This is a genomic window from Cupriavidus sp. FW305-26 (genome assembly GCF_058787975.1).
The window spans coordinates 1-52,895 of the sequence record NZ_JBYTAH010000056.1; the positions used below are offsets into that span (position 1 = coordinate 1).

General features: G+C 67.6%; 47 protein-coding genes and 1 pseudogene. 31 read left to right on the top strand and 17 right to left on the bottom strand.

Going from position 1 to position 52,895, the window contains the following annotated elements:
* On the top strand, positions 1-1,183 hold a 1,183-nt coding region (locus AC3WQZ_RS25765), incomplete at its 5' end, for a hypothetical protein (RefSeq protein ID WP_492301485.1).
* Positions 1,184-1,421: 238 nt separating this feature from the next.
* Here the strand turns inward: AC3WQZ_RS25765 and AC3WQZ_RS25770 are convergent.
* From AC3WQZ_RS25770 to AC3WQZ_RS25785, 4 genes and pseudogenes are all read right to left on the bottom strand, one after another.
* A pseudogene (locus AC3WQZ_RS25770) lies at positions 1,422-1,517 on the bottom strand (IS5/IS1182 family transposase); the annotation flags it as partial.
* A 6-nt stretch (positions 1,518-1,523) separates the two neighbouring features.
* Positions 1,524-2,084 carry a cysteine peptidase family C39 domain-containing protein gene (locus AC3WQZ_RS25775; protein WP_010809748.1) on the bottom strand — a complete coding sequence of 187 codons (561 nt, stop codon included), beginning with the start codon at positions 2,082-2,084 and terminating at the stop codon, positions 1,524-1,526.
* 350 nt (positions 2,085-2,434) lie between these two features.
* Positions 2,435-3,343, bottom strand: a complete 909-nt coding sequence (locus AC3WQZ_RS25780) for a DMT family transporter (RefSeq protein ID WP_492301487.1) — start codon at positions 3,341-3,343, stop codon at positions 2,435-2,437.
* A gap of 183 nt (positions 3,344-3,526) precedes the next feature.
* Complete coding sequence (locus AC3WQZ_RS25785) at positions 3,527-4,846, bottom strand: MFS transporter (protein WP_011616960.1); 1,320 nt, start codon at positions 4,844-4,846, stop codon at positions 3,527-3,529.
* Positions 4,847-5,023: 177 nt separating this feature from the next.
* On the opposite strand from AC3WQZ_RS25785, the gene cyoA reads away from it, so the two are divergent.
* The 9 genes from cyoA (at position 5,024) to AC3WQZ_RS25830 (ending at position 15,098) form a co-directional block, all read left to right on the top strand.
* Positions 5,024-6,073, top strand: coding sequence for a ubiquinol oxidase subunit II (gene cyoA / locus AC3WQZ_RS25790; protein ID WP_011616961.1), 1,050 nt, complete (start codon positions 5,024-5,026; stop codon positions 6,071-6,073).
* Positions 6,074-6,154: 81 nt separating this feature from the next.
* Positions 6,155-8,158 (top strand): cytochrome o ubiquinol oxidase subunit I, encoded by a 2,004-nt coding sequence (gene cyoB / locus AC3WQZ_RS25795; RefSeq protein ID WP_011616962.1) that lies wholly within the window; start codon positions 6,155-6,157, stop codon positions 8,156-8,158.
* Complete coding sequence (gene cyoC, locus AC3WQZ_RS25800) at positions 8,151-8,807, top strand: cytochrome o ubiquinol oxidase subunit III (protein ID WP_010809753.1); 657 nt, start codon at positions 8,151-8,153, stop codon at positions 8,805-8,807. Before cyoB ends, cyoC begins: the two co-directional genes overlap by 8 nt.
* Positions 8,804-9,229, top strand: a complete 426-nt coding sequence (gene cyoD / locus AC3WQZ_RS25805; protein WP_010809754.1) for a cytochrome o ubiquinol oxidase subunit IV — start codon at positions 8,804-8,806, stop codon at positions 9,227-9,229. The genes cyoC and cyoD overlap by 4 nt, the downstream gene beginning before the upstream one ends.
* A 59-nt stretch (positions 9,230-9,288) precedes the next feature.
* Positions 9,289-10,275 carry a hypothetical protein gene (locus AC3WQZ_RS25810; RefSeq protein ID WP_492301488.1) on the top strand — a complete coding sequence of 329 codons (987 nt, stop codon included), beginning with the start codon at positions 9,289-9,291 and terminating at the stop codon, positions 10,273-10,275.
* A gap of 173 nt (positions 10,276-10,448) precedes the next feature.
* A complete protein-coding gene (locus tag AC3WQZ_RS25815; protein WP_010809756.1) occupies positions 10,449-11,441 on the top strand; it encodes a Bug family tripartite tricarboxylate transporter substrate binding protein in 993 nt (330 codons plus the stop codon).
* Positions 11,442-11,731: 290 nt separating this feature from the next.
* Positions 11,732-12,712, top strand: coding sequence for a quinone oxidoreductase family protein (locus AC3WQZ_RS25820; protein ID WP_492301489.1), 981 nt, complete (start codon positions 11,732-11,734; stop codon positions 12,710-12,712).
* Positions 12,713-12,781: 69 nt separating this feature from the next.
* Entirely contained in the window at positions 12,782-13,843 is a 1,062-nt protein-coding gene (locus AC3WQZ_RS25825; protein ID WP_010809758.1) for a beta-keto acid cleavage family enzyme, read from the top strand.
* Between the two features lie 259 nt (positions 13,844-14,102).
* A complete protein-coding gene (locus tag AC3WQZ_RS25830) occupies positions 14,103-15,098 on the top strand; it encodes a Bug family tripartite tricarboxylate transporter substrate binding protein (RefSeq protein ID WP_492301490.1) in 996 nt (331 codons plus the stop codon).
* Between the two features lie 78 nt (positions 15,099-15,176).
* Here AC3WQZ_RS25830 and AC3WQZ_RS25835 read toward each other — a convergent pair whose 3' ends face one another.
* Positions 15,177-16,088, bottom strand: coding sequence for a TauD/TfdA dioxygenase family protein (locus AC3WQZ_RS25835; RefSeq protein ID WP_492301491.1), 912 nt, complete (start codon positions 16,086-16,088; stop codon positions 15,177-15,179).
* A 128-nt stretch (positions 16,089-16,216) separates the two neighbouring features.
* Here AC3WQZ_RS25835 and AC3WQZ_RS25840 point away from each other — a divergent pair, with 128 nt between their 5' ends.
* Both AC3WQZ_RS25840 and AC3WQZ_RS25845 read left to right on the top strand, forming a co-directional pair.
* On the top strand, positions 16,217-17,242 hold the full coding sequence (locus tag AC3WQZ_RS25840) for an AraC family transcriptional regulator (RefSeq protein ID WP_439669912.1): 1,026 nt from the start codon (positions 16,217-16,219) through the stop codon (positions 17,240-17,242).
* 77 nt (positions 17,243-17,319) lie between these two features.
* Positions 17,320-18,195, top strand: coding sequence for a GntR family transcriptional regulator (locus AC3WQZ_RS25845; protein ID WP_231881498.1), 876 nt, complete (start codon positions 17,320-17,322; stop codon positions 18,193-18,195).
* Between the two features lie 37 nt (positions 18,196-18,232).
* Here AC3WQZ_RS25845 and AC3WQZ_RS25850 read toward each other — a convergent pair whose 3' ends face one another.
* The 3 genes from AC3WQZ_RS25850 to AC3WQZ_RS25860 all read right to left on the bottom strand — a co-directional run bounded on the left by AC3WQZ_RS25850 (position 18,233) and on the right by AC3WQZ_RS25860 (position 22,892).
* Positions 18,233-18,565, bottom strand: coding sequence for a hypothetical protein (locus AC3WQZ_RS25850; protein WP_011616968.1), 333 nt, complete (start codon positions 18,563-18,565; stop codon positions 18,233-18,235).
* A gap of 114 nt (positions 18,566-18,679) precedes the next feature.
* The gene (locus AC3WQZ_RS25855; protein ID WP_011616969.1) at positions 18,680-20,224 is read right to left on the bottom strand and encodes a methyl-accepting chemotaxis protein; all 1,545 of its coding nucleotides are present in this window, start codon (positions 20,222-20,224) and stop codon (positions 18,680-18,682) included.
* Positions 20,225-20,450: 226 nt separating this feature from the next.
* A complete protein-coding gene (locus tag AC3WQZ_RS25860; RefSeq protein WP_492297106.1) occupies positions 20,451-22,892 on the bottom strand; it encodes a TonB-dependent receptor in 2,442 nt (813 codons plus the stop codon).
* 376 nt (positions 22,893-23,268) lie between these two features.
* On the opposite strand from AC3WQZ_RS25860, the gene AC3WQZ_RS25865 reads away from it, so the two are divergent.
* From AC3WQZ_RS25865 to AC3WQZ_RS25905, 9 genes are all read left to right on the top strand, one after another.
* Positions 23,269-24,264, top strand: a complete 996-nt coding sequence (locus AC3WQZ_RS25865) for a tripartite tricarboxylate transporter substrate binding protein (protein WP_010809765.1) — start codon at positions 23,269-23,271, stop codon at positions 24,262-24,264.
* Complete coding sequence (locus AC3WQZ_RS25870; protein ID WP_439669915.1) at positions 24,264-25,040, top strand: ABC transporter ATP-binding protein; 777 nt, start codon at positions 24,264-24,266, stop codon at positions 25,038-25,040. Before AC3WQZ_RS25865 ends, AC3WQZ_RS25870 begins: the two co-directional genes overlap by 1 nt.
* Positions 25,037-26,065 carry a PQQ-dependent catabolism-associated beta-propeller protein gene (locus AC3WQZ_RS25875; RefSeq protein WP_010809767.1) on the top strand — a complete coding sequence of 343 codons (1,029 nt, stop codon included), beginning with the start codon at positions 25,037-25,039 and terminating at the stop codon, positions 26,063-26,065. The genes AC3WQZ_RS25870 and AC3WQZ_RS25875 overlap by 4 nt, the downstream gene beginning before the upstream one ends.
* Entirely contained in the window at positions 26,058-27,263 is a 1,206-nt protein-coding gene (locus tag AC3WQZ_RS25880) for a type 1 periplasmic-binding domain-containing protein (RefSeq protein WP_010809768.1), read from the top strand. Before AC3WQZ_RS25875 ends, AC3WQZ_RS25880 begins: the two co-directional genes overlap by 8 nt.
* 7 nt (positions 27,264-27,270) lie before the next feature.
* Positions 27,271-28,083 (top strand): ABC transporter permease, encoded by an 813-nt coding sequence (locus tag AC3WQZ_RS25885; RefSeq protein WP_010809769.1) that lies wholly within the window; start codon positions 27,271-27,273, stop codon positions 28,081-28,083.
* 17 nt (positions 28,084-28,100) lie between these two features.
* Positions 28,101-28,880, top strand: a complete 780-nt coding sequence (locus AC3WQZ_RS25890; protein ID WP_234788133.1) for a quinoprotein dehydrogenase-associated SoxYZ-like carrier — start codon at positions 28,101-28,103, stop codon at positions 28,878-28,880.
* Entirely contained in the window at positions 28,877-29,848 is a 972-nt protein-coding gene (locus tag AC3WQZ_RS25895; RefSeq protein ID WP_492301492.1) for a quinoprotein relay system zinc metallohydrolase 1, read from the top strand. The genes AC3WQZ_RS25890 and AC3WQZ_RS25895 overlap by 4 nt, the downstream gene beginning before the upstream one ends.
* A gap of 201 nt (positions 29,849-30,049) precedes the next feature.
* The gene (locus tag AC3WQZ_RS25900) at positions 30,050-31,792 is read left to right on the top strand and encodes a PQQ-dependent methanol/ethanol family dehydrogenase (protein WP_010809772.1); all 1,743 of its coding nucleotides are present in this window, start codon (positions 30,050-30,052) and stop codon (positions 31,790-31,792) included.
* 58 nt (positions 31,793-31,850) lie between these two features.
* Complete coding sequence (locus AC3WQZ_RS25905; RefSeq protein ID WP_010809773.1) at positions 31,851-32,174, top strand: c-type cytochrome; 324 nt, start codon at positions 31,851-31,853, stop codon at positions 32,172-32,174.
* 80 nt (positions 32,175-32,254) lie between these two features.
* Here AC3WQZ_RS25905 and pqqE read toward each other — a convergent pair whose 3' ends face one another.
* The 5 genes from pqqE to pqqA all read right to left on the bottom strand — a co-directional run bounded on the left by pqqE (position 32,255) and on the right by pqqA (position 35,478).
* Complete coding sequence (pqqE, locus tag AC3WQZ_RS25910; RefSeq protein ID WP_492301495.1) at positions 32,255-33,406, bottom strand: pyrroloquinoline quinone biosynthesis protein PqqE; 1,152 nt, start codon at positions 33,404-33,406, stop codon at positions 32,255-32,257.
* Positions 33,378-33,650, bottom strand: coding sequence for a pyrroloquinoline quinone biosynthesis peptide chaperone PqqD (gene pqqD / locus AC3WQZ_RS25915; protein WP_010809775.1), 273 nt, complete (start codon positions 33,648-33,650; stop codon positions 33,378-33,380). The genes pqqE and pqqD overlap by 29 nt, the downstream gene beginning before the upstream one ends.
* A complete protein-coding gene (gene pqqC, locus AC3WQZ_RS25920; protein ID WP_011616979.1) occupies positions 33,647-34,357 on the bottom strand; it encodes a pyrroloquinoline-quinone synthase PqqC in 711 nt (236 codons plus the stop codon). The genes pqqD and pqqC overlap by 4 nt, the downstream gene beginning before the upstream one ends.
* Positions 34,354-35,271: a pyrroloquinoline quinone biosynthesis protein PqqB gene (gene pqqB, locus AC3WQZ_RS25925; protein ID WP_011616980.1), complete on the bottom strand. Its 918-nt coding sequence runs from the start codon at positions 35,269-35,271 to the stop codon at positions 34,354-34,356. Before pqqB ends, pqqC begins: the two co-directional genes overlap by 4 nt.
* A 132-nt stretch (positions 35,272-35,403) precedes the next feature.
* A complete protein-coding gene (pqqA, locus tag AC3WQZ_RS25930; protein ID WP_010809778.1) occupies positions 35,404-35,478 on the bottom strand; it encodes a pyrroloquinoline quinone precursor peptide PqqA in 75 nt (24 codons plus the stop codon).
* Between the two features lie 92 nt (positions 35,479-35,570).
* Here pqqA and AC3WQZ_RS25935 point away from each other — a divergent pair, with 92 nt between their 5' ends.
* Both AC3WQZ_RS25935 and AC3WQZ_RS25940 read left to right on the top strand, forming a co-directional pair.
* Positions 35,571-36,524 carry an alpha/beta fold hydrolase gene (locus tag AC3WQZ_RS25935; protein ID WP_492301493.1) on the top strand — a complete coding sequence of 318 codons (954 nt, stop codon included), beginning with the start codon at positions 35,571-35,573 and terminating at the stop codon, positions 36,522-36,524.
* Complete coding sequence (locus tag AC3WQZ_RS25940; protein WP_492301494.1) at positions 36,524-37,486, top strand: MBL fold metallo-hydrolase; 963 nt, start codon at positions 36,524-36,526, stop codon at positions 37,484-37,486. Before AC3WQZ_RS25935 ends, AC3WQZ_RS25940 begins: the two co-directional genes overlap by 1 nt.
* 30 nt (positions 37,487-37,516) lie before the next feature.
* Here AC3WQZ_RS25940 and AC3WQZ_RS25945 read toward each other — a convergent pair whose 3' ends face one another.
* Positions 37,517-39,505, bottom strand: a complete 1,989-nt coding sequence (locus AC3WQZ_RS25945; RefSeq protein ID WP_011616983.1) for a sigma-54-dependent Fis family transcriptional regulator — start codon at positions 39,503-39,505, stop codon at positions 37,517-37,519.
* Between the two features lie 276 nt (positions 39,506-39,781).
* Between AC3WQZ_RS25945 and pedF the strand changes: the two genes are divergently transcribed.
* Entirely contained in the window at positions 39,782-40,261 is a 480-nt protein-coding gene (gene pedF / locus AC3WQZ_RS25950; RefSeq protein ID WP_010809782.1) for a cytochrome c-550 PedF, read from the top strand.
* 82 nt (positions 40,262-40,343) lie between these two features.
* Complete coding sequence (locus AC3WQZ_RS25955; RefSeq protein WP_454750570.1) at positions 40,344-41,252, top strand: substrate-binding periplasmic protein; 909 nt, start codon at positions 40,344-40,346, stop codon at positions 41,250-41,252.
* Between the two features lie 18 nt (positions 41,253-41,270).
* Here AC3WQZ_RS25955 and AC3WQZ_RS25960 read toward each other — a convergent pair whose 3' ends face one another.
* Both AC3WQZ_RS25960 and AC3WQZ_RS25965 read right to left on the bottom strand, forming a co-directional pair.
* On the bottom strand, positions 41,271-42,590 hold the full coding sequence (locus AC3WQZ_RS25960; protein ID WP_010809784.1) for a type II toxin-antitoxin system HipA family toxin: 1,320 nt from the start codon (positions 42,588-42,590) through the stop codon (positions 41,271-41,273).
* Entirely contained in the window at positions 42,590-42,850 is a 261-nt protein-coding gene (locus tag AC3WQZ_RS25965; RefSeq protein ID WP_010809785.1) for a helix-turn-helix domain-containing protein, read from the bottom strand. Before AC3WQZ_RS25965 ends, AC3WQZ_RS25960 begins: the two co-directional genes overlap by 1 nt.
* Positions 42,851-43,193: 343 nt before the next feature.
* Here AC3WQZ_RS25965 and imuA point away from each other — a divergent pair, with 343 nt between their 5' ends.
* The 5 genes from imuA to AC3WQZ_RS25990 all read left to right on the top strand — a co-directional run bounded on the left by imuA (position 43,194) and on the right by AC3WQZ_RS25990 (position 50,887).
* The gene (imuA, locus tag AC3WQZ_RS25970) at positions 43,194-44,072 is read left to right on the top strand and encodes a translesion DNA synthesis-associated protein ImuA (protein ID WP_011616987.1); all 879 of its coding nucleotides are present in this window, start codon (positions 43,194-43,196) and stop codon (positions 44,070-44,072) included.
* Entirely contained in the window at positions 44,005-45,576 is a 1,572-nt protein-coding gene (locus AC3WQZ_RS25975) for a Y-family DNA polymerase (RefSeq protein ID WP_041688058.1), read from the top strand. Before imuA ends, AC3WQZ_RS25975 begins: the two co-directional genes overlap by 68 nt.
* Positions 45,573-48,983, top strand: coding sequence for an error-prone DNA polymerase (locus tag AC3WQZ_RS25980; RefSeq protein WP_010812405.1), 3,411 nt, complete (start codon positions 45,573-45,575; stop codon positions 48,981-48,983). Before AC3WQZ_RS25975 ends, AC3WQZ_RS25980 begins: the two co-directional genes overlap by 4 nt.
* A gap of 285 nt (positions 48,984-49,268) precedes the next feature.
* Positions 49,269-50,222, top strand: coding sequence for a 5'/3'-nucleotidase SurE (locus AC3WQZ_RS25985; protein WP_011616989.1), 954 nt, complete (start codon positions 49,269-49,271; stop codon positions 50,220-50,222).
* Between the two features lie 11 nt (positions 50,223-50,233).
* Complete coding sequence (locus AC3WQZ_RS25990) at positions 50,234-50,887, top strand: hypothetical protein (protein ID WP_492292939.1); 654 nt, start codon at positions 50,234-50,236, stop codon at positions 50,885-50,887.
* A gap of 18 nt (positions 50,888-50,905) precedes the next feature.
* Here AC3WQZ_RS25990 and AC3WQZ_RS25995 read toward each other — a convergent pair whose 3' ends face one another.
* Positions 50,906-51,388 (bottom strand): hypothetical protein, encoded by a 483-nt coding sequence (locus tag AC3WQZ_RS25995; protein WP_492292996.1) that lies wholly within the window; start codon positions 51,386-51,388, stop codon positions 50,906-50,908.
* A 289-nt stretch (positions 51,389-51,677) separates the two neighbouring features.
* On the opposite strand from AC3WQZ_RS25995, the gene AC3WQZ_RS26000 reads away from it, so the two are divergent.
* A complete protein-coding gene (locus AC3WQZ_RS26000) occupies positions 51,678-52,637 on the top strand; it encodes a MurR/RpiR family transcriptional regulator (RefSeq protein ID WP_439672637.1) in 960 nt (319 codons plus the stop codon).
* Positions 52,638-52,895 lie beyond the last annotated feature (258 nt).

Here is a 52,895-nt window from a genome sequence, read left to right on the forward strand (position 1 = left end):
TTGCGGGGGAGGCGGGGGGGGCGAATCGACGCCTGCCAGCGCCGCCGCCACAGCCCCAGGCACGGGAACGTCAGCGCCAGCGTCACCCACGACGCCAACAACGCCCGCAACGCAGACCGCCGCCAGCAGCAGCGCCATGCTGTCGGGTACCACTGATCCCGGGCCCGAGATCGGCAAGGACGGGGACTTCTACCTGAATACCGTGACCTGGATGCTGTTCGGGCCCAAGGCAAACGGCACGTGGCCGGCAGGGGTTTCGGTGGCGGGTACCGGCAATACCGGAGCGGCCGGGAACACCATCCTGTCCGGCTCGGTCGATCCGACCGACAGCGTCGGCAACAATGGCGACTACTACATCAATACCTCCACCTCGACCCTGTTCGGGCCCAAGGCAAACGGCACGTGGCCGCCGGGCGTCCAGATGGGTGGCGGCACCGGGTCGGGCACCGGTGGCGGCGTCGTCCTGACGGGCGCGGGGGCACCAGCCAACAGCGTTGGCAACAATGGCGACTACTACCTCGACACCGACACCTGGACGCTGTACGGGCCCAAGGCCAATGACGTGTGGCCGGCAGGGGTCTCGCTGGTCACCCAGCCGGGCGGCAGCGGCGGCACCGGCGGCACCGGTGGCGGCACTGCAGGCAATGGCGGTCACATCCTGTACGGCAGCGGTGCGCCGACCGACGACATCGGCGTCGATGGCGACTTCTATTTCGACACCACGACCTCGACGCTGTACGGTCCCAAGGCGGGCGGCAAGTGGCCAACTTCGGGCGTGAGCATGGGGACAGGCACCGTCTACAACGGCAACTTCAACGTGCCAGCCACGCTCAGCCGCGGCAACTATGCCATGACCGGCGCCGGCGGGGCGGTTCCCTTGCCTTCGGACTTCGGCGTCGTGATCCCCTACGATTGCAGCCGTGTCACGCTCACTGCCACCACACTCGGCAAGGTGCAGGGAACGCTGGACATTTCGGTGCACACGGTGACAGGGGCCGGCGCTTCAGCGACCATCACGCCGGTCAGGGACCTGAGCTGCAAGATCAGCAATGGCCAGCAGAGCTGCAGCCAGGAGGTGCCGTCCGGAACCGTCAACCGCAACGACAAGCTGCAGGTACAGGTCGACACCAACCAGGCCACCGATTGGGGAGGCCTCACCGTCAAGCTTGCCTGCGTCATCTAAGCCGGTTGGACGGGGGCGCGCGTCTGTGCCGGGGAGGGCAGACCGGCGCCTGAGCGGAGGCAGGGCAAATTGCCCTGCCTCCTTTTCATTTCCCCAAGGCGCCTGGCATGGTGAACGACTGCGTGCAGCGCGTTCGGCTTGACCTATTGCATACCGGGACAGTGCGGAGCGCGGATGACCCCGGCCGGGTTGACCGAGGATGTCGGCCACCGCTACGAGATGCGGTTTCCGCTCAACGTGACCTGTCGGTGGGGACCTGGCAGAGCAGTTCGGGCAACACGTCGGCATCGCCGACGCCCTGATGCGTCATCGGAGCCGCGCCTGTCTGGCCGGACAATGACTAGCCACCAGCGCGGACCACATCCTCAGCCGGCAGCCTGCCCCGCAGGCATAGTGCCCTGAGCGTCGAGGCAAGCAGCCGCTCCCAACGGCGCCGCCATGATGGCCGCATCGCGTCGCCGGGCCACGGGCACGGCTGTGCCGGCTCCGTATCGGCTGACACGGCCGCTTGCAGCGTTGGCTGCGCGAAGACGGCGTGCCCGCTGTACTGGGTCAGCAGTTCCTCGCGGCTGACTTCCTGCACCCCACCGCCCCAGCCTGGCAGGGCGACGAGAAACCGTCCGTGCTCGCAGCGCTGCAGCAGTACGCACGGCCTGTTCTTGTCCAGCAACAGCATGGCCGGTATCGAGGTATCCGGGATATCGTCGAGGTCGTGCTCCGCCAGCCGGGTCGACAAGCCGGCGCGCGCCGCCGCAGTGCAGAGCAGCGGCAACGTCAGGGCCTGCCCGTCCAGCGGCAGCCCTTCCAGCAGGACCGCTGAAGGCACCGTCCGTTGCAGGGCCCGGTTCAGCAACAGCAGGCAGCCCAGCAACGGATCGTCCGCAGCCGTGAGCCGGCTCATTGCGGCAGGAGGCTCCCGGCGGCCAGCAATGAAATGCAGGTCGGAAGTGCCGGGATGCACCGTGGGCCTTATCCTGGGTTGCTGTGTGCGCCGCGATGGCGCTGATTCAGCTTCGATGTCTCTTGCTGGCGCCTCGCATCGTGCAAGGTCAGCCGACGCGTGTCGCCCGCGCGGATTCCGTTCACCCATGATTCCCCCCCGGTTTCAGTGGTGTGAGCTCTACTGCGAGGGTAGTGCACCAGGTTGCGCGAGCCCATCGTGCAAACAGGTTAGTGCAGCCGCAGCGAGACTGATTCAGGATTGAAACGCCCGGGGCATGCCTGTTCCCTGGTGTGGACCGGCCGGCCCCCTCAACGCCGCTGCGCCAGCCAGATTCCCGCCGCGATCGCGGCCAGCCCCACCGCGTGGTACCAGCGGGGCCAGTCGCCCAGCAGCAGCGTGGACAGCAGCGCCGCGAATACCGGCGTCAGGGTGATAAAGAACACCGGCAACTGAGCGCCCGCGCGGGCGATGGCGCGGTCCCAGGCAAAGTAGGCGAGCAGCGAGGGAATGGTTGCTACATAGAGCAGGATGGCCGCGACCTTGCCGCTCCATTGCAGCGGCTGGTCCAGCGTCATCAGCTCCCATGCCGTCACGGGAGCGCTTGCCAGTCCGCCGGTGACGATCTGCGCGAACAGCAGCACGGGCAGGGGCACGGCGGGCCGCTGTTTGCGCAGCAGCCAGGTATAGCCGCTCCAGGCGATGGTGGCGGCCAGCATGAACAGGTCGCCGGCAACCAGGTCCAGCTGGGCGAGCCGGCCCAGTTCGCCGCGTACCAGGACGAAGGTCACGCCGACCATGCACAGCAGTGCCCCGGTGACATGCCATGGCTTCACCCGTTCGCGAAAACAGATCGCGCCGATCACGATCAGAAACAGCGGCGTGGATGCGCCGATCAGCGTCACGTTGATCGGGGTCGAGGTGGTCAGCGCCAGGTACTGCAGGGCGTTATAGCTGGCGATCGAAAGCACGCCCAGGGCGGTGATCACGCCGGCGTGCCGGCGCAGTGCCGCGCGGTGCTCGATCACGCCGCGCCAGGCAAAGGGTGCCAGCAGCAGCCCTGCCAGCACCCAGCGCACAGAGTTCAAGGTGATGGGTGGCACGGTGCCGGCGGCCAGGCGGCCGACGATGGCATTGCCGGCCCAGCTCAGTGGCGGGAAGGTAAGCAGGAACAGCGTTGTCCAGTCGATGCGTCCAGTGGTGTTGCTGCTTGCGGGCATGGGGAGGGAAGTGCTTGCAAATAGCGCATTATCCGCCATATGCGGCGCCGGGGCGCCAGGCGCCAAGGGTCAGGCAGCCGGGCAGGGGCCAGCAAGCAAGGAAGCGCAAGAGGAAATCGGGCGGCGAATCAGCCCGCCCGTCGCAGGGGAATCGTCATGGCCTTGCGCAGGCCATGACCGCAGTCACATGTCAGGCGTCCCGAGCGCCCGGCTGATGCGCAAGGCGGCCAGCGTGCCGATCACGCCAGACAGCAGGTAGAGGCTGACCGCCGCGAGGCCGAACAGCGAAGACAGGCCCAGCGCCACCAGCGGCGCAAAGGCGGCGCCGAACAGCCAGCCGAAGTCCGTGGTCAGCGCGGCTCCGGTGTAGCGGAAGCGGCGTTCGAAGTTCGACGTCACCACGCCCGCAGCCTGTCCGTACGACAGGCCCAGCAAGCCGAAGCCGACCAGGATGAAGATGTCCTGGCCGGTCGCGCCGCCACCGAGCAGCCACGGCGTTGCCAGGCTGAAGATGCCGATCAGCACGGCCATTGCCGACAGCGTGGTGCGCCGGCCGACGCGGTCCGCGATCCAGCCGGAAAGCAGCGTGCCGATGAACGCGATGAAGCCGCCCACGATCTGCACGGCCAGCACGTCGGAGATGCTCTGCGAGCGGTGCAGGATCACCCAGGACAGCGGGAACACCGTGACAAGGTGGAACAGCGCATAGCTGGCCAGCGCAGCAAAGGCCCCCAGGAAGATGTTGAAGCCTTGCGCGTTCACCATCTGCAAGGTGCTGATCGGCTCCAGCTCGTCTTCTTCGAGCAGTTGCGTGTACTCATGGGTCACCACCAGGCGCAGCCGTGCAAACAGTGCCACGACGTTGATGGCGAAGGCCACGTAGAACGGATAGCGCCAGCCCCACTCGATGAATTCAGGCGGGGTCAGGCTGGCATGCAAGAACAGGTACAGCGAACTGGCGACGATAAACCCGGTGGGTGCGCCGAGCTGGCCCACCATCGCATACCAGCCGCGCTTGTCCTCCGGCGTGTTGAGCGCCAGCAGCGACGGCAGCCCGTCCCACGACCCGCCGAACGCAATGCCCTGAAGGAAGCGGAACAGCGCCAGCAGGTAGATCGACGCGGCCCCGATCGAGGCGTACGACGGCAGGAACGCAATCCCCACCGTGGCCGTGCCGAGCAGGAACAGCGACGCCGTCAGCTTGATGCCGCGGCCCCAGCGCCGCTGGATGCGCATGAACAGCGCGGTGCCGAACGGGCGTCCGATAAACGCAAACGAGAAGATCGTGAAACTGAAGAGCAACCCCGCCAGCTCGCTCGCAAACGGGAAGTAGACCGCCGGGAAGACAAGCACGGAGGCGATGCCGTACACGAAGAAGTCAAAGTACTCCGAGGCCCGTCCGATCACCACCCCGGTGGCGATCTCGGCGGGTGCCACCTGGTGGTGGCCGGGCGCCGGAGGTGCAGTCGGCGATGCGCGATGCTGGTGGGTGAGGCTGGCCATCGTCAAGTCTCCTTCTGGCAGGAGTGCGTCGATACTGCACATGGAGCCGACCCCATTCCGATGAAATTGGCTCTTAAGTCTCGCACTGACAAGAATAGCGCCTAAACTGCCATAGAAAAACGAAAGGTGAGTTCGCCGGCAGTTTGCCGATATTCCTCAGACGCCACTTCCGAGACTATGGGCCGCTTCGACTCTGTAGTGCCGCCAAGACGTGTGCAGGGAAGACTACTGCTGCGATGTGCCGCCGCAGTCATGCTGGCGTGCCTGGCCGGTTGTAACGCGGTGCTGCTTGCGCCATCCGGCGACATGGCCCTGCGCCAGCGCGACCTGATCATCATTGCCACCTGCCTGATGTTGCTGATCATCGTTCCGGTGATCATCCTCACGCTGCTGTTTGCGTGGCGCTATCGGGAAAGTGCGACCGATGCGCCCTACAACCCCGACTGGGACCATTCCACTGTGCTCGAGCTGGCGATCTGGGCCGCGCCGCTGCTGATCATCATCGCGCTGGGCGCCGTGACCTGGGTCAGCACCCACCAGCTCGATCCGTACCGGCCGCTGACGCGGATCGACGCAGGCCGGCCGGTCCCGGCAGACGTGAAGCCGCTGACGGTGGAGGTGGTGGCGATGGACTGGAAGTGGCTGTTCCTGTATCCCGAGCAGGGCATCGCCACCGTCAACGAGCTGGCGGCGCCGGTCGACCGGCCCATCGCTTTCCGCATCACCGCCACCTCGGTGATGAACGCATTCTTCGTCCCGTCGCTGGCGGGCATGGTCTACGCCATGCCCGGCATGGAAACCAAGCTGCATGCCGTGATCAACAAGTCCGGCGTGTATGAAGGCTTCTCGGCCAACTACAGCGGCGCGGGCTTCTCCCACATGCGCTTCAAGTTCCATGGGCTGTCCAACCAGGACTTCGAGAGCTGGATCCAGCAGGTCAAGTCGTCGGGCCAGGGCCTGTCCACGGATACGTACCTCAAGCTCGCGCAGCCCAGCGAGCGCGACGCGGTGCAACGCTATGCCAGCGTGGCGCCAGGCCTCTACGACCTGATCCTGAACCGTTGCGTGGGCGGCGGGCGGTGCATGGCAGACACCATGGCGCTTGACCGCAGCCGCGGCAAATTCGACCCGTTCGCCGGCATCTGCACGGCGCGCAACACCGCGGCCACAGCGCCCGTGTTCGCGTCGGAGTCCGCGCGCAATGACGGCCGGGTGCTGCTGCAGTAGGGTGCGGATCCGGATCTTCCCTTGCGGTACTGGCCAGCCCCATCGGCCATGGTTGGTTAATTCAGGCCCCAGGTGACAAACATGCCCGAGCGCTCGGAACTCGCCAATTTGATCTTCGGCCGGCTTTCGTGGGAGGCCCTCCCGCTGCACGATCCCATCCTGCTCGGCACCTTCATCGTGGTGGTGATCGGTGGGGGCGCAATCGTCGCGGCGCTCACCTACTATCGCCTCTGGGGCTACCTGTGGCGGGAATGGTTCACCAGCATCGACCACAAGAAGATCGGCATCATGTATGTGATCCTGGGCATCGTGATGCTGCTGCGGGGTTTTGCCGACGCGATCATGATGCGCATCCAGCAGGCCATCGCGTTCGGCGACAACCTTGGCTACCTGCCGCCGCACCACTACGACCAGATCTTTACCGCGCACGGCGTGATCATGATCTTCTTCGTCGCCATGCCGCTGGTCACGGGGTTGATGAACTTCGTCATGCCGCTGCAGATCGGCGCGCGCGACGTGGCCTTCCCGTTCCTGAACAACTTCAGCTTCTGGATGACCACGGGCGGTGCCATCCTGGTCATGATGTCGCTGTTCGTGGGCGAGTTCGCGCGCACCGGCTGGCTGGCCTATCCGCCCTTGTCCGGCATCATCCACAGCCCTGACGTCGGCGTCGACTATTACATATGGGCGCTGCAGGTGGCCGGGGTAGGGACCTTGCTATCCGGCATCAACCTGCTGGTGACCATCGTCAAGATGCGGGCGCCCGGCATGACGCTGATGCGCATGCCGATCTTCACCTGGACCGCGCTGTGCACCAACGTGCTGATCATTGCCGCGTTCCCGGTGCTGACCGCGGCGCTGGCGCTCCTTGCGCTCGACCGCTACGTCGGCACCAACTTCTTCACCACCGAGCTGGGCGGCAGCGCCATGATGTACGTGAACCTGATCTGGATATGGGGCCATCCGGAGGTGTACATCCTTGTGCTTCCGGTGTTCGGGGTGTTCTCGGAAGTGGTCGCCACGTTCTGCCGCAAGCGCCTGTTCGGGTACGCGTCGATGGTCTACGCCACGGTAGTGATCACCGTGCTGTCGTACCTGGTCTGGTTGCACCATTTCTTCACGATGGGATCGGGCGCCAGCGTCAATTCGTTCTTCGGCATCACCACCATGATCATATCGATCCCGACCGGTGCCAAGATCTTCAACTGGCTGTTCACGATGTACCACGGCAAGATCCGCTTCGAGCCCCCCATGCTCTGGACCATCGGCTTCATGGTCACGTTCGTGATCGGCGGCATGACCGGCGTGCTGCTGGCGGTGCCGCCGGCTGACTTCTCCTTGCACAACAGCCTGTTCCTGATCGCGCATTTCCACAACGTGATCATCGGCGGCGTGCTGTTCGGCCTGATGGCAGGCATTACTTACTGGTTCCCGAAGGCATTCGGCTATCGCCTGGTCTCGTCCTGGGGCAAGGCATCGTTCTGGTTCTGGCTGGTCGGCTTCTACTTTGCGTTCATGCCGCTGTACTGGCTGGGGCTGCATGGCGTGACCCGGCGCATGAGCCATTTCGAGGACGCGACGCACCAGGTCTGGTTCCAGCTGGCTGCGTTCGGCGCCTTGCTGATCGCCATCGGCATTGCCTGCTTCCTGGTCCAGCTGGTGGTCAGCTTCATCCACCGCGAGGAGCTTCGGGACCTGACTGGCGATCCGTGGAACGGCCGCACGCTCGAATGGTCGACTTCATCCCCGCCGCCGCAGTACAACTTTGCCTTTACGCCGGTAGTGCACGACACCGACGCCTGGTGGCACATGAAGCAGAATGGCTACGCGCGGCCGCAGCAGGGCTTTATTCCGATCCATATGCCGAAGAACACCGCGGCCGGCATCGTGCTCGCGGGGTTCTCCACGCTCTGCGGTTTCGCGTTGATCTGGCACATCTGGTGGCTGGCGGCAGCATCGTTCGCGGCGACGATCATCGGCGCGATCATCCATACGTTCAACTACCAGCGCGACTATTACCTCCCGGCCGACCTGGTGGTCCAGACCGAAGCGGCGCGCACACAACGGATGGCTGGCCATGGCTGACACGACCTTTCCCAACCATGTGAGCGGCACCGGCACCGCGGACGCGGCCCCGCCGGGGGGCTACCAGTTCTACCTGCCCGAAGACCATCACCCGCAGAACGGGACGCTGCTGGGGTTCTGGCTTTACCTGATGAGCGACTGCCTGATATTCGCTTGCCTGTTCGCCGCGTATGGCGTGCTGGGCCGGGAGTATGCGGGGGGACCGAGCGGGGCAGAGCTGTTCGAGCTGCCGCTGGTGGCACTGAACACCTCGTTCCTGCTGTTGTCTTCGATTACCTACGGCTTTGCCATGCTGCAGATGCAGCAGAACCGCATCGCCGGAACCCAGATCTGGCTGGCCATCACGGGGGTCTTCGGCGCGGGGTTCCTGGCGGTCGAGCTTTATGAGTTCGCGCACCTGATCAATGAGGGCGCAGGGCCGCAGCGCAGCGCGTTCCTGACCTCGTTCTTCGCACTGGTCGGAACCCACGGGCTGCATGTCACGTGCGGCATCATCTGGCTGGTCGTGCTGATGACCCAGGTGGCGCAGCACGGGCTGATCACGGCCAACAAGCGCAGGCTGATGTGCCTGTCGATGTTCTGGCACTTTCTTGACGTCGTCTGGATCGGCGTCTTTACCTTCGTCTACCTGATGGGAGCGTTGCCATGAGCGCGCACGACGAAACGCTGGACAGCCACGGACACAGCCACGGGCATGACGAGGACGTGGGGCCGCATGCCACGCTGGGCGGCTACCTGACGGGCTTCGTGCTGTCTGTCTTCCTGACCGCGATCCCGTTCTGGCTGGTGATGGGAAAGGTGTTCGACAAGTCGTCCACCACCGCCATCGTTATCCTGCTGATCGGGGCCGTGCAGATCGTGGTGCACATGATCTACTTCCTGCACATGAACGCGCGGTCGGAGGGCGGCTGGAACATGCTGTCGCTGATGTTCACGCTGGTGCTGGTGGTGATCACGCTGACGGGTTCGCTCTGGGTGATGTTCCACCTGAACAGCAACATGATGCCGACCATGCAGCATGAGCGCACCACCGACGCCGGCACTGCGATCGTGCCGCCCAGGACCAAGTAGGAACAGGTCCACGCAGGCGGGAATCGGATCCCGCCTCATTCCCGTTCACGGAGCCTGGCATGCGCGCAACGCGCCTTGTCGCGACCCTGTGCCTGGCGCTGCTTTCCGTGCCGGCTTGCGCGCAGCGGCTGGCCGTGGAGGTCGAGAACTTCAGCACGCCAGGCCCATGCGCGGAAGAAGACAATGTCTCGTTCGCGCTGTCCGCCGCCGCGGTTGGCAGGTTCCGCATCCAGGCATTGCATCCGCCCTACGTCAACGCCATCCGCATTGACAGCTCCGCGCCGGATTTCTCCGGGTGCAACTTCGGCAAGACGCCTCACCCGACTGATCCCCGCCATGTCTTCGTGCCGCGCACGGTCACCCTTTACGACGGCAGGGACATTGCCATTGTCGGGATCACGTTCGCAAGCTTCTGGCGGCCACATCGGGTGCCGGTCACGGTAGCGGGCAGGGCCGATGCCGGTTTTCACCTGATCCAGGTGTTCCGGAAATCCGGGCGGACCCGTACCGAGGTCCTGGTGCTCTATCCCGCCGATGGCTACTGGCGGGCGAAACCGTTGCCGGCCCGCCACCTGGGTGTCAATGCCTATGGCTCTTCGTTCCTGCTGGGGCCGATAGAGCAGGAAGGGCGCCCGGTGGTCAACATCGCTCGGATAGAAATCGAGCCGCAGCCCTTGGCTTTCACGCTGCATTTCACTGGCGGAGGCCAGGCAACGGTCGCGATCACTGAAATCAGCGACATGCGTACAGCGCTCGATGTCCGGTTCCTGCCGGCCTATGACGCCAAGCGCGCGTTCGCGATGCTGCGCTCCATGTATGTTGCCGACGACAACGCAGACACGAGCGAGGTCACCTGGACGACCGGGCCGGCTGGTGAGGCCATCAGGAAGCCGGTGATGGCAGTTACTTCAATGCAGGCAACCGCGGTGCGATTCGGCCGTACCGTCCGGTCGCGCCACAACACCAGCGCCCCCGATTTTTTGTTCGATGCCTTCGAGGCGCCCGCGACGGAGGGCACGGCGCCAACGGGCAAGAAGCCGGGCTGAATCGATCCCCGGCAACCTCGCGACCCAGCCAAATATATTCATGTCGACAATAAAAATTGCGACTGCTATGATTTGCGCACGATAGCCTGAGCCGGTAGCAATCGCTGGCCGCCCAATGGTGGGCTGGCAGCACTTTTCAGGCTGGGGAATAGTCGAGAGAACTGGGGACGACGATGTCATCACTGAAGAAGCTGCTCGCCATCACATTGTGCGCAGAGGCAATCATTGCCCTGTGCGCGCCGGGGCCGCTGCAGGCACAGGAAGCCTGGCCCGCACGCCCGATTCAAATGATCGTTCCGTCGTCTCCCGGCTCGGGAACCGACGCGCTGGCGCGGGCCATGGCGCAGCGCCTTTCCGAATCGCTGAAGCAGGCCGTGGTCGTGGAGAACCGGCCGGGCGGCAGCGGGGTGATCGGAACCAATGCCGTTCTCAAGGCGGCGCCGGACGGCTACACGATTCTCTACACAACGGCATCCAACATGGTGGTTGCGCCTGCCGTCATGAAGTCCATATCCCAGGAGGCAAGAAAGGGCCTCATGCCGATCGCGCAGACAGCCGCGGGTGGGGTGTTGCTGCTGGTGAGCCCGGATCTGCCGGTGCACGACTTGCCAGGACTCATCGAGCTGGTGAAGGCGAATCCGGACAAGTACAGCTATGGCAGCTGGGCCACCGGCTCGTCCGCGCACTTGACCATGGAATGGCTGAAGAAGCAGACCGGCATGAAGACCGAGCACGTCGCATATCGGACAACAAGTCAACTGCTCACCGAGCTTTCTTCAGGGGTGCTGAAGATCGGCTGGACCGATCCCAGCGTCGCGGTTCCGTTCCTGCGTTCCGGGAAGGTGCGTGGCATTGCCATCGTCGGCAACGTGCGCTCGCCACAGCTTGCCGACGTCAAGACCATGAGTGAACAGGGCTACAAGTTCAACACGGTGGGATGGTTCGGCATGTTCGCCCCGGCCGGAACCAGTCCGGCGATCGTGAAGCGGCTGTCCGATGAGGCCAACAAGGTGCAGGCATTGCCGGAGATCGCGGCGCTGATGAAGAAACTGAACTTCGAGCCGCCGCCGGTAAAGACCTCCGCGCAGCTGGGCGAGATCGTCCGCAGCGATCTGCAAGTCTGGTCGAAGATCGCTAGCGACGCAGGGATCAGGGTCGACGAATAGGGGCTGGCGCCCCGTCATTGCGGCCTGCCCAGCGGCCCACTGCCCGCCATGATGGCAGCCGGCCGTCAACGATCCAGTGCGCCTGCACCAGCGAATCCTTGTCATAAGAAGGAAAGTTCAAGGCGTGCCAGGTAAAGCGGAACGTTGCCCCCTGCCAGATGATTCGATCGTCGCGAAACACACCCAGACATCAACCCATCCACTGCATCACCAAACCGGTTTGTCCTTCGGCGAGCTCAACCGCCGATCCGCAGGTGAACGGTCATATTCGATAGAGAACAGGAGACGGCATGGCGAAAATCGTTAAGTTCCATGAAACCGGCGGACCCGACGTCCTTTGTCTTGAGGACGGCAGCGTTGGTGAGCCCGGAGCGGGGGAGGTCCGCGTCCGCCACGTGGCGGCAGGCCTGAACTTCGCCGATACCTACTTCCGCAGCGGCACGTACAAGGTGCCGCTGCCCAGCGGCATCGGCAACGAGGCCGCTGGCGTGATTGAGGCTGTCGGTGCCGGCGTCACCCATCTGGCGGTCGGCGACCGTGTGACCTACACCGGATTTACCAACACGCTGGGCGCCTACAGCACGGAGCGGCTGATCTCTGCCGGTCCGCTGATCAGGCTGCCGCAGGCAATCAGTTGCGAAGTCGCGGCGGCCATGACCATGCGCGGTTTGTCGGCGGCCTACCTGATGCGCCGGATCTACCCCTTCAAGGCGGGCGACTCCATCCTGCTGCATGCCGCGGCAGGTGGTGTTGGCCTGATCGTTGCGCAGTGGGCCAAATTGTTGGGGCTGACGGTGATCGGCACGGTTTCGACCGATGCCAAGGCCGAAGTGGCGCGCGCCCACGGCTGTGACCACACCATCAACTACAGCCATGAGGACGTGGCCAGGCGCGTGCGGGAACTGACCGACGGCGTGGGCGTGAACGTGGTCTTCGACAGCGTGGGCAAGGACACCTTCATGTCCTCGCTGGACTCCCTCAGGTGCCGCGGCCTGCTGGTGTGCGTGGGTTTCGCCTCCGGCCCGGTAACCGGGTTCGATCCGGCAATCCTGGCCCGCAAGGGCTCGGCATTCCTGACGCGCCCGGGCCTGGCCGACTATATCGCCGATCCTGCCGAGAAGGCGGAACTGGTCGGCGAGCTGTTCGGCCACGTGGCGGCTGGCCGCATCCGCATCGGGATCAATCAGCGCTATGCCCTGGAGGATGCCGTGCAGGCACACCGGGACCTGGAGTCGCGGAAGACCACCGGCTCGTCCATTTTCGTGATTTGACGGCACGAAGCAGCTGTCTCATCCATCGACCTTCTCAAGATTCACATCTCAACCCGGAGATCCACCAACATGAACTTCCTTGACGGCCACCTGTATCCCGAGAACCAGCAGCCTCTGATCATCACCGCCGCTCCCTATGCGCCGGGCTGGATCCCGTCAGACTTCCCGGAAGATATCCCGGTCACCATGGCGGACCAGATCCAGAAGGCGGTGGATTGCTACGAAGCCGGTGCGAGGGTGCTGCATCTGCACGTGCGCGAAGAGGACGGCAAGGGCAGCAAGCGCCTGTCCAAGTTCAATGAGCTGATCGCCGGCGTGCGCAAGGCCTGTCCTGAAATGGTCATCCAGGTGGGCGGCTCCATCAGCTTCGCGCCTGAAGAGGGCCAAGGCGCCAAATGGCTTAGCGATGACACGCGGCATATGCTGGCCGAACTCGATCCTAAGCCCGACCAGGTGACGGTGACCGTCAACACCTCGCAGATGAATGTGACGGAGCATGCCGGTGTGGATGATTTCAAGGGACTGTCGCGAGGGTTCGCGCACCTCTACGATACCTACAAGGACATGGTCGTGCCCTCGAATCCCAGCTGGTTCGAGGAGCACGTTCGGCGTCTGACAGCCGCCGGGATTCAGAGTGAGTTTCAGTGCTACAACATCAACAGCTTTGAAACGATTGAGCGGATGATTCGCCGCGGCGTCTACAAGGGCCCGCTGGTGATGAACTGGGTGGCTATCAGCGGCGGCATGGATCAGGCGAACATCTACAACCTGGCAAACATCCTGCGCGCTGTGCCGGACGGAGCCGTGGTAACGGTGGAGAGTTCGGTGTTGAATGTGCTTCCCATCAACATGATCGGCATGGCCTTGGGCCTGCATGTGCGGTGTGGCATCGAGGACGTGCTCTGGAACCAGACCCGCACGGGAAAGATGAGCACCGTCGAGCAGATCAAGCAACTGGTGCGTATCGCCGGCGAATTTGGTCGCCCCATCGCGACGGCGCAGCAGACCCGCGAGATCTTGCAGCTTGGGGTCTTCTACGACACGGTGGAAGAGACGCTTCAGAAGAATGGCTTCGCACCCAATCGTAACGGTGGCCACCAGGGCTTCCTGCGCAAGGCCGAATGCATGTAAAGAGCCCTTGGGGGAACTGACGGCCCGGCATCCCGGACCCAACATGTGATGGCGAAGGCGGGACCCGCGACGGTGTGGGTCCCGCTCTTTCGCCTTGCTGCCGTGGCCCCCCCAGACCTCAATTGCCGTGTGGCCGATACCGCGAGCAGGGTTTTCCCTCTGTTTGCGCGAATCGACAACAACTTGGCGTGATCGGTCAAGCCGGTTGACGCGTGGCGATCCGAGAATTGAGAAAAGACGGCAATCAAGAGGTACAGACATGAGGAAGCGAACCAATAACCTATGGTGGCGCGGATACGCCCTGGCGATCGGAGTCGGTGTCGTCGGTGGGGTGCCCATGGCTCATGCCCAGGAGGATTGGCCAAGCAAGCCGATCCGCCTGGTGGTGGCGGGGCCTGCCGGCGGCAGCGCCGACGCCCTGGCGCGGCTGCTGGCGGAAGGCCTGCAGAAGGCATGGAGCAAGCCGGTGATCGTGGAAAACAAGCCTGGTGCCGCCGGCGCGCTGGCGATCAGCGATTTGCAGGCCACCGGCAAGGATGGCCATACCCTTCTGGTCATCCAGGGCGGTGTCGTCAGCGAAGCGCCGTTGGCCTACAAGGTCCATTACAAGCCCTTTGCCGACCTGAAGCCCCTGGCCCAGGTCAGCCGCACGGGGTTGGTGCTGGTTGCCAACAAGGATGTGCCGGTCTCTAACCTCAAGCAGTTGGTGGACTACGGCAAATCGCAGAAGGAGGGCCTGGTTTTCGCTTCCTACGCTGCGGGATTGAGGGGCCACACCTCGGGCATACTGCTCGGGCAACTCACCCACGTGCCAATGCGGCATGTTGGCTACAAGGGCTCTCCTCCGGCATTGAACGACCTGATGGGCGGCCATGTGCCGCTGATGTTCGATGGGGTGACTACCTCAATGCCGCTGATCAAGGCGGGGAAGATCAGAGCGATTGCCGTGGCCTATCCGACCCGGATTGCCGGATTGGCGGATGTGCCGACGTTCAAGGAGCTCGGTTACCCGCAGCTGGCGCAAGCGGGCTGGTTCGCCGTGTGGTCGCGCCCGGATGTCGCTCCGGCGGTCCAGCAAAAAATCCGCGAGGCGACGCTGGCGTATTTCAAGCAGCCCGCAGTGCAGAACCGCGTCAAGGATATGGGCATGGAGCAGGGGAATGCCGCCACCTCGGAAGAGATGATGGCGGACCTGAAGCAGGCATACCAGCAACAGGCCGCGCTGCTGAAGTCCATCAACTACCAGCCGGAATAATACGGCAGTCACCCGGCCGCGCAACTGGGCTGGGTGGTGACTACCGTTGCGGCATGCCCGACCGGTCGTGTCGATCTTTCAGTAAGGCGCGTCACCGATAATTGCGGTGCGCTCCATCTTCCGGTGGCACGGGGGGTAATCCATCACTGCGTAGTGCTGGGTCGAACGGTTGTCCCAGAACGCAACGCTGTTTTTCTTCCAGCGAAAACGCACCTGGTACTCGGGGATGGTGGCCTGGCTGACCAGGTAGCTAAGCAGATTTGCGGCACCCGGCGCCTTGTCGATGCCGAAGCGCACATTGGCCGGCACGTTGTAGTTGGTGAAGTGCGTGGTAAAGCTTCCATTGACGAACAGCACTTTCTCTCCGGTTTCGGGATGGGTGCGCACCACCGGGTGCTCGGCGTCCGGGTACTGGGCCTTCAGCGCAAGACGCTTTTCGATCGGCATGGCGGCACCGAAGCTCGCCTCGATGCCGTGGCGCGCGCGCAATGTGGCGATCTTCGTCTTGATATCCTCGGGCAACTGGCTGTAGGCCTCGACCATGTTGACCCACATGGTGTCGCCGCCCACGGGTGGGCACTCGATACAGCGCAGCACGCAGCCTAGCGGTGGCTTCTCGCGCCAGGTGGCATCGGTATGCCAGGAATTCTCGTTGCGGTCGGGAGGACTGTCCGGGGTTTTGTAGATCTGGACCAGCCCCGGGTAATCGGGATGGCTGCCCACCACCGGATGGTCCTCCAGCTCGCCGAAGCGGCGCGCAAAAGCTACGTGCTGCGCGCGCGTGATGTCCTGGTCGCGGAAGAACAGCACGCGATGTCTGAGGAGCAGGGCGCGGATTTCAGCCATCAGCTGCTCGTCTTCGGCAGCCGCGCCGAGGTTGACGTTGCTGAGCTCAGCACCGATCGTGCAGGTGACTGGCTCGACCTGGATCGAATTGCCCAGAGAGGTTGCGCGGACCACTGCGGGTGCCGCTTTGAGGCGTTGGATCATGAAGGTTGTCTCCGATTTTTCGAACAGGCCGATCGATTCCTGCGAGTCTGGATCCAGTGGGTTTCTCCCGCTTGACACTACATGACCGGGATTTATCATTCCATGTCAATGTTCCACTCTGCTCGCTAATGTCGTCACTTGTCCGCGCTGCGGCCCTCACCAACTACAGCGAGGTCGCCCGAGCCGCCGGACTGGACCCGGTGCGGATGCTCCTTGACGCGGGGTTGAGTCCGGGCGTGCTGCGCGAGCCGGACCTCATGATTCCGGTTGAGCGTGTCGGACGGCTGCTGCAGGCGTCGGCAACCATGTCAGGCAACGAGAGTTTCGGACTGTGCATGGCCGAGTCGCGCCTGTTGTCCAATCTTGGGGCCGTAGGATTGCTGATCCGCGACCAGGCGACGCTGCGCGACTCGCTTCGCATGCTGATGCGCTATCAGGCGTTGCTCAACGGTGCGCTGTCGCTGGCGGTAGAGGAGTGCGGCGAACTGGTCATTATTCGCGAGGCGGTCATCGCTGGCAGCGCACATCAGCCCACGCGCCAAAGGGTTGAACTGGCGCTGGGGGTAATGGTGCGGCTGATACGCCAGCTTCTCAAGCCCGACTGGGAGCCGCGGCGCGTATGCTTCGAGCACCCGGCGCCGCGCGACCTTGGTACGCACCAACGGTTTTTTGGCCCTTGCGTCGAGTTCGACTATGACTTCAACTGCATCATCTGCGCGAAGGCCGATCTCGATGCACGCAACCCGTCTGCCGATCCGGCCATGGCGCGCTACGCGCAGCAGCTGATCGACGCGTCTGTCATGTCGCAGCACGCGACCATGCTAGAAGACGTGCGGCGCATTGTCCTGCTGCTGTTGCCCAGCGGACGTTGCAGCATCGAGCAAGTGGCGGACCATCTGGGCGTGGTGTGCCGCACGGTCCAGCGCCGGCTGGCGGAAGAGGGACAGAGCTTCTCGTCGATCGTCAACGACATCCGCACGGAGCTTGCCGCGCGTCATGTCATCGAGAGCGATCGTCCGTTGACCGAGGTGGCGACCCTGCTCGGGTTTTCCGCGCCGAGCGGATTCTCGCGCTGGTATCACGCGCAATTTGGTTGCAGCCCCAAGGAGAGCCGGTCCACGCGCGGCACAGTGCGCCGAAAGACCACTGCTTAGCCTGCACCGACCGTGATGCCACCCTCGGCCATCCGCCCGATACGCCACGTAAGGTAAGATCTTGGGCGCTGCGAGCGGTGCAGCGCCGATCGAGGGCAACACCCGACCGGTTCCCCAATAATCGGAAGGACTTACCCCTCATGGGCAGACTCAAGACTACCAACACGCCAGAACTGCAGTCGCTGCTTGCGCCGCAAACACCGCAGAATCCGGTCACGCTGGCGGTCGAGCAGGCGCTTATGCATGGACGCGACTGGTCGGCATCCGTCGCCGACCAGATTGCGGTGCGGCTGGCGGGACTGATTACGATCGACGTGATCCACGCAGGCCAACGCCTGCTTGAGAAAGACATCAGCGAGGTCCTGGAGGTCAGCCGCGCTCCTGTGCGCGAGGCCTTGCGCATCCTGGAGCGGGAGCGGCTGGTCGAGTTCCGCGCGCGGCGCGGCGCCATTGTCACCGAGCCCAATGCCCAGGACCTGCGGGATATCTACGTGGTGCGGGACGCACTGTTTGCGATTCTGCTCAGGCAGTTGATGGAAGAACGCGCGGACGCGCTTGATGCGTTATTCGAGCAATTCATGCCGCGGCTCGGCAAGGCCGTCGAGGAATCGGTGGACGCCTATATCAGCGTGACCTTCCTGGCGAACATGGCCATGGCAGACCTGTCGAGCAACCGGCTGGTCGGGGAGCTGCTGAATTCCATCTCGCTGCGGGTCCTGCGCTATGTGCGGCTGGGGCTCGCATCCCGTCCCGGGTCGCTGGAGAATTCCTTCAAGACCTGGCGTGCCCTGCAGCGCGCCGTGACCAGGCGGGACATCGATGCGGTCCTGGAGACCGCGCACAAGCGCATCGGAAACTCCCGCGAAGCCGCCATCCGTGCCCTGGCATCCGGCGTCCGGAAAGGCAAGGCCGGCCCTGCCGGCAACGACGCTGTGCCAGCCGGCGCTTTCTGAGTCCGCGCGGGCGGGACTGCCCGCTTAGGCTCTCCGGTCAGGGGACCCGCGCCCGGCTGGCGAATGCATTCCACTCCCGGAAGACCGTGTCCAGGCACGATGCCGAATCGCAGCGGTCCCGCTTTTTGCGGAATGCTGCAATGTCGGCGTCGGTGATTGCCCGCGCCTTGAGCAGGCGCTGCTGGTCGGCATAGATGCGCTGGTAGCCCATGGAAAACAGCGCGGATTCGCAGATCAGGCGCTGCGCCTGCGTAGCGTTGGCGGCGGTGGCGGACGGATCGCAGTCGATGTCGGTGGCATGCGCGGTGCTCAGGAACATGAGGCTTGCGGATGCCAGGGTGTGGAGGGCGATGCGGACAATGCGGGTCATGACGGGTTGGGGGCAGGGCTGACGCTCGACGCAAAGGCGCCGTGTCAGGCGAATAGTAGCGCGCCCCGATAGCGGGCCGACAGGTCCACTGCATGCCGGCCCGCTTCGCCGCGCTTAGCGGAACACGCTGACCGCCTCCACCAGCCGTGTTGCCTGCTGCTTCAGGCTTTCGGCCGCAGCCGCGCTTTGCTCGACCAGCGCGGCGTTCTGCTGGGTGATGTTGTCAAGGTCGCTGACCGCGCCCCCTACCTGGGATATTCCGCTGCTTTGCTCGGTGGTGGCGGCGCTGATCTCGGCGATCAGGTCGGATACGCGCTTGACCTGCGAGACGATGTCGTCCATGGCCTTGCCGGCTTCGTCGACCAGCTTGGCGCCGGACGCGACGTTGTGGACGCTGACATCGATCAGTCCCTTGATTTCCTTGGCGGCATTGGCGCTGCGCTGCGCCAGGCTGCGCACCTCGCCGGCCACCACGGCAAAGCCGCGGCCCTGTTCGCCGGCGCGGGCGGCTTCCACCGCCGCATTGAGCGCCAGGATATTGGTCTGGAAGGCAATGCCATCGATCACGCCGATGATATCGGCGATGCGCCTGGAGCTCTCGGTGATCTCGTTCATGGTGTTGACGACCTCCGACACCGCCTGCCCGCCGCGCTCCGCGGCGACGCTGGCGGAGCCGGACAGCTTGTTGGCTTGCGCCGCGGTCTCCGCGTTGCTCTGCACCGTGGAGGTCATCTGCGCCATCGACGCGGAGGTTTCCTGCACGCTGGACGCCGCCTGTTCGGTGCGCGCGCTCAGGTCGATATTGCCGCGCGCGATTTCATTGCTGGCGGTCTGGACATTGACGACCTGGCCGCTGACGTCGTCGATCAGCCAGCGGAACATCAGGCCGAGCTGGCTGATCGTGCGCAGCGTCATGCCGATCTCGTCGACCCGGTTCATGTGCACGGCCTTCTGGCTTTCGCCGGACGCCACGCGCAGCGCCTGCTGCAGGACCTGTTCCAGCGGGGTGGTGATCTGCCGTTGCAGCCACCAGGATGCCAGCAACGTGGCAAGCGCCATGACCCCTGCAAAGCCTGGCAGTGCCATGCCGGAAAGGCCCATGCCCCAGGCGCCGATGATACTGACGGGGAGCAGGGCGGCCAGCGCCAGCCGCACGCGCCAGCGTACCGGCATGGTCTGGAACAGCGAGGTAAAGGCCATCAGGCCCGTGCGCACGATCAGTCCCTTGTGGAATTTCCGGCTGCCGGCCTGGCCCTCGCGGAAATCGCGATACAGCTTTTCCGCTGCCGCTATCTCCTCGCGTGTTGCCTTGGTGCGCACCGACATGTAGCCGGCGGGCCGGCCGTTGCGCACCACGGGCGTGGCATTGGCGCGGACCCAGTAATGGTCGCCGTTCTTGCGGCGGTTCTTGACCAGCGCGGTCCATGGCTCTCCGCCCTTGAGGGTGGCCCACATGTCGGCAAAGGCTTCGGCGGGCATGTCGGGATGGCGCACCAGGTTGTGCGGCTGCCCCTGGATTTCTTCCCGCGTGAATCCGCTGACCTCGACAAACGCGGCGTTGGCGTAGGTGATGTAGCTCTGCGTGTCGGTGGTCGACATCAGCGTGGCGTTGTCCGGGAAATCAAACTCGCGCTGGGTGACGGGCTGGTTGTCGCGCACGGCATTCCTCCTCATTCTCGATGGGCAGGGGGCGCATGCCTTGTTTGCTTTGCATGGATTCCGGCGCGCCACGGCTGCCGGACCGCGCCCCCTTCTCCCCGCCATGTCGGCCGCAGTTCCCTGGCGCTGATCCCCTCTTCCGTAGGGGAGGGGTTGAATACACTCAAACGAGTGAGGGGGACACCGTGGCGCAGGGCGTGGGTGTGGATCTGGCGTGCCTGGCTTGCTACATCCGGAACACCGCCCCCAGCCAGAAGCTGCGCGGCGCGCCCGGTGCCACGAACAGCGCGCTGGCGGCATCCCCCGGTGCCACGTGCGGGCGCACCAGGCTACCGCCGGGGAACACATCGTTCGCGATCTGTCCGTAGGTCTCGTAGCGCCGGTCAAAGACATTGGCCAAGCGTGCATAGATCTCAAACCGCTTGTTCACCTTGTACGCCGCGCGCAGGTTCAGGGTGGCGTAGCCGGGCACATGCCAGTCGGCGGTCTTCGGCGGCGCGCCCGGCTGCGGGTCGCTGCGCAGGCCGTCTTCGTTGCCGCTGGAGACGGTGCCTGACACCGCCACCAGGTCGGCGCCAAGCGTCAGGCCGGCCAGTGCCTGCCAGTCGAGGCCCAGCTTGAGCGTATGGCGGGGCAGGCCCGCCATGCGCATGCCGGGCCGGATGTCGATGGTGCGTTCGCCGGCGGCAAGCTGGCCGGCGGCCTGGTAGGTGGCCTGCAGATAGCTGTAGGCAAGCCGCAGCGTGACATCGCCCACGCGCTGGCGGGCGGTGAGGTCCAGACCCTGGTTGCGGGTGCGGTCGAAGTTGGCGAAGTAGCCGAGCTGGGTGTTCGGCGCGCGCAGGAAGAGGATGTCGTCGTGATTGTCGACGCGGTAGAGCGACGCGGTGACTTCGGTGTCCTTGCCGCGGTGCCAGCGCACGCCTGCTTCATAGGAGTGTGAGACCACCTGCTTCAGGTAGGGATCGGCCTGCAGGCCGGCCGGCAGGCGGCAGGGCCGCGTCGGGTCGGCGCAGCCGAGTTCGAGCACGGTCGGTACGCGGTTGTTCTGCGCGTAGCCCCCGAACACGGTGACGCCGCCACCCAGCTTCTGCGAGAGTCCCAGCGCGGGGTTGAGGCGGCGGTAGGTAAAGCTCTCGCGCGGCTGTTCGCTGCCGTCGCTGTTGCGCAGGGTATTGCTTACCTCGACATGGTTCCACCTGGCCGAGGCGGTCAGGAAGGTGCTGGGGGTCAGCGACCAGGTGTCGGACAGGTACAGGCCGAGCATGCGCGAGCTGCCGCCGACGCCGGAGAACAGGGCATTGGGGGCGTCCGGGTCGGCCACGGCGCCGCGGTCGTCGGTGAAGGTGCCGGGCTGCGCGTACTGCGAATAGGTCAGGCGGCTGCGGTCCAGGGTCAGGCCGGCGTTGAGCAGGTGGCGGTCGGTCTCCCTGGCCATGCTCAGCGCCATGCCGACGGTCTGCTGCCACATATGGGTGGTGTTGATCACGGCGGGATGCAGCGCGGCGCCTTCGGCCCGGGTCATGCCGCAGTCGGCGCCGAGCGGGCTGCCGTCGGGCGCAAAGCCGTCCTCGCAGTCTTCGGCATAGGCCTCGTAGGCGGGGTTGACATCGCCGTTGGTGGTGTCGCGGCGGCTGGTGCGCACGTAGGCCAGCGCGGCGGCGCTGGTCTTGTCGTCGAACCAGTGGCGGCCGTTGACGGCGACCTGGGTCACCTGGTTGCGGGTCTGGTCGGGGTAGGTGTACACGGCGTGGCGGTTGGCCTGGTAGAGGTCTGGCAGCGTGCCGTTGGCGCTGGCGTGGAAGCTGGGCACCAGCCCGTTGCCGGTCAGCGTGCTGCGGCCGTGCAGCACTGACACGTCCACGCTGTCAGTGTCGCCCGCATAGCCAGCCTTGGCGAAGACGTTGCCAAGCCGGCCGCCCGACTGGTCGCGCCAGCCATGCTCCTGGAACAGGGTGCCGGCCGCGAATGCGTGCCAGCCGCTGTCGCTGCGCACGCCGCCGGACAGGTCGGCGCGCTTGCGGGCGCCGCTGCCGTAGGACAGGTCGGCCTCGAAGCCGGGCGAGTCCAGCCCGGAACGAGTGGTCATGGCCAGCGCCCCGCCCAGGGTATTGAGGCCGTAGGCCGGGTTGGCGCTGGACACCAGCGACACGCTCGCCAGCGCGGCTTCCGGGATCATGTCCCAGCTGACCACGTCGCCGAAGGGCTCGTTGACGCGGATGCCGTCCAGGTAGACCGACAGTCCCTGCGGCACGCCCGGAATGGATGAGGCACGGAAGCCGCGGTAGGTGATGTCGGTCTGGAACGGGCTGCCCTGGATGTCGTTGACGTTGACGCCGGCCAGGTTGCGGGACAGGTACTCGGCCAGGTTGCCGGCGCGCGACCGATCCAGGTCGTCGCCGCGCACGGTCTGCACGGTGTAGGGCACCAGGTCGCTGTCGACGCCGATGCCTGGCAGCGGCGCGGCGGCCACCACCAGGACTTCCGGCAGCATGGCGCTGTCCTGGTTTGGGACAGCGGTGTCGTGCTGCGCAACAGCGGGCCGCTGGGCCATCAGGGCGACCGCCATGGCAATCGCGGTGGCGGCGCCGCGGCTGGTCCTGCGGCGGCAAGCCACGGTGTCGCGCGGCGCCTGCCCTGGCGGTGCGGGGCGCGGGTTGGCTGGCATGGTTCCGTCTCCTCCGGATAAGCGGCGCGATACCTGCATTGGGTAGCGCCTGCCCGGAGCTGAGCAGGTTTCGTACCGTGCATCGGGAGTCCGGCACTTGCGCGGTGAGCGGCCCGGGAACGCGCTGGCCGAACCCGCCTTGCGCCGATGCCTGTCACAAAACAGGACAGCTGCGGACACAAGCAGCGGGCCGGTGCTCAACCATGGGACAGTCGTTCGCGGCGCACCGCACAAGGCACGGCCTGGCTGCAGCGTCCGGCAGTGCGTCCGGCGCGGCCAGGCAACGGCTGGCATGGAGCGCGGCCTGATGCTGCGCTGCACATGGTATCGGCCTTGCTCTGTTCACCTGCATCAACACTCTGCCTGGTGCTTAGCCATGTTCCGCCGCCTTGGTCGCTGCCTTGCCTGCCTGCTGTTGCCGTGCCTCGGCCTGGTCCATGCGGGCGCAGCGCTGGCCGAGGGCGCGCACGGGTATCCGTCGCGGCCGATCACGCTGGTGGTGCCATGGCCAGCGGGCGGCGCCACCGATATCTCCATGCGCATCCTGGCGGAGCTGGCCGGGCGCGAGCTGGGGCAGCCGGTCGTGGTGGAGAACCGGCCGGGCGCCGGCGGCACGCTGGTGGGCGGCTTGCTTGCCGCGGCGCGGCCGGACGGCTACACCATCGGCCAGCTGCCGCTGACGGTATATCGCTTCCCGCATCAGCAGAAGACCGCCTGGCAGCCGCTGCGCGACATCCAGCCGGTGCTGATGATCTCGGGCTATACCTTCGGCATCGTGGTGCCCGCAGACAGCCCGTTACGCTCGCTGCGCGACCTGGTCGCCTGGGGCCGCGCGCATCCGGGCGAGCTGACCGTGGGCTCCACCGGCATCGGCACCACCGCCCATCTGGCGATGGAGGACGTGCTCGGGCGCAGCGGCGTGCGCTATATCCACGTGCCGTATCACGGCACCGCTGACCAGATGCTGGCCGTGGCCAACGGTTCGCTGATGGCGGGGGTCAATTCCACCGGCTTCGCGCCTTTCGTCGAGACCGGCAAGCTGCGCTTGCTGGCCGTGTTCAGCGCGCAGCGCTCACCGCGCTGGCCCGAGGTGCCGACGGTAAGCGAGCTGGGCTTTGCCGATGCGGTTCATAACTCGCCCTACGGCATCGGCGTGCCGCGCGGCACCGATCCGGCAATCGTCCGCCGCCTGCATGACGCATTCCGTGCCGCGATGCAGCAGCCGCGCCACCTTGCGGAACTGGCCAGGTACGACCAGGAGCTGACCTACCTGAATACCGCGCAATACGATGACTTCCTGCGCCATGCGTGGGAGACCGAGCGGAGCTTTGCCGAGCGCGTGGGCACCGCGCGGCCCAGGGGGCAGCTGTGATGGCCATGCAAGCGCCGCCGGCGCTGTGCTGCGATGCCGTGCGCAAGGCCTTTGGCAGCCGCGTGGCCCTGGATGGGGTCTCGCTCAGCGTGCGGCGCGGCGAGTTCGTGGCACTGCTCGGCCCCAACGGGGCGGGCAAGACGACGCTGTTCCAGATCCTCAGCGGCCTGTTCGTGGCCGATACCGGGCAGGTCACGGTCATGGGCAGCGACATGCGGCGCGATCCGGTGCGCGCGCTGGCGCGGCTGGGCATCGTGTTCCAGCAGCCGGCCATCGACCTGGACCTGCCGGTGCTGGCCAACCTGCGCTTTCACGCGGACCTGCACGGGCTGCCGCGCGGCGTGGCGGCGCTGCGCATCGCCCGGCTGCTCGATGACTTCGGGCTGGCGGCGCGTGCGCGCGCACCGGTGCGCGAGCTTTCGGGCGGCAACCGGCGCAAGGTGGAACTGGCGCGCGCGCTGCTGCATGAACCGGCCATGCTGCTGCTGGACGAGCCGACGGTGGGGCTGGACCCGGCCTCGCGTGCGCAACTGGTGGCCGATGCGCGGCGCCTGACGGCGCGGGCGCAGGCCGGCGTGCTGTGGGCCACCCACCTGGTGCAGGAGGTGGAGCACGCCGACCGCGTGATCGTGCTGGACCGCGGCACGGTGCGTTTCGACGGCACCCCGGCCGCACTGCGCGGCGCCGCTGCGTGCGACACCCTGGAGGGCGCTTTCCTGGCCATGACGCCGCGGGCCCCTGTCACTGACCCGGCCGCGAGGCGCGTACCCGCATGAACAAGATGCCATCTCCCCGCTGGTTTGCCGGCGCCTTGCTGCTGGTCACGACGCTGCTGGTTGCCGCCGGCCTGGCCGAAGGCGCGCAGGGCGGGGCCGCGCGACCCGCCGGCCAGGCTGGCAACCAGGTCTTTGTCTCGAGCGAGAAGGACGATGCCCTCGCCGTCTTCGATGCCCGCAGCCGGCAGCTGGTCGCGGTATGGCGGCAGTGCAAGCGCCCGCGCCACCTGCAACTGTCGCCCGACCGGACGCGCCTGTACGTGGCCTGCAGCGACGACAACCGGGTGGATGTGGTCGACGTGGCCAGCCGCAAGACCGTGGCATCGCTGCCGGTGGGGGACGATCCGGAGTTGTTCGATCTCAGCCAGGACGGCCGCACGCTCTATGTCTCGAATGAAGAGGACGGGCTGCTGTCGGCCTACGACACGGCGTCGGGCAAGCGCGTGTTCGCGGTCAGGGTGGGCGAGGAGCCGGAGGGCGTCAAGGTCAGCGCCGACGGCAGGCATGTGTACGTGACCTCGGAGGTGGCCAACCTGGTCCATGTCATCGACGTGGCCTCGCGCAAGGTGATCCGCAATATCCAGGTCGGCAACCGGCCGCGGCGGCTGCTGCTGGTGCGCGACGGCAAGGAGCTGTGGGTATCCAACGAGCTCTCGGCCAGCGTCAGCGTGATCCGTACCGATACCTTCGAGGTGGCCCAGACCATCGCCTTCGCGCCGCGGGGCTTTCGCGCCGAGGACGTGACCCCGGTGGGCATGGCGGCCAGCGGCGACGGCACGCGCGCCTATATCGGGCTCGGCCGCGCCAACCATGTCGCGGTGGTCGAGGTGGCGTCGCGCCGGGTGCAGGACTATGTTCTGGTCGGCCGCCGCGCATGGGGGCTGGCGCTGAGCCGCGACAACGCGCGGCTTTATGTCGCCAACGGCCTGTCCGACGATGTCAGCGTGGTGGACACCGCCAGCCGCAAGGCGGTGGCCACGCTCAAGGCGGGCCGGGTGCCGCATTCGGTGGCGATCGATGACTGAGCGCTCGCGTGCGTGGTGGCAGTGGTGGCGTGCCGGGCTGGGCGCCGTGGCGCTGGCGTGGCTGCCTGCCGCGGTGCACGCTGCCGAGGTGCGCGTGGCGGTCGTGTCGCAGGCCGACGACGCGCGCTATGCGCCCCGGCGCCTGGCGCAGCGCTATCCCGGCCAGCCGCAGGGCCGTGCGCTCGACGGCGCCCAGGTGGCGGCCGCCGAAGCGCGCGTGGCGCTCGGGGCCGCGGGCCAGTCGCTCAGGCTGGAAGCACAGGAAGCCCGCACTGAAGCCGAGGTGGCCCCGCTGGTCGCGGCGCTGGCGCGGCAGGGCACGCGCTATATCCTGCTGGACCTGCCGCCGGCATCGGTCAGGGCGGCCACGGGCGCGGTCAAGCCGGGCGAGGCCTTGTTGTTCAACGTGTCGGCCGACGACGACGCGTTGCGCGGCGCCGGCTGCGCGCCGGTGCTGCTGCACACGCTGCCCAGCCTGCGCATGCGCGCGGATGCGCTGATGCAGTACCTGGCGCTGCGCAAATGGCGCCGCGCCCTGCTGCTGAGCGGCCCGTCCGCGGCCGATGCGGCGCAGCGCGACGCGCTGGTGGCGTCGGCGCGGCGCTTTGGCATTGCCTGGTCGGCGCAGCGCGCCTTCCGGCTGTCCAACGACCCGCGTGAGCGCGACCAGGCCAACCTCGGCCTGCTGACCGGCGGCGTGGACTATGACGTGGTGGTGGTGGCCGATGCCGACGGCGAGTTCGCCCGCGGCGTGCCCTACGCCACGCTGCTGCCGCGCCCGGTGGTGGGCGCCGGCGGGCTGGGCGCGCAGGCGTGGCACTGGGCCTGGGAGCGCAATGGCGGGCCGCAGCTCAACCGGCGCTTCATGCGCGCGGCGGGCCGTCCGATGACCGGCTACGACTGGGCTGCCTGGGTGGCGGTCAAGGCCATTGCCGAGAGCGTGGCGCGCCTGCCGGGGGCCGGGTTTGCCGGACAGGCGCAGGCGCTTGCCGCCGGGCAGGTGGTGGTGGACGGCTTCAAGGGGCCGCCGCTGTCGTTCCGCCGCTGGGACCGCCAGCTGCGCCAGCCGGTGTTGCTGGCCCACCCCGACGGCGTGGCCGGCATGGCCCCGGTGGAAGGCGTGTTGCATCCGAAGAACAACCTCGACACCCTGGGCGCCGATGAAGCCGACACGGCGTGCCGGGCCCCATCCGCGTAGCGCACCCATGGCCTCCATCCTGATCCATCGCTGGCGCGCGCTGCGCGCGGTTTGCGGGCGCGAGCTGCGCAAGTACCTGCGCCAGCCCGGGCGCCTGCTGTCGTCGCTGGTGCGCCCGCTGCTGTGGCTGCTGGTGTTTGCCGCGGGCTTCCAGAACGCGCTGGGCGTCGCCATTGCGCCGCCCTACGACACCTACATCGAATACAAGGTCTACGTGGCGCCCGGACTGCTGGGCATGATCGCGCTGTTCAACGGCATGCAGTCGTCGCTGGCCATGGTGTACGACCGCGAGATGGGCGTGATGCGGCTGCTGCTGACCGCGCCGCTGCCGCGGGGCTGGCTGCTGGCTTGCAAGCTGGCGGCGGGTACGGTGCTGTCGCTGCTGCAGATGGCCGCGTTCCTGCTGGTGGCGATGGCCTTCGGCATCCGCTTCGAGTCCCTGCACCTGCTGGCGGCGACGGGCGCCATGGCGCTGGCCGCGCTGATGCTGGGTGCGCTGGGCCTGCTGCTGTCGGTCCATGTGCGCCAGCTCGAGAACTTTGCCGGCACCATGAACTTCGTGATCTTCCCGATGTTCTTCATCAGCTCGGCGCTGTATCCACTGTGGAAGCTGCAGGAGTCGGGCGCGGAGCTGGTGTACCAGCTGGCCCGCTTCAATCCCTTCACCCACGCGGTCGAGGCGATCCGCTTTGCGCTGTACGGGCAGGTGGCGCCGCTGAGCCTGGCGGTGGTGGCGGGCAGCGCGGTGGTGTTCTTCGCGCTGGCGCTGCAGGGCTACGACCCGCAGCGCGGCATGGCGCGCCGGGGGCAGCAGGCATGAGGCGCCGGACGCGGGGCATGCTCCTGCTGATGGCGGCCGCACTGGGCCTGGCCAGTGCGGCGGTAGCGGCTGCCGGGGCAGCGGGCGCCGTCATCGCGCACAGCGATCCGCTGCAGTCGCCGCAATGGGCCTGGATCCACAAGGAGCTGCTGCAGTCTGGCCCGGTGGTGTTCGACAGCCGCGTCAGGGTGACCGGGCCGGCGTTTGCGGAAGACCCCATGCGCGTGCCGATCGCCTTCGATGCCTCGGCGCTGGGCGAAGTGGATCGCATCGTGGTGGCGGTCGACCGCAACCCGATCCGCGAGGTGCTGGCGTTCGAACCGCTGCGGGTGCGCCCGTCGCTGTCGTTCCGCTTCAAGCTGGAACAGGCTTCGCCGGTGCGGGTGGCGGCGCGCACGCGCGATGGCACCTGGCATGTCGGCAGCGTGCTGGTCGATGCCGGCGGCGGGGGCTGTACGGTGCCCGGCGCCACCCGCCGCGACGGCAGCTGGAGCCGCACGCTCAATCGCGTGGACGCGCGTGTGTTCCCGGGCTTCGGCGGGGCCGCGGCACGCGTGCGGCTGCGCGTGATGCATCCGATGGATACCGGACTGGCAGCGGGCATCCCGGCGTTCCACATCGAGACCCTGGTTCTTGCCGACGCGGCCCGGCAGCCGCTGCTGCGCCTGACGCTGCATGAGCCGGTTGCCGAGAATCCGATCTTCTCCTTCGACCTGCGCGATGCCGTGCCGCCGGGCATGACGGTGGCCGGCCACGACAACAACGGCAACCGCATCGCGGCGCGGGTGTCACCATGAAGCGGCGATTGCTACTGTGGTTGCTGCTATGCCTGGCGGGCCAGCCCGTGCCGCCGGCATTCGCCCAGCAGGCTGCGCTGCAGCCTCCTGACTATCGCCTGGCCCCGCGCGAGATCGCCGCGGGCGTGTGGCTGCTGGAAGGCGCCAATGCCGACTTCGCGCCCGGCAACGGCTGCAACATCATCAATACGGCGTTCATCGACACCGGCGACGGCGTGGTGGTCATCAACACCGGCCCGTCGCGGCTGTATGGCGAGCAGCAGCGCAAGGCGATTGCATCGGTCACGGCCGCCCCGGTGCGGCTGGTGCTGAACCTGAACCTGCATCCCGACTATTTCTTCGGCAACCAGGCCTATGCCGATGTGGGCGGCAGCGCCCTGGCCGGCACCATCGACGGGGCGCGGCGCGAGGGCGCCGCTTATGCCGACAACCTCTACCGCCTGTGCGGCGACTGGATGCGCGGCACCGAGCCCGTGCCGGCTGCGCACGCGCTGGCGCCGGGCCGGCTCACGATCGGGCGCCATACGCTGGAGCTGGTGCGCCTGGACGGCCATACCGGCGACGACCTGGTGGTGCTGGACCACAGCGCGGGCGTGGTCTTTGCCGGCGGGCTGGTGTTCCGGCAACGCATTCCGACCACGCCGCACGCGGATATCGGCCGCTGGCTGGCCAGCCTGGGCCGGCTGCAGGCGCTGCTGGCCGACAGCGGGGCGCGCGTGCTGGTCCCCAGCCACGGGCCAGTGCCTGCGGCCGGCGGCGGCGCTGAGGCCATCGCGCAGACGCGCGGCTACCTGCAATGGCTGGATACGCGCCTGCGCGAGGCCGCGGCGCAGGGGCGCGACCTGGCCGAGGTCATCGCGATGCCGGTGCCGCAGCCCTACGCGCACTGGGCCGCGATGCCCGCGGAGTACCTGCGCAACGTCGGCCATCTCTACCCGGCGCGTGAGGAAGCCGCGCTTGGCCACTGACGCCGGCCAGCCGAGGCGGGCTGTTCAGTTCTGGAGCAACTGCAACGCAGTGTTGCGCGCTGGCACGGCCGTCATCACGCAACCGGGCCGCAACCGGCGTGCTGGTGCGGGGATGCGACTGGCATGGGAATTGCCAAAGGCGTGTCTGGTGGGTGGCGCAGTGGCGCACCTGGGAAACCCAAAACAAGAGAGGAGATGGCAATGAGGACGTTACGAGTAGTGATGGCGGTTGCGGCTGCCGCGGCCAGTCTGGCCGCGCAGGCGGCTGTGACCGATGCCATGATCGAGAACGACGCAAAGAGCCCCGGCGATGTGTTGTCGTGGGGCATGGGCCCGCAAGGCCAGCGCTATTCCACGCTGTCGCGCATCAATACGAAGAACGTCGGGCAGCTGGTGCCGGCGTGGTCGTTCTCGTTTGGCGGCGAGAAGCAGCGCGGGCAGGAATCGCAGCCGCTGATCCATGACGGCAAGATGTTCGTGACGGCCTCGTATTCGCGCATCTATGCGCTGGACCTGAAGACCGGGCGCAAGCTCTGGAAGTATGAGCACCGGCTGCCCGAAGGCATCATGCCGTGCTGCGACGTGGTGAACCGCGGTGCGGCACTCTACGACAACCTGGTGATCTTCGGCACGCTCGATGCGCAGCTGGTGGCGCTGGACCAGAAGACCGGCAAGGTGGTGTGGAAGGAGAAGCTGGAGGACTACGCCGCCGGCTATTCGTACACGGCGGCGCCCATGATCGTCAAGGGCATGGTGCTGACCGGCATCTCGGGCGGCGAGTTCGGCGTGGTGGGCCGGGTCGACGCACGCGATGCCAAGACCGGGCAGCTGGTGTGGTCGCGGCCGGTGGTCGAAGGCCATATGGGCTACAAGTACGACAAGGACGGCAACAAGACCGAGAACGGCGTGACCGGCACCGCCAACGCAAGCTGGCCAGGCGAGACCTGGAAGACCGGCGGCGCCGCCACCTGGCTGGGCGGCACCTACGATCCGGCCACCGGGCTGGTGTACTTCGGCACCGGCAATCCGGGGCCGTGGAACAGCCATATCCGCAAGGGCGACAACCTCTACTCGGCCTCGACGGTGGCGCTGGATCCCGCCACCGGCAAGATCGCCTGGCACTACCAGAACACCCCGAACGACGGCTGGGATTTCGATGGCGTCAATGAGTTCGTGACCTTCGACCTGGACGGCAAGCGCATGGGCGGCAAGGCCGACCGCAATGGCTTCTTCTACGTCAACGACGCGGCCAGCGGCAAGCTGGTCAACGCCTTCCCCTTCGTCAGGAAGATCACCTGGGCCACCGGCATCGACCTGAAGAGCGGCCGCCCCAACTACATCGCCGAAGGCCGCCCCGGCGACCCCGCCGCCGGCAGCGACGAGAAGAAGGGCAAGTCCGTGTTTGCCGCGCCGGGCTTCCTTGGCGGCAAGAACCAGCAGCCGATGGCCTACAGCCCGCAGACCGGCCTGTTCTACGTGCCCGCCAACGAGTGGGGCATGGATATCTGGAACGAGCCCATCAGCTACAAGAAGGGCGCTGCCTTCCTGGGCGCGGGTTTCACCATCCGTCCGCTGAACGAGGACTATATCGGCACGCTGCGGGCCATCAACCCCAAGAGCGGCAAGATCATGTGGGAGGTCAAGAACAGCGCGCCGCTGTGGGGCGGGGTGATGACCACCGCCGGCGGGCTGGTGTTCTGGGGCACGCCGGAAGGCTACCTGAAGGCGGCCGACGCCAGGACCGGCAAGGAGCTGTGGCAGTTCCAGACCGGCAGCGGCGTGGTGGCGCCCCCGGTCACCTGGGAAGAGAACGGCGAGCAGTACGTGGCGGTGGTGTCCGGCTGGGGCGGCGCGGTGCCGCTGTGGGGCGGCGAGGTGGCCAAGCGCGTGAACTTCCTGGAGCAGGGCGGCTCGGTGTGGGTGTTCAAGCTGCACAAGAGCTGAGCTGGCGGGAGATGACACTGCCCGGCGCGGGTGCAACAGGATGAAACGGGACTCAGGTATGAAGAAGGAATGGATGGCGCTGGCGGTGGCTTCGGCGCTGCTGCCGGGCGCGGCGCTGGCCGGCACGGCCGCCGACATGCAGGCCCTGGCCGACAAGAGCGGCTGCTTTTCCTGCCATGGCATGCAGTCAAAGCTGGTGGGCCCGGGGTTTGCCGAGGTGGCTGCCAAGTACAAGGGCGACAGCCAGGCGGCGGAGCGGCTGGCAAAGAAGATCCGCGAAGGCGGCAAGGGCGCGTGGGGGCGGATTCCGATGCCGCCGCATGGCAGCCTTGCTGAGGACGATGCGAAGAAACTGGCGGAGTGGGTGTTGAGTGCCAGCTGAGGCCGGCGACTGTCTTGACGATGCCGGCATGCCGGCAAGGAACCCCGGCTGGCGCCTGCCATGCCGGGGTTTTTCCTTTCTTAGCGCTGGCCGCTGCTCAGCCGCAGCGAGTTGCCATCGCTGCGAAATACCATCGCTTGCTCGCGCGCCTGCGCCATGGCCAGCCGGCCCTGCAGCACGATCTCGCTGACCTTGTCGTGCGCGCCGGAGCGCTCGCACACCGGGTCCGTGGCGGTGGCGTCGCCGGTGACCAGGAACGCCTGGCAGCGGCAGCCGCCGTAGTCCTGCTCGCGCTGGTCGCAGGAACGGCAGGGTTCCTGCATCCACTGCGTGCCGCGGAAACGGCGGAAGGCATCGCTTTCGGTCCAGATCTCGCGCAGCCCCTGCGTGGCGACATTGGGCAGCGCCAGGCCCGGCAGCATGCGCGCCGCGTGGCAGGGCAGCGCGGTGCCGTCCGGCGCCACGCCAAGGAAGGTGGTGCCCCAGCCGTTCATGCACTTCTTGGGCCGCGCCTCGAAGTAATCAGGCACGACGAACAGGATCTGGCATTGCCTGCCGATGCGCGCGCGGTACTGCCGGACCACGGCCTCGGCCTCGCGCAGCTGCTCATGGGTGGGCAGCAGCGCCAGCCGGTTCTCCCAGGCCCAGCCGTAGTACTGCGTGTTGGCCAGTTCCAGGTATTCGGCGCCCATCTGCAGGGCCATCTCGATGATGGTGCCGACATGCGGCAGGTTATGCCGGTGCAGCACGCAGTTCATCACCATCGGATAGCCGTGCGCCTTGATCATGCGCGCCACGCGCTGCTTCAGGTCGAAGGTGCGGGTGCTGGACAGGAAGTCGTTGAGCTCGCGGGTGGAGTCCTGGAACGACAGCTGGATATGGTCCAGGCCGGCGTCGCGCAGGGCGGCAAGGCGGGCGTCGGTCAGGCCCACGCCCGAGGTGATGAGGTTGGTGTAGAAGCCCAGGCCATGCGCATGCCTGACCAGTACTTCAAGGTCCTTGCGCAGCAGTGGTTCGCCGCCGGACAGCCCGAGCTGCACCGCGCCCAGCGCCCGCGCCTGGCTGAACACGTCGCACCATTGCACGGTGCTCAGCTCGGCCGTATGCCGGGCATAGTCCACCGGGTTGGAGCAGAAGGCGCAATGCAGCGGGCAGCGGTAGGTCAGCTCGGCCAGCAGCCACAGCGGCGGGCCGGGCGCGGCCTCAGACCAGCCAGCCGCGTTCGATCGCATGTTTGACAAAGGCATGTACCTCCGGGGCGATTCCCTGCACGCCAAACGCGGCCTGCAGGTCGTCGATCAGCATGTCCAGCGTGTGGCTGCCGTCGCAGCGCTGCAGGATCGCGGCGGCGCTGTCGTTGAGGGTGACCATGCCTTCCGGGTACAGCAGCACCCAGCTTTGCTGGGAGGCTTCCCATTGCAGGCGAAAGGTCCGGTGCAGGGTCGGTCTGGCGAGGTCTTGCGTGCTGGCTGTCATGGGTTGGCTTGCTGGATGGCGTCGAGCATCGACCAGAGCACGTCGAGCTTGAACTGCAGGATGTCGAGGGCGCGCTGCTGTTGCGCCGCGCTGCGGAAATGGCCCAGCGTCACGCGCAGGCCATGGTCCACGTCGCGCTGCGCGAGCGGAATGCGAGAGCGGAAGTAGTCCAGCCCGGCGGCCTCGATCCACGGGTAATGCGTGGGCCAGCCGGCCAGGCGTTCCTTGTGGATTGCGGGCGCGAACATCTCCGTCAGCGACGAGCACACGGCTTCCTGCCACGGTGCGCGGCGCGCAAAGTTGACGTAGGCATCGACGGCAAAGCGCACCCCGGGCAGCACGTGCCGGTGGCTCAGCAGTGCTTCGCGCTCCAGGCCCACCGCCTGGCCCAGGCGCAGCCAGGCCTCGATGCCGCCGGGCTGGGTGTCGGTGCCGTCGTGGTCAAGGATGCGCACCACCCACTCGCGGCGGGTGTCGCGCTCGGGGCAATTGGACAGGATGGCGGCGTCCTTCAGCGGGATGTTGTCCTGATAGTAGAAGCGGTTGGCCACCCATGCGCGGATCTGCGCGGGCGAACACTGGCCTGCCGCCATGCGCTGGTTGAAGGGATGGTGGATGTGGTAGCCGCTTTCCATGGCGCGCAGGCGGGCCTCGAACTCGGCCTCGGTCCAGGCGATGGGGGGGATGGGGAGGATGGCAGTTGTCATAGGGCGATTTCCATGCCGTCGTACGCCACCTCGATGCCATGCCGCGCCAGCTCTGCGCGCTCGGGCGAGTCTTCCACCAGCACCGGGTTGGTATTGTTGATATGGATAAGAATCTTGCGGCTGGCGGGCAGCCGCTCCAGGACCTCGATCATGCCGCCGGGTCCCGACAGGGCCAGGTGGCCCATGTCGGCGGCGCTCTTGCCCGAGAAGCCAGGCGCCTGCATCTCGTCGTCGCGCCAGAAGGTGCCGTCGACCAGCACGATGTCGGCGCTGTGCAGCTCGGCAAAGACGTGGTCGTCGATGCGGCCCAGGCCGGGCGCATAGAAGGCGCTGCGGCCGCTGCGGCGGTCTTCGATGCGCAGGCCGATGTTGTCGCCCGCGCGCGGCGCGTGGCGGTTGGGCGAGTAGGGCGGGGCCTTGCTCTCCAGCGGTATCGCCGTCAGTGTCAGGCCGTCCAGCGGCGGGACTGAAAACGCGGTGCCGTCGCAGGGCAGGGCATGCGTCCGCAGTCCGCAGTAGTGCGACAGGATGCGCGTCAGCGGGAAGGCGGCGCCCAGGTCGTCCAGCACGGCGGCGGTGGCATAGAGCGGCAGCGCCTCGCGGTGTTCGCGCAGCATCAGCAGGCCGGTGACGTGGTCGATCTGCGCATCCATCAGCACGACCGCGGCGATGGCGGTGTCGCGCGGCGCGCGCGCGGGCTGCAGCGCGGGTGCCTGGCGCAGCTGCTGCAGGATATCGGGCGAGGCATTGACCAGGATGGCATCAGGCCCGTCGCCCGTCAGCGCGATCGAGGATTGCGTGCGCGGCGTGGCGCGCACCGTGCCGCGGCGCACGCCGTCGCAGTTGTGGCAGTTGCAGTTCCACTGCGGAAAGCCGCCGCCGGCGGCCGACCCCAGTACCCGGATGCTTGTCATGGCGCGAGCGCTTGGTGTTGGGTCATGGCTTCACGGAACAGGCGCCAGCCCTGGCGCCTGCCTGCGTTGGTTGTGCTTGCGGCCCGCAGCTTGCCTGTCGGCGCACCGCCGGCCGCAGGCACCGCGGCACGTTCAGCGGTTGGCGATGTACATCGTGATTTCAAAGCCAAGCCGCAGCTCGGTGTAGGCGGGGGTGGTCCAGCGCATGTCTCTCTCCTTGGGTGGCATGGTTAGTGAATATCGTCTTGCCGCGGCGCCTGGCTGCCGCCCGACTGCCGCATTCCCTCAAGGCAACATCCATGCCCGACGCATCCACGATATTCGCCGGCTTTTCCGGCACGGCCACCACCTTCCACCTGCGTACGCCCGACGCCCAGCGCGTGCACGTGCGGCTGGCCGGCGCCGCGGACGGCGAGCCGTGGCTGGTGCTGCATGGCGGGCCGGGCAGCGGCTGCTCTGCGGCCATGGCGCAATGGTTCGACCCGCGGCGGCACCGCGTGGTGATGCCGGACCAGCGCGGCGCCGGCCGCTCCAGGCCGGCTGGCTGCCTGCGCCGCAATACCGCGGGCGCGCTGCTGGCCGACCTGGAGCAGCTGCGCCGTGCGCTGGGCATCGAGCGCTGGGGCGTGGTGGGCGGATCATGGGGTGCGGCGCTTGCCCTGGCGTACGCGGCGCAATGCCCGCACGCCGTGGCGGCGCTGGTCCTGCGCGGCACCTTCCTGACCGGCCGCGACGATGTGCTCGCGCTGTTTTCACCGCGCCATGGGGGCCGCCGCATGCTGCGTTGCGTCAAGACATGGGGCGAGCGCTTGCCCGATGCGCGCGCGCGGCTGCTCACTGTGTCACGGCTGTTGCAAAATGGTACGCCTGTTCAAAAACGGGACACTGCCGCGGCGTGGCAGGCGAGCGAACAGGCGTTGCTGGGTCTTTCCCCTGCGTCGCGCCGGCTGCCGCGGCGTGAGCGCATGGCCGCGGTGAACAAATACCGCATTCAGGCGCACTACCTGCGCAACCGGGCCGGACTGGGCAAGCCGGCCTTGCTCAGGGCGGCGCGGGTCATCGGCGCGCATGGCCTGCCGGTGACGCTGCTGCATGGCCGCGCCGACAAGGTCTGCCGTCCCGCCAACGCCCTGCGCGTGCAGGCCGCCATGCCGGGTGCAAGGCTGGCCTGGGTGGACGGCGGACATCTGGCGGCCTGGGTCATGCGCGACGCGCTGGTGGCCGCGATCCGCGCCGCTGGCTGGCAGCGGTGATGCCGACGACGCGGCGCGGCTTTCTTGGCGCCACGCTTGCGCTGGCCATGAACGGCTGGCAGCCGGCGGCCGCTGCCGGTACGCGGGTCACGCTGGAGCGGCTGCAGCCAGGCGTGTACGTGGCCCGCGCCGGCAATGCCGAAGTGGCGCGCGCCAACGCCGCCGAAGTGGTGCCGACCCTGGTCCATCTGAGCGGTGCGGGCGTGCTGGTGGTGGACCCCGGGCCGCAGGCGGCGTGGGGCGGTGCGCTGCTCGGCGCCATCCGGGCGCTGACGCCGCAGCCCGTGCGTTGGGTGGTCAACACGCACGCCCACCCGGAGAACGTGCTGGCCAATGCCGCGCTCGCACGGCTGCGGCCCCGGCCCGTGTTCCTGGCCTCCGCCGCCACGGCTGCGCTGATGCGGCAACGCTGCGCGGCCTGCCTGGCCCGCATGGCGACGCTGCTCGGCAGCGGTGCCATGCGCGGCGCCGCGATCGTGTTGCCGGAGCCCGCGCTGCAGCCCGATGGCTGGCTGCAAACCGGCGCTACCGCCTGGCAGGTGCAGGTTTACGCGAACGCGCACAGTGCCTCGGATACGGTGCTGTACGCGCCGCAACTGCAGCTGCTGTGTGCGGGTGGCCTGGCTTACCGCGAGCGCGTGCCGGAGATGCACGAGGCCTCCCTGCAGGGGTGGCGCCGGGCGCTGCGGCGGCTGCGGGAGCTGCCGGCGCGCACGGTGGTGGGCACCGCGCCGGGCACACCCGCCCAGACGCTGGCGCCGACGCTGGCTTACCTGGATGCGCTGGCGCACGGAATCGGCGCCGCGCTGGCCGCGGGCAGCGATGCCTCGCGTGCCAGCGACGCCGTGGCGGCGGCGCCGTTCCGGCACTGGCGCCATTTCCAGTCGCGCCACCCGCTGAACGTGCAGCGCGCCTGGCGCGAGCTGGAAGACCTGTGGATGCAGGGCGAGCCGCTGGCCTGAGCGCGGGGCTGCCCTGGTGCGTGGCCCGAATCAGCCGGCCTGGTGGGGCAGCCCGCGGGCCTCTTCCATTTTCCGGTAGACCGTATTGCGCGAGATCCCCAGCGCCTTGGCCGCCGCAGAGATGTTCCCGTTGTGCGCCTTGACCGTGGCGACAATGGCCATGGCCTCGACATCGGCCAGCCGCGTGGGCTGCGCGCCCGGCAACATATGGGCCGCGGGCACCGCCGCATGCCCCTGGCGCTCGCGCAGGTCATCGAGGAAGTCGTCGGGCAGGTGGTCCTCGGTGATCTCGGCTTCGCCTTCGGCCATCAGCCGCGCGGTGCGCAGCAGGTTGCACAGCTGGCGGATATTGCCCGGCCAGTGGTAGCGGCGGAACATCTCCATCACCGACTCGCGGATGCGGGGCGGCTCGCCGGGTTGCACGCCCGCCTGGTCCTGGCGCAGCAGCCTGGCGGCCACCGCGTCGAGGTCGCCGCGCTCGCGCAGGGCCGGCAGCCGCACCACCAGCCCGTTGAGGCGGTAGTAGAGGTCTTCGCGGAACTGGCCGTTGGCGACCAGGTCACGCAGGTTGCGGTTGGTGGCGCATACCACCGAGACGTCGACATGGATGACCTTGCTGCTGCCCAGCGGCGACACCGCGCGTTCCTGCAGCGCGCGCAGCAGCCGTCCTTGCAGATGCAGCGGCATGTCCCCGATCTCGTCCAGGAACAGCGTGCCGCCGTTGGCCAGCAGCATCTTGCCGATGCCGCCCTTCTTGCGGGCGCCGGTGAAGGCGCCTTCTTCATAGCCGAACAGCTCGGACTCGATCAGGGTTTCCGGGATGGAGGCGCAGTTCACGGCAATGAAGGGCCCGGCATGGCGCGGGCTGTCGGCGTGGATGGCGCGCGCCATCAGTTCCTTGCCGGTACCGGTCTCGCCCAGCACCATCACCGGAATATCCTTGCCGATGACCTTGCGCAGCTTGCCGATGACCGCGCGGATCTGCGCGTCGCCCGTGTCCAGGTCGTCCAGCCCGGGTGAGCGGGCGGGGCCTGCGGCCAGGCTGCGCGGTGCGGCGGCCGTGCCAGGCTGGACTGCTTGGCCGGCATCGGTGTTGCCCGGCAGCGATGCGGCGGGTGACTTCCATTCGACCCGGGCGCTGACCTTGACGCCGCTCGGCAGGTGCAGCTGGACGATGCCCGCATGAGCCGCGCGCACCGCGTCGAACAGCTGCGACATCGACAGCCCGAACAGCGAGGAGAAGGTGTGCGCATGCAGGGCGCCATTGGACAGGCCAAGCTGGAACTGCCCGCTGCGGTTGGCTGACAGGAAGCGCCCGCCGGGCGTGAAGGAGACGATGCCCTCGACCAGCGTGCCCAGGAACTCCGCGCGCGAATGGAAGCGGATGCACACCATGTCACGGAAGGCGTTGCCGAACAGCTGGTTCTCGATCATCTGCGCCGACATCCGCACCAGCGCCATGGTGTGCTTGTGGAAACCGCGCTGGTCGCCGGTCACATCCAGCGCCCCCACGGTCTTGCCGTAAGGGTCGAGGATGGTCATGCACGAGCAGGTCAGGAACTGGTTGGCCTCCAGGAAGTGGTCGGCGCCGTGTACCAGCGTGGCCCGGTTCTCGGCCAGGGCCGTGCCGATGGCGTTGGTGCCGCGGCGCGCTTCCGACCACTCCGCGCCCGGGCGCAGCGCGACCTGGTTGGCCCGGGCCAGAAAGTCGTCATCGCCCATCGAGTGCAGGATCAGGCCATCGGCGTCGGTCAGGATGACCATGCTCTGCGTATTCACGATCTGGTCGTAGAGCGTTTCCATCACCGGCAGCGCATAGGCGAACAGCGACTGGCTACGCTCGATCCGCGTTTTCAGCTCGCTCTGCAGCACCGGGCAGAAGTCGGGCGATTCATAGGGACGCAGGCCATAGGACTCGGAACGCTGGTGGGCCTGGGCAATCAGTTGGTCGCGCTCGGGCTGCCCTGTGTCACCCGGGGCGCCCGCCGCGGGGCGGGCCGGTTCCGGCTGGAAGGTCATTTCTCTGTCTCCTGTGGAAAGTCCGCCCGCGGTCTTTGCGCGGGTCGCTGTCGGCGCCTTCGCCGGGCGCATGGTCGACAGTGTTGCGTCATGAAGCAAAACACTTGCCAGGGTGTGGCAATCCGGGACACCCGTGCCGCGATGCTGCGTTGCAGACAACGATGGCGGCGCGGCGAAGCCTGCTTTCAGGCGCCTCCGGGCCTGGTCCGGCTGGCTGGTATGGCTCTTGCGGAAACAGGGCAAACAACCAAGACCCGTCCACTGTAGGAGACATCCATGAAAACGCAGCGCCGCCTGCTTGCCTTGCTCGCGCTTTGCGCGTCCCTGACCGCCCTCCCGGCCGGCTCCGTGCTGGCCCATGGCGACGTCACGCCCCAGGCCGTCGATACCAAAGCGTTACCACAACTGGGCGACGAATGGCGCCCGGACAATCCCTACCGTAGCGGTGATGCGCACAAGGAGGCTCTGCGGATCGGCAGCTCGGCCTATAACCAGAACTGCGCGCGCTGCCATGGCCTGGAAGCGGTGTCAGGGGGCATCGCGCCGGACCTGCGCAAGCTGGACGGCGACTGCGTCTCGCTGGCGGATGCAAAGAAGAAGCAGGCATGCATGAGCGAGATCTCGCAGTTCTACACCACCACCGTGCGCAAGGGCCGCACGCGCGACGGCCGCGTCTACATGCCGCCGTTCGACGGCGTGCTGAGCCAGGAGGCGGTGTGGGCCATCAAGACCTACCTGGAGTCGCGCCACGAGTAAGAGGCGGTTGCGCCGGCAGTCCTTCACGTTGTCCAGCCCCGGCCCGCAGTGCCGGGTCAACGCATCTTCCAGGAGCCATCCCATGCCCGCCAGCCCTGTCCGCGGCCCCAGGCATTCCGTGTCCCCCATGCCGGCGGCGCCGGCCGGCGCCGTGCGCTGGCTGTGCGGCGCCATGCTGGCTGCCGCCGCGCTCTTCTGCGCGCAACCGGCCCAGGCCGACCTGGCCAGGATCCGCCAGACCGGCACCCTCAAGGTGGCGGTCTACAAAGGCTTGCCGCCGTTCTCCGCGATCGCGGGCAGTCAGGCCGCGGGCATCGACGTGGCCCTGGCCAGGGCACTGGGCAAGGAGCTGGGCCTGTCGGTGGCGCTGATGCCGTTCGATGCCGATGAAAGCATGGCTGACGACTTGCGTGCCATGGTCTGGCGCGGCCATTACCTTGGTTACGGACCGGCCGACGTAATGCTGCACGTGCCGGTCGACCGCGCCTTCATGCGCGAGAACGACAAGGCGCTGATCTTCGCGCCGTACTACCGCGAGACCTTCGTGCTGGTGCAGGACCGCGAGCGCGTGCCGGCGGTGCGCGGCCTGGAAGACCTGGCCGGGCAGCCGACCGGCGCCGCAGCCGGTTCGGCCGGGGCCAATGCGCTGCTGTCCGGCGCGGGCGGCGCCTTGCGCGACAAGGTCAGGATCTACCCCGAAGCCGACGCGGCATTGCGCGCGCTGTTCTCCGGCGAGATCGCGGCGGCGATGGTGACGCGCGCCCAATACGAGAGCGCGCTCAAGGCCGCGGGGCAATCCGGGGCGCGCTTTGCCGCGACGGAACCCAGCGCGCCGCTGCTGCCGCAGCGCGGGTGGGCCGTCGGCATGGCGGTCAAGGCAGGCGAGCGGGAACTGGCCGAAGCGCTGGAACAGGCGTTGAGCGCGCTGCGCAGCAATGGCGAACTGGCGCGCATCTTTGCCGGCTACGGGGTGTCGATGCAGGCGCCGTGAGGGTGGCTGGCGGGCGCCTCACCTGGCCGGCCTGGCGGCCCGTGCAAGCGGCAGCGTCTGCAGGCGCTCGGCAACGATATTGCGGATCGCCTGCGGCGCGTCCAGGTCGTCCAGCATGCGCGGCCAGTTGGCATGCGCCAGCGCGACGGCTTCCTTGACGGCGGCGGTCGCAATGCGCCGCGGGACGCCGGCCTTCTCCGCGATGGTCTCGTACGTTGCCAGGGTTTCTTCACGCTGCCGCCTGTCGATGGCAACGTTCTGGCCATAGGTCGCAAAGCCGGGAAGCGCGGCCACGCAGACGATGTCGTACGCCGGTGACAGTTCTGGCAGGACCCCGTTGTGATAGGTCACCGAGAAGTTCTTCAGGTGCGCATCGCTGTTGCCGATCAGCGTGTTGACCGCCTGGCGCAGGAAGAACTGCCGCGCATGCTCGACCCCGCTCGGGCTCAGGCGATACAGGGCGGCAACGAGCTGAATGTAGCTCTCGATGCCGGCGTACTTCTTCGCTGGCATCCTGCCCAGCATCTGGCAGCCGTCTTCGGCGTGCACACGCCCGGCCGGGGTGCGGTCAAACCTGTCCACCGCAAGGTAGTGCAGGTTTTCGCCCAGCGATTCAACCAGTCCCTCGACCTCGATGGTCGAGACGGGCAGTACTCTTGTCGGCGCGACATGGACGCCGGCGGCAGCCGCGAGCTGCATCGAGATCGATTCGTTGAACACCTGCGAATCATCGTTCCTGGCAGGAAGCTTGGCGATGATGTCGGACAGCCTGCCCTTGGCTGGCAGAGTGTAGCGCTTGTCCTGCAGCACCGTCGACAGGGCCAGCTTGTTCTGCACGCCGGACACCGAGGCCGCGCCCTGGGTGGCGCCCTCCACCACGGCAATTTCCAGGTTGTCCGCGCCGCCGGTCACGCCATACGTCCGCGCATACTCCGGCAACGCGCCGATGTCCGCCGGCACGATGACGACGGCCCCCGGGAGATCATTGCCGGCCGATGCCAGGATGCCGAAATCATCCTTGTCATCGGGATTGCTCCGCGTTGCCTCGAGCCGCTTGCGCAGTTCGCCCTCGGGCAGCAGGCCGGCAAAGTAGGGCGGCAGTTCATGGCCCGTGCTGTAGACGGCAGGATGGAAGGGGTTGTCCAGCACCTCGGCGGTGGCCTTGCGGCCGGCCTCGGTCGGGACGCTGATCGACAGGCTCAGCGTGGGGCGGCGCGTGTCGCCCCGGAAGGCTTCGGATGGCACGAACCGGACATTGCCGCTGGCCTCGCACAGGTAGCCGCATAACTGGTCGTACAGCCGGACCTCAAGAAAGCGCGGATGCAGTTCGTAGCTCATTATTCCTGGTCCAGGAAGATGTCGACTGCGCTGCGGGCGCTGCGGTCGGGCCCGCTGCCTTTGCCTTCCAGGACTTGCCTGACTTCCTGTGCCCGCTCGTTGGGCACCAGGACCCATTCTGCGTCCAGGGCGGCCGCCAGGGCTTCGAGGGTGGATGCGCGGCTGTCCTTCTTCCCCAGCAGGATCGCCGACAGGTTCTGGCTTGCCATGCCCAGCACCCGCCCGATCTCGGTCAGGGTCTTGCCTCTGGCTTCACGCATGTCGCGGCACTGAGAAACTAATGACATAGCATTATTTAATTGATATATGCATGCCTTAGTATGATACATCGGCGCGCCGATAGCCAGGCGCGTATCATTCGATAGTAGCCTCTATTCAATAAAGTAATGCTATCGAATTATTTTCTATTGCGGACCGCCGTCCGGAATGAAACCGGGTGGAGCAAATGAAGACGGGCCGCCGCCCGCCCGTCTCACTTCCCCGGTGTTCCCCAGGCCACCCCTTGCCGCTACCCCTTGCGCTGGCACCCGATACTGTATAAATATACAGTTATCGTAAACCTACTAGTTCCTCGCCATCCCCGGCGAGCGACGCCAACTCCACATGACTGCGCAATCGCACGCAGCCCCGCCCATGGCGGCGGAGGGCCTTCTTTTCCCTGCGCCGGCGCCCCCGGTCTCGCGCCAGCAGGCGCTGTCGGCGCTCGAGCAGCGTTATCCCGGGCTGTGGCGGGCCGGCCAGCTGGGCCGTGCCGGCGGTGCGGCGGTATGCCCGACCGGATATGACGCGCTGTCGGCCGAGCTGCCCGGCGGCGGCTGGCCGGCGGGCGGGCTGACGGAGCTGCTGACGGCGCAGGGTGGAGCGGGCGAGCTGCGCCTGCTGCTGCCGGCGCTGGGCGCGCTGGCCGGGGCCGGGCGCCGTATTGCGCTGGTGGCGCCGCCTTACCTGCCCAATGCGATGGGGCTGGCCGCGGCCGGCCTGCCGGCGCGCCAGCTCTACTGGATGCGTCCCCCGGCCGGCGCCGGCAAGGCCGCGCAGCAGGCCGACATGCTGTGGGCGGCCGAGCAGGTGCTGCGCAGCCAGGCCTTTGGCGGCGTGCTGGTCTGGCTGCCCGCGGCCCGCCCCGAGGCGCTGCGCCGCCTGCAGGTGCTGGCGCAGGCCGGCGACGCGGTGGCATGGGCGCTGCGCCCGGCCACGGCGCTGCGCGAGTCGTCGCCGGCGGTGCTGCGGCTGCTGCTGGCGCCGCTGCCCGGCAATGTGCTGTCGATCACCTTCCACAAGCGGCGCGGGCCGGTGCGGGACACGCCGCTGCTGCTGCGCCTGGACGGGATGGCAGCGGCCACGCGCGCAGCCGCCTGGCCTGTCCCGGCAGGAGCACCTGCCTTGTCTGAATCGTCTTCTCCATCTTCTTCCGATGCCGTACTGGATCGCGGTGCACCTGCCGCGCCTGCCCCTGGACGCCCTGCAGCCCAGCTGGCCTGAGCTGGCGCCCGCCGTGAGCCCGCCTGCCGCCACCGCCACGCTGCACCATGCGCTGCCGGTGGCGGTGATGGCGCGCGAGCAGGTGGTGCTGGCCAACGGCCCGGCGATGCAGCTCGGCGTGCGCTACGGCATGCGCCGCGGCGGCGTGCAGGCGCTGTCGGCCGACATCGTGCAGCTGGAGCGCGACCTGGCCGCGGAAGCTTCGTTGATGGAGGCGGTGGCGCTGGCGCTGCTGCATTTCACGCCGGGCGTGACCGTCGACGAGGAACCGGAGTCGGCCACGGTGATGCTGGACGTCACCGCCAGCCTGCGCCTGTTTGGCGGCCACCGCGCGCTGTGCCGCGCGGTGCGTGCCTGCGTGCGCCAGCTTGGCACCTTTGCCCAGGTGGGCTCAGGCCCGACCGCGCACGGCGCCGCGTGGCTGGCGCGCCAGCCGCTGCGGCGCACGCGGCGCGGCGTGGTGCGGCCCGGGCGCCGCGCGGTGGGCATGGCACGCCTGCACCGGCTGCTGGACCGCCTGCCGGTGGAGGCGCTGCATGCGCTGGCCGATCCGGCCTGGCTGGACGGCATCGGCTGCCGCACGCTGGGCGAGGTGCGGCGCCTGCCGCGCGCGGGCCTGACGCGCCGGCTGGGCCCGGCGCTGCTGGCGCGGCTGGACCAGGCTTATGGCGACACGCCGGCGCGCTTTGCCTGGTTTGTGGCGCCGCCCGCGTTTGCGCAGCGCATGGACCTGCCGGGCCGCATCGAATCCGCCGAGGGCGTGCTGGCCGGCGCGCAGCGCCTGCTGCTGGCGCTGGCGGGCTGGCTGGCGGTGCAGCAGGCCGGCGTCACGCGCTGCGTGCTGGTGCTGGAGCATGAGCGCTACCGGCGCGGCGTTGACACCGACGGCACCGAGGTGCCGGTGGGCCTGGCCCAGCCCAGCCGCGACCCCGCGCACCTGTCGCGGCTGCTGCGCGAGAAGCTCGACAAGCTCAATTTCCACGCCCCGGTGACCGGCCTGGCGCTGCGCGTTGAGGCGATGGCCGCATGCGTGCCGCACAGCGATGCGCTGTTCCCCGAGCCCGGCGGCACGCCGGAAGACCTGGGCCGCCTGCTCGATACGCTGATGGCGCGGCTGGGCCGTGACAACGTGCTGCAGCCGCGGCCGCTGGCCGACCACCGGCCCGAGCGCGCCAACCGCTGGTGCCCGGTCGACGAGCCCGGCGGCAACAAGGCCGCCAGCCTGCCGGATCCGCAGCCGGAGCGCCCGCTGTGGCTGCTGCCGCAACCGCTGCCGCTGCCGGTGCAGCGCCACCGGCCCTGCCACGGCGGCCCGCTGGCGCTGCTGAGCCGCCCTGAGCGCATCGAGGCCGGCTGGTGGGACGGCGCGCTGGCCACGCGCGACTACTTTATCGCCGAGCGCGCCGACGGCCTGCGCTGCTGGATCTTCCGCGAACGTCCGGGCCATGCGGCGCAGGACGATGGCGGCGAGTACCGCTGGTTCCTGCACGGGTTGTTCGCATGAGCGCGCTGTTCTTGCCTGCCTCGCTGCCGGGTTTGCTGCCGGCGCTGCCGGATTACGTGGAGCTGCACTGCATCTCCAACTTCACCTTCCTGACCGGCGCCTCGCACCCGGGCGAGCTGATCGAGCGCGCCTTCGGCCTGGGCTACAGCGGGCTGGCGCTGACCGATGAATGCTCGGTGGCCGGCACCGCGCGCGCGCACGATGCCATCGAGACGCTGCGCAAGCGCCTGCACGATGCAGTGGCGCGCAGCGCGGCACGCGGCGAAGAGGGCGTGGATGAGCCGCTGCTGGACCATGACGAAGAGCCTGACGCCGGCGCTGACGATCCCCATGCCCACGCCAGCCGCCACCAGCGGCTGCAGGCGCTGGCCCGCGCCGCCGATGCCTTCTCGCTGCTGATCGGCAGCCGCTTCAGCCTGACCCCGGCCGACGGCTCGGCGCGCCCGCCGCTGCGGCTGGTGCTGATCGCCCAGCACCGCGAGGGCTTCGGCAACCTGAGCGAGCTGATCACGCTGGGCCGGCGGCGCGCGCAGAAGGGCAGCTACCGGCTGCATCCCGAAGACCTGGCCGCGCCCGCTGCTGATGAAGCGCACCTGCGCGGCGTGCCCGGCTGCGTGGCGCTGCTGCTGCCCGACTATTGCGCCGATCCTGAACTGCTGCGAGAGCAGGCCGAGTGGTGCCGCGCGGTCTTCGGCGAGCGCGCCTGGATCGCGCTGGAGCAGTTGCAGGGCCATGCCGATGCACTGCATCGCGCGCGCCTGGAAGCGGTATCGGCACAGACCGGCGTGCCGCTGGCGGCGGCCGGCGCGGTCACCATGCACGTGCGCTCGCGCAAGCCGCTGTCCGATGTGCTGGCCGCGATCCGGCTGGGCCAGCCGCTGGCCGAATGCGGCATGGCGCTGGCGCCCAATGCCGAGCAGCACCTGCGCATGCGCCAGGTGCTGTCGCGCCTGTACCCGCGCGAGGCGCTGGCGCAGACGCTGAAGATCGCAGAGTCGTGCGATTTCTCGCTGGGGATGCTGCGCTATGAATATCCCGAGGAACTGGTGCCGGCCGGCGAGACGCCGATCTCCTACCTGCGCAAGGAGGTCACGCGCGGCAAGCGTGAACGCTTCCCCAACGGCCTGAAGCCGGAGTGGGAGAAACAGCTCGAAGAAGAACTGCAGTTGATCGAAGAAAAGCACTACGAACCCTTCTTCCTGACCGTGCACGACATCGTGCGCTTTGCGCGCGGGGAGGGCATCCTGTGCCAGGGCCGCGGCTCGGCCGCCAATTCACTGGTGTGCTTCTGCCTGTATGTGACCGAGGTCAGTCCCGAGCAGGCCAACCTGCTGTTCGGCCGCTTCCTGTCGCGCGAGCGCGATGAGCCGCCCGATATCGACGTGGACTTCGAGCACCAGCGGCGCGAAGAGGTGATCCAGTACATCTACAGGAAATACGGCCGCCACCGCGCAGCGCTGGCGGCGTCGCTGATCACCTACCGCTCGCGCAGCGCATTGCGCGACGTGGGCCGCGCGCTGGGCATCGACGCCAGCGTGGTGGAGCAGGTGGTCAAGGGCCAGGCCTGGTGGGACGGCGGCCGCGGCTTTGTCGAGAAGATCGCCCGCTACGGGCTCGATCCCGAATCGCCGGCGGTGCAGCAGTGGGCCAGCCTGACCGCGCAGCTGCGCGGCTTTCCGCGCCACCTGTCGCAGCATGTGGGCGGTTTCGTGATCGCGCAGCACAAGCTGTCGCGGCTGGTGCCGATCGAGAACGCGGCCATGGCCGACCGCAGCGTGATCCAGTGGGACAAGGACGACCTGGAGTCGCTGGGCCTGCTCAAGGTCGATGTGCTGGCGCTGGGCATGCTGTCGGCGATCCGGCGCGCGCTGGAGATGATCCCCAACCCGGACCCGGCGCGCGCCGCATTGCCGACGCGGATGGAAGACATCCCCAAGGAAGACCCGGACACCTACAACATGATCTGCAAGGCCGAGACCATCGGCGTATTCCAGATCGAATCGCGCGCGCAGCAATCGATGCTGCCGCGGCTGCAGCCGCGCCAGTACTACGACCTGGTGGTGGAGGTCGCCATCGTGCGGCCCGGCCCGATCCAGGGCGGCATGGTGCATCCCTACCTGAAGCGGCGCGAGGCCTTCCGCCGCACCGGCAAGCCGCCCACTTACTTCAACCCGGTCATCGAAAAGGTATTGGGCCGCACGCTGGGTGTGCCCATCTTCCAGGAGCAGGTGATGCAGTTGGCCATCGACGCGGCCGGCTTTTCACCGGGACAGGCCGACCAGCTGCGCCGGTCGATGGCGGCGTGGCGGCGGCGCGGCGACCTGCGCCAGCACCAGGATGCGCTGGTGCGCGCGCTGACCGGCAACGGCTACCCGGAATCCTTCGCGCTGGCGATCTGCAAGCAGATCGAGGGGTTTGGCGAGTATGGCTTCCCCGAGAGCCACGCGGCCAGCTTTGCCAAGCTGGTCTATATCAGCGCCTGGCTCAAGTGCCATCATCCGGCCGCCTTCCTGTGCGCGCTGCTGAACAGCCAGCCGATGGGGTTCTATTCACCGTCGCAACTGGTGCAGGACGCCAGCCGCAATGGCGTGCAGGTGCTGCCGGTGGATGTGACCATCAGCCGCTGGGACAGCACGCTGGAGCCGGTGGAGGCCGATGTCGCCGACGCGCAGGCCCGCACCAGGCCGCAGCATCCGCGCGTGCGCCTGGGCCTGGGCCGCGTCAAGGGCATGCGCGAAGCGGCCGCGCTGCGCATCGAGGCCGCGCGCGCCCAGCGTCCGTTCGACAGCGTCGAAGACCTGGCACTGCGCGCCAGCCTGGACCGGCACGACATCGACGTGCTGGCCGCCGCCGACGCACTGGCGCCGCTGGCCGGCAACCGCCGCCAGGCCCGCTGGCAGGCGCGCGCCGCCGCCGCGCATGCCGCGCACCGCGACCTGCTGTACGAAGCGCCGCCCGCCGAAGCCGCGCTGGCGCTGCCCGAGCCCCGGCTCGGCGAAGACGTGACGGCGGACTATGCCAGCCTGGGCCTGTCGCTCAAGTCGCACCCGCTGGCGTTGCTGCGGCGCAAGCTGACGGCGATGCGCTTTGCCACCGCCAGCCAGCTCGCGCGCTGCGCCAACGGCCGCCGCGTGCGCGCCTGCGGCATCGTCACCGTGCGCCAGCGCCCATCCACCGCCAGCGGCACCATCTTCGCCACCATCGAGGACGAGACCGGCTCCGTCAACCTGATCCTGTGGCCCGACCTGGTCGAGCGCCAGCGCAAGGAGGTGCTGAGCGCCACGCTGCTGGGCGTGGTCGGCACCTGGCAGCGCCAGGGCGACGTGCGCCACCTGGTGGCCAAGGAGCTGGTGGATTTAAGCCCGATGCTGGGGCGGTTGATGGTGGGGAGCCGGGATTTTCATTGAGACGCACGGCCAGAAGCCAGGTCATGCCTGTGCCTGGAGCGGTTTACTTGCACGCCTGATTCATCGCCAGGCACCGCTTTGTTGTTCACGCAACTGTAACGAAGCGCGGGTAACGTAGCGTCCGTCCACTACCGGACACCACAGGGCGCTGCGCCCGGCCCGCGCCCCCACACCTGGCGCTGCCGGCGTGTGCGCCAGCCAGCCTGATCGGGCTGCCCGGAATTGCCTTGTCTGCACCGTGGGCGCGCTTTGCCCGCACTCCTGAACCGCCTCGACACCACCGCCATGAAAACCCGACTGATCGCCGCGGCCTTGCTGGCCGCCACGGCGAGCCCTGCCTTCGCCCTGAACATCCTGCTGACCAACGACGATGGCCTGACCAGCAACCTGAAGGCGCTGTACGACGCCCTCAAGGGCGCAGGCCACAACGTCATCGTCAGCGTGCCCTGCACCGGCCAGAGTGGCCGCGGCGCCGGCATCGTGATGTACAGCACCACGGTCATCGTGCCCGACAACGACAAGACCCAGATCGAGGCCGAAGGCGGCTGCCACAACGGTGCGGCGGCCACCGGCGAGCCGGCGGTGGGCCCCTTCACGAAGCCGGGCTACACCAACGGCGATTACAACTACGCCCATGGCACGCCGGTGATGGCGACCATGTACGGGCTGGACGTGCTGGCTCCGGCGCGCTGGGGCAAGGCCCCCGACCTGGTGCTGTCCGGGCCCAACGAAGGGCAGAACGTCGGCCGTATCGTCAACAGCTCGGGCACCGTCAGCAATGCGCAGTTCGCCGCATCGCGCGGTATCCCGTCCATCGCCCTGAGCGCGGGTACGGACTCGGTCGACAATGCGGGCCTGGCAAGCCCGGTGTCCGGCGTGGTGGCGCAGTTGTCCATCAAGCTGGTCAACACGCTGCGTGCCAAGGCCAACGGCGGTCCGCTGCTGCCCGCAGGGCTGGCGCTGAACGTCAACTTCCCGAACGCGCCGTCGGCCGCCACTCCCTTCGCGTTCTCGCGGCACGGCACCTTCGATGCATATGCGCTGAAGTTCAACGGCACGGCGCCGTATGGGCTGGGCATCGGCGCCGGCAGCGGCACGCCGACCGCCGCACAAGGCGAGGATGAGTCCGTCGTCTACAAGACCAAGGTGGCTGTCACCGCCATGCAGATCGGCTTCGACCAGCGTCCCGCGGGCCAGCAATGGCTGCGCCTGCGCCTGGGTGAACTGTTCGGCCAGTGAGGCATGTCCCGATGAAACGCCTCATTCCCCTGTTTCCCCTGATGGCCGCGCTGGCGCTGGCCGGTTGCGGCGGCAACGACGCGCCTGACAACACCACGCCGCCCGCCACCGCGAGCTTGTCGGTCACGGATCTGGAGCCCGGCGCGTACGTCGTCAGCGTTGGCGACGCCGACAACCCCACGGTCGGCAAGTACTACGCTGGCGCGGACGGCAGCCGCTACCTGGCGCTAGCCGATGCCGAAGACAAGGCCACCATCATTTACCGCCGCGACAAGGGTGGCAGCTGGGTAGCCGCCCCGGGCGCGGACGCTGCTGCCAGCGTCAGGCTGCTGCGCCAGGATCCCATGCCGGCGGCGAGCGTGGAACCCGGCAGCGTGGCAGGCTCGTACACGGTCGTGCTGCCCTCGGGCGCCAGCGCAAGCTTCACGGTCACGGCGGACGGCAAGATCGCGCCCGGCGCTTCGGGGTGCCAGCTCTCCGGGACGGTCGCCGCGCACGCCATGCCGAATACGCTGAGCCTGAAGCTTGCCGCGTCGGCCTGCGGCATGGTGCCCGCCAGCGCCACCGGCGTCCTGGCCATCGACACCGACTACCAGCCTGCCGCCTTCCGCCTCATTGCGGACGATGGCGGCCGCGTGGTCGACTTGTGGGCGTATCGAGACTGACCGTCGCTGCCTGGCGTGCTAGTTCATCGCCAGGCTGCCCGCCACCAGTTTCTGCTCGGCGGAGAGCTTGCGGATGGCCTGGTTCAGGGTCGCGGTGGTGCTGTTGATGGCTGCGCCCAGGCCAGCGATTTCCTGTTGCAGGGCCGCGATGCGGATGCGCTTCTGGTCCGGGGTCCCGGTGGCCGCATTCTTCACTGCCTCCAGCTCTTGCAGCTTGCGCTCCAGTTGCGCGCGCAGTTCGCGCAGGCGCTTGATCGCATCCTTGGCCTGGTCGGGCAGGCCGCTGTTGTCGACGTCGCTGTTGTCGTGCACCGCGGGCGCCTGTCCGCCACCGGCCAGGGCCTGCCCCGGTGCCGAGATATGGATCTCGGTGCTGGATGCGGGCCGCGCCCGGATACCGGCGGTGTCGCCGGCGGTCTCGCTGGCGGCTACGGCCGGCGTGACTGCCGGGTTGTCAATGGAAACGGCTGCCGCTGCGTTCGCGGCAGTCGGCTCGATCATCGTCACGGTCGTACTTCTCCTGGTCTGCCGGCCCTTGGCAACGGCGCCACGGAATTGGCCGGTTCCTTGCGGATATCGGCAGTTTCTGGCCGGGACTTGAGTTGCCGCAGGGGCAGCGGGGGCAAGGGAGAACGGTACCGTCAACGCAAACAGTTATCATCGTGCCGTGCCTTGCCGGTTTCATCCGGAACACTGAATTCACTATCCACTTTGCAGGTCGATTGATGCCGATTCCGTCTTGCCACCCTGGCTTCGCGCCGTACCGTCAGTCCGTGGGCGGGCGGGGCCCATGGTAAAGGGCCGCCGCGGCGCGGGCGCGGCGCCGGCCCGGAAATCGTCGTCGCAGGCGTCATCGGCCAGAACGGAGCCCGCGCAGACCGCCGAGCCAGCGCCGCCGTCGCCCACCACGTCGGCGATGCTCGCGCGCATCCACAGCATGCGGGACTCGCTGGGGCCGGCCGGGCAGCGCATTGCCGATTTCGTGACCCGGTATCCGCAGACCGTGATCCATATGTCGGTCAGCGAAGTGGCCGAGCGCACCAATGCGAGCGAGGGCAGCGTGGTCGGTTTCTGCAAGAGCCTGGGCGCGACGGGCTTCCAGCAACTGAAGATCCTGCTGGCGCAGGAACTGGTGCAGGGGGTCCAGATCATCCACGAAGACCTCGAGCCCGGCGACACCTGCCCGGCGGTCATGCGCAAGATCTTCCAGAGCAACGTCCAGACGCTGCATGACACCAGCGCCGTGCTCGACGTGGCCGCGATCGAGCGCGCGGTCGCATTGCTCAGGGCGGCCGAACGCATCGAGATCTATGGCATTGGCAGCGCGGCGCCGATCGCCGAGGATGCGCAGTACCGCATGCTGCGCATCGGGCTCAACGTGAAGGCGGTGGTGGATTCGCATATTCAGGCCATCAGTGCATCGCTCGCGGGCCCCAGGGTTGCCACGCTGACCATCTCGCATTCGGGCAGCACGCATGAAACCGTGACGGCCACGCGGCTGGCCCGGGAGAGCGGTGCCAGCACCATCTGCATCACCAATTTCGGCAAGTCGCCGATCCAGGCCTTCGCCGACGTCGTGCTGTTCACGATGGCGCGCGAGACCCGCTTCCGGACCGAGGCGATGACCAGCCGCCTGGCGCAACTGGCGATCATCGATGTGCTGATCGCCTGCCTCGCGCTGACGGACTACGACCACTCCGTCGAAACGCTGCGGCGTACGTTCGACGTCCTGTCGCTCAAGCGATATTGAGCCTCGGCCGGCCCGCGCCGGCATCCTGACATATTCCTGCTGCAGTTGTCGTCCTGCCTTGCTCCCGTCAGTGACGGGGGCGGGTGCCGTTCCACGGCCAGAAAATGAGGATAATTCAAATATAAAAACAATTGTATTGAGCAATATTCATTTGGATGTCACATCGGGCCCCTACGCTTCGAGTCGCGTCAGTCCCTTCCCCCTGGCCCTCGAACATAAGGAGTCCTCATGAACAACCCGTTGTGGTCTGGCCGCGCC

Excerpts from the sequence above, each read along its gene's own strand:
- AC3WQZ_RS25995 (WP_492292996.1), bottom strand. The coding sequence starts at position 51,388 with ATGATCGAGCCGACTGCCGCGAACGCAGCGGCAGCCGTTTCCATTGAC.
- AC3WQZ_RS25975 (WP_041688058.1), top strand. The coding sequence starts at position 44,005 with ATGCCGTACTGGATCGCGGTGCACCTGCCGCGCCTGCCCCTGGACGCC.
- AC3WQZ_RS25940 (WP_492301494.1), top strand. The coding sequence starts at position 36,524 with ATGCCGACGACGCGGCGCGGCTTTCTTGGCGCCACGCTTGCGCTGGCC.
- AC3WQZ_RS25875 (WP_010809767.1), top strand. The coding sequence starts at position 25,037 with ATGAACAAGATGCCATCTCCCCGCTGGTTTGCCGGCGCCTTGCTGCTG.
- AC3WQZ_RS25780 (WP_492301487.1), bottom strand. The coding sequence starts at position 3,343 with ATGCCCGCAAGCAGCAACACCACTGGACGCATCGACTGGACAACGCTG.
- AC3WQZ_RS25775 (WP_010809748.1), bottom strand. The coding sequence starts at position 2,084 with ATGAGCCGGCTCACGGCTGCGGACGATCCGTTGCTGGGCTGCCTGCTG.
- AC3WQZ_RS25980 (WP_010812405.1), top strand. The coding sequence starts at position 45,573 with ATGAGCGCGCTGTTCTTGCCTGCCTCGCTGCCGGGTTTGCTGCCGGCG.
- AC3WQZ_RS25935 (WP_492301493.1), top strand. The coding sequence starts at position 35,571 with ATGCCCGACGCATCCACGATATTCGCCGGCTTTTCCGGCACGGCCACC.
- AC3WQZ_RS25865 (WP_010809765.1), top strand. The coding sequence starts at position 23,269 with ATGTTCCGCCGCCTTGGTCGCTGCCTTGCCTGCCTGCTGTTGCCGTGC.
- AC3WQZ_RS25825 (WP_010809758.1), top strand. The coding sequence starts at position 12,782 with ATGAACTTCCTTGACGGCCACCTGTATCCCGAGAACCAGCAGCCTCTG.
- AC3WQZ_RS25850 (WP_011616968.1), bottom strand. The coding sequence starts at position 18,565 with ATGACCCGCATTGTCCGCATCGCCCTCCACACCCTGGCATCCGCAAGC.
- cyoB (WP_011616962.1), top strand. The coding sequence starts at position 6,155 with ATGCCCGAGCGCTCGGAACTCGCCAATTTGATCTTCGGCCGGCTTTCG.
- pqqC (WP_011616979.1), bottom strand. The coding sequence starts at position 34,357 with ATGACAACTGCCATCCTCCCCATCCCCCCCATCGCCTGGACCGAGGCC.
- AC3WQZ_RS25955 (WP_454750570.1), top strand. The coding sequence starts at position 40,344 with ATGCCCGCCAGCCCTGTCCGCGGCCCCAGGCATTCCGTGTCCCCCATG.
- AC3WQZ_RS25830 (WP_492301490.1), top strand. The coding sequence starts at position 14,103 with ATGAGGAAGCGAACCAATAACCTATGGTGGCGCGGATACGCCCTGGCG.
- AC3WQZ_RS25960 (WP_010809784.1), bottom strand. The coding sequence starts at position 42,590 with ATGAGCTACGAACTGCATCCGCGCTTTCTTGAGGTCCGGCTGTACGAC.
- AC3WQZ_RS25840 (WP_439669912.1), top strand. The coding sequence starts at position 16,217 with ATGTCGTCACTTGTCCGCGCTGCGGCCCTCACCAACTACAGCGAGGTC.
- pqqB (WP_011616980.1), bottom strand. The coding sequence starts at position 35,271 with ATGACAAGCATCCGGGTACTGGGGTCGGCCGCCGGCGGCGGCTTTCCG.
- AC3WQZ_RS25860 (WP_492297106.1), bottom strand. The coding sequence starts at position 22,892 with ATGCCAGCCAACCCGCGCCCCGCACCGCCAGGGCAGGCGCCGCGCGAC.
- AC3WQZ_RS25835 (WP_492301491.1), bottom strand. The coding sequence starts at position 16,088 with ATGATCCAACGCCTCAAAGCGGCACCCGCAGTGGTCCGCGCAACCTCT.
- AC3WQZ_RS25900 (WP_010809772.1), top strand. The coding sequence starts at position 30,050 with ATGAGGACGTTACGAGTAGTGATGGCGGTTGCGGCTGCCGCGGCCAGT.
- AC3WQZ_RS25985 (WP_011616989.1), top strand. The coding sequence starts at position 49,269 with ATGAAAACCCGACTGATCGCCGCGGCCTTGCTGGCCGCCACGGCGAGC.
- AC3WQZ_RS25905 (WP_010809773.1), top strand. The coding sequence starts at position 31,851 with ATGAAGAAGGAATGGATGGCGCTGGCGGTGGCTTCGGCGCTGCTGCCG.
- pqqD (WP_010809775.1), bottom strand. The coding sequence starts at position 33,650 with ATGACAGCCAGCACGCAAGACCTCGCCAGACCGACCCTGCACCGGACC.
- AC3WQZ_RS25885 (WP_010809769.1), top strand. The coding sequence starts at position 27,271 with ATGGCCTCCATCCTGATCCATCGCTGGCGCGCGCTGCGCGCGGTTTGC.
- AC3WQZ_RS25810 (WP_492301488.1), top strand. The coding sequence starts at position 9,289 with ATGCGCGCAACGCGCCTTGTCGCGACCCTGTGCCTGGCGCTGCTTTCC.
- AC3WQZ_RS25965 (WP_010809785.1), bottom strand. The coding sequence starts at position 42,850 with ATGCGTGAAGCCAGAGGCAAGACCCTGACCGAGATCGGGCGGGTGCTG.
- AC3WQZ_RS25945 (WP_011616983.1), bottom strand. The coding sequence starts at position 39,505 with ATGACCTTCCAGCCGGAACCGGCCCGCCCCGCGGCGGGCGCCCCGGGT.
- AC3WQZ_RS26000 (WP_439672637.1), top strand. The coding sequence starts at position 51,678 with ATGGTAAAGGGCCGCCGCGGCGCGGGCGCGGCGCCGGCCCGGAAATCG.
- pqqE (WP_492301495.1), bottom strand. The coding sequence starts at position 33,406 with ATGCGATCGAACGCGGCTGGCTGGTCTGAGGCCGCGCCCGGCCCGCCG.
- AC3WQZ_RS25895 (WP_492301492.1), top strand. The coding sequence starts at position 28,877 with ATGAAGCGGCGATTGCTACTGTGGTTGCTGCTATGCCTGGCGGGCCAG.
- AC3WQZ_RS25880 (WP_010809768.1), top strand. The coding sequence starts at position 26,058 with ATGACTGAGCGCTCGCGTGCGTGGTGGCAGTGGTGGCGTGCCGGGCTG.
- AC3WQZ_RS25785 (WP_011616960.1), bottom strand. The coding sequence starts at position 4,846 with ATGGCCAGCCTCACCCACCAGCATCGCGCATCGCCGACTGCACCTCCG.
- AC3WQZ_RS25815 (WP_010809756.1), top strand. The coding sequence starts at position 10,449 with ATGTCATCACTGAAGAAGCTGCTCGCCATCACATTGTGCGCAGAGGCA.
- cyoA (WP_011616961.1), top strand. The coding sequence starts at position 5,024 with ATGGGCCGCTTCGACTCTGTAGTGCCGCCAAGACGTGTGCAGGGAAGA.
- AC3WQZ_RS25890 (WP_234788133.1), top strand. The coding sequence starts at position 28,101 with ATGCTCCTGCTGATGGCGGCCGCACTGGGCCTGGCCAGTGCGGCGGTA.
- AC3WQZ_RS25870 (WP_439669915.1), top strand. The coding sequence starts at position 24,264 with ATGGCCATGCAAGCGCCGCCGGCGCTGTGCTGCGATGCCGTGCGCAAG.
- pedF (WP_010809782.1), top strand. The coding sequence starts at position 39,782 with ATGAAAACGCAGCGCCGCCTGCTTGCCTTGCTCGCGCTTTGCGCGTCC.
- AC3WQZ_RS25990 (WP_492292939.1), top strand. The coding sequence starts at position 50,234 with ATGAAACGCCTCATTCCCCTGTTTCCCCTGATGGCCGCGCTGGCGCTG.
- imuA (WP_011616987.1), top strand. The coding sequence starts at position 43,194 with ATGACTGCGCAATCGCACGCAGCCCCGCCCATGGCGGCGGAGGGCCTT.
- AC3WQZ_RS25820 (WP_492301489.1), top strand. The coding sequence starts at position 11,732 with ATGGCGAAAATCGTTAAGTTCCATGAAACCGGCGGACCCGACGTCCTT.
- cyoD (WP_010809754.1), top strand. The coding sequence starts at position 8,804 with ATGAGCGCGCACGACGAAACGCTGGACAGCCACGGACACAGCCACGGG.
- cyoC (WP_010809753.1), top strand. The coding sequence starts at position 8,151 with ATGGCTGACACGACCTTTCCCAACCATGTGAGCGGCACCGGCACCGCG.